The sequence below is a fragment of the Marinitoga arctica genome (assembly GCF_054657315.1).
Map to the genome: position 1 here is coordinate 57,672 of NZ_BAAHYY010000003.1, position 56,519 is coordinate 114,190.

44 protein-coding genes (1 of these 44 only partly in view) are annotated in these 56,519 nt (G+C 27.3%); 17 read left to right on the forward strand and 27 right to left on the reverse strand.

The genetic code is table 11. The features are described from left to right. The 17 genes from ACYQ44_RS01570 to ACYQ44_RS01650 form a co-directional block, all read right to left on the reverse strand. Positions 1–427: the 5' portion of a PHP domain-containing protein gene (locus ACYQ44_RS01570; protein ID WP_459994720.1), read on the reverse strand. Its footprint begins 413 nt before the window's first position; 427 of the gene's 840 nt are visible here — the first part of the coding sequence; it begins with the start codon at positions 425–427; its stop codon lies beyond the left edge, outside the window. A 13-nt stretch (positions 428–440) separates the two neighbouring features. Further along, the gene (locus ACYQ44_RS01575) at positions 441–4,421 is read right to left on the reverse strand and encodes a diguanylate cyclase (RefSeq protein WP_459994721.1); all 3,981 of its coding nucleotides are present in this window, start codon (positions 4,419–4,421) and stop codon (positions 441–443) included. A 16-nt stretch (positions 4,422–4,437) separates the two neighbouring features. Next, entirely contained in the window at positions 4,438–6,606 is a 2,169-nt protein-coding gene (locus ACYQ44_RS01580) for a sodium-translocating pyrophosphatase (RefSeq protein WP_459994722.1), read from the reverse strand. A 22-nt stretch (positions 6,607–6,628) separates the two neighbouring features. Further along, positions 6,629–7,735 (reverse strand): HD domain-containing protein, encoded by a 1,107-nt coding sequence (locus ACYQ44_RS01585; protein ID WP_459994723.1) that lies wholly within the window; start codon positions 7,733–7,735, stop codon positions 6,629–6,631. A 4-nt stretch (positions 7,736–7,739) separates the two neighbouring features. Further along, positions 7,740–8,702: a DNA polymerase III subunit delta gene (locus tag ACYQ44_RS01590; protein WP_459994724.1), complete on the reverse strand. Its 963-nt coding sequence runs from the start codon at positions 8,700–8,702 to the stop codon at positions 7,740–7,742. Further along, the gene (locus ACYQ44_RS01595; protein WP_459994725.1) at positions 8,677–10,377 is read right to left on the reverse strand and encodes a penicillin-binding transpeptidase domain-containing protein; all 1,701 of its coding nucleotides are present in this window, start codon (positions 10,375–10,377) and stop codon (positions 8,677–8,679) included. The genes ACYQ44_RS01590 and ACYQ44_RS01595 overlap by 26 nt, the downstream gene beginning before the upstream one ends. A 4-nt stretch (positions 10,378–10,381) precedes the next feature. Further along, the gene (locus ACYQ44_RS01600) at positions 10,382–10,657 is read right to left on the reverse strand and encodes a hypothetical protein (protein WP_459994726.1); all 276 of its coding nucleotides are present in this window, start codon (positions 10,655–10,657) and stop codon (positions 10,382–10,384) included. A gap of 13 nt (positions 10,658–10,670) precedes the next feature. Beyond that, positions 10,671–11,558 (reverse strand): 16S rRNA (cytosine(1402)-N(4))-methyltransferase RsmH, encoded by an 888-nt coding sequence (rsmH, locus tag ACYQ44_RS01605; protein ID WP_459994727.1) that lies wholly within the window; start codon positions 11,556–11,558, stop codon positions 10,671–10,673. Between the two features lie 306 nt (positions 11,559–11,864). Next, a complete protein-coding gene (locus ACYQ44_RS01610; RefSeq protein WP_459994728.1) occupies positions 11,865–13,712 on the reverse strand; it encodes an ABC transporter ATP-binding protein in 1,848 nt (615 codons plus the stop codon). Further along, positions 13,709–15,907, reverse strand: coding sequence for an ABC transporter ATP-binding protein (locus ACYQ44_RS01615; RefSeq protein ID WP_459994729.1), 2,199 nt, complete (start codon positions 15,905–15,907; stop codon positions 13,709–13,711). Before ACYQ44_RS01615 ends, ACYQ44_RS01610 begins: the two co-directional genes overlap by 4 nt. Before the next feature lie 3 nt (positions 15,908–15,910). Next, a complete protein-coding gene (locus ACYQ44_RS01620) occupies positions 15,911–16,336 on the reverse strand; it encodes a MarR family winged helix-turn-helix transcriptional regulator (protein ID WP_459994730.1) in 426 nt (141 codons plus the stop codon). Then, positions 16,320–16,571: an NAD(P)H-dependent oxidoreductase gene (locus ACYQ44_RS01625; protein WP_459994731.1), complete on the reverse strand. Its 252-nt coding sequence runs from the start codon at positions 16,569–16,571 to the stop codon at positions 16,320–16,322. The genes ACYQ44_RS01620 and ACYQ44_RS01625 overlap by 17 nt, the downstream gene beginning before the upstream one ends. A 127-nt stretch (positions 16,572–16,698) precedes the next feature. Continuing rightward, on the reverse strand, positions 16,699–17,199 hold the full coding sequence (locus ACYQ44_RS01630; RefSeq protein WP_459994732.1) for a hypothetical protein: 501 nt from the start codon (positions 17,197–17,199) through the stop codon (positions 16,699–16,701). Then, positions 17,196–17,687 carry a hypothetical protein gene (locus ACYQ44_RS01635; RefSeq protein ID WP_459994733.1) on the reverse strand — a complete coding sequence of 164 codons (492 nt, stop codon included), beginning with the start codon at positions 17,685–17,687 and terminating at the stop codon, positions 17,196–17,198. Before ACYQ44_RS01635 ends, ACYQ44_RS01630 begins: the two co-directional genes overlap by 4 nt. Beyond that, the gene (locus ACYQ44_RS01640) at positions 17,684–18,325 is read right to left on the reverse strand and encodes a lactate utilization protein (RefSeq protein ID WP_459994734.1); all 642 of its coding nucleotides are present in this window, start codon (positions 18,323–18,325) and stop codon (positions 17,684–17,686) included. The genes ACYQ44_RS01635 and ACYQ44_RS01640 overlap by 4 nt, the downstream gene beginning before the upstream one ends. Beyond that, entirely contained in the window at positions 18,315–19,220 is a 906-nt protein-coding gene (locus ACYQ44_RS01645) for a cation diffusion facilitator family transporter (protein WP_459994735.1), read from the reverse strand. The genes ACYQ44_RS01640 and ACYQ44_RS01645 overlap by 11 nt, the downstream gene beginning before the upstream one ends. Then, a complete protein-coding gene (locus ACYQ44_RS01650; protein WP_459994736.1) occupies positions 19,210–19,539 on the reverse strand; it encodes an ArsR/SmtB family transcription factor in 330 nt (109 codons plus the stop codon). Before ACYQ44_RS01650 ends, ACYQ44_RS01645 begins: the two co-directional genes overlap by 11 nt. Before the next feature lie 142 nt (positions 19,540–19,681). On the opposite strand from ACYQ44_RS01650, the gene alr reads away from it, so the two are divergent. The 4 genes from alr to ACYQ44_RS01670 are packed head-to-tail and all read left to right on the forward strand — an operon-like array spanning position 19,682 to position 24,959. Then, positions 19,682–20,788, forward strand: coding sequence for an alanine racemase (gene alr, locus ACYQ44_RS01655; protein ID WP_459994737.1), 1,107 nt, complete (start codon positions 19,682–19,684; stop codon positions 20,786–20,788). A gap of 1 nt (position 20,789) precedes the next feature. Beyond that, positions 20,790–21,830 carry a 3'-5' exoribonuclease YhaM family protein gene (locus ACYQ44_RS01660; RefSeq protein WP_459994738.1) on the forward strand — a complete coding sequence of 347 codons (1,041 nt, stop codon included), beginning with the start codon at positions 20,790–20,792 and terminating at the stop codon, positions 21,828–21,830. Positions 21,831–21,832: 2 nt separating this feature from the next. After that, on the forward strand, positions 21,833–24,076 hold the full coding sequence (gene topA, locus ACYQ44_RS01665) for a type I DNA topoisomerase (RefSeq protein ID WP_459994739.1): 2,244 nt from the start codon (positions 21,833–21,835) through the stop codon (positions 24,074–24,076). Beyond that, on the forward strand, positions 24,066–24,959 hold the full coding sequence (locus tag ACYQ44_RS01670) for a D-alanine--D-alanine ligase (protein WP_459994740.1): 894 nt from the start codon (positions 24,066–24,068) through the stop codon (positions 24,957–24,959). The genes topA and ACYQ44_RS01670 overlap by 11 nt, the downstream gene beginning before the upstream one ends. Positions 24,960–24,975: 16 nt before the next feature. On the opposite strand, the gene ACYQ44_RS01675 is transcribed toward ACYQ44_RS01670, so the two are convergent. Next, positions 24,976–26,412, reverse strand: a complete 1,437-nt coding sequence (locus tag ACYQ44_RS01675; RefSeq protein WP_459994741.1) for a GGDEF domain-containing protein — start codon at positions 26,410–26,412, stop codon at positions 24,976–24,978. A gap of 93 nt (positions 26,413–26,505) precedes the next feature. Between ACYQ44_RS01675 and ACYQ44_RS01680 the strand changes: the two genes are divergently transcribed. From ACYQ44_RS01680 to prfB, 3 genes are read left to right on the forward strand one after another with little or no spacing between them, the layout of a single operon-like run. Then, entirely contained in the window at positions 26,506–27,858 is a 1,353-nt protein-coding gene (locus tag ACYQ44_RS01680; protein ID WP_459994742.1) for a hypothetical protein, read from the forward strand. Positions 27,859–27,866: 8 nt separating this feature from the next. Next, a complete protein-coding gene (gene secA, locus ACYQ44_RS01685) occupies positions 27,867–30,320 on the forward strand; it encodes a preprotein translocase subunit SecA (RefSeq protein WP_459994743.1) in 2,454 nt (817 codons plus the stop codon). Between the two features lie 4 nt (positions 30,321–30,324). Beyond that, positions 30,325–31,431: a peptide chain release factor 2 gene (prfB, locus tag ACYQ44_RS01690; RefSeq protein WP_459994744.1), complete on the forward strand. Its 1,107-nt coding sequence runs from the start codon at positions 30,325–30,327 to the stop codon at positions 31,429–31,431. A 58-nt stretch (positions 31,432–31,489) separates the two neighbouring features. On the opposite strand, the gene ACYQ44_RS01695 is transcribed toward prfB, so the two are convergent. From ACYQ44_RS01695 to ACYQ44_RS01705, 3 genes are read right to left on the reverse strand one after another with little or no spacing between them, the layout of a single operon-like run. Next, positions 31,490–32,836 (reverse strand): hypothetical protein, encoded by a 1,347-nt coding sequence (locus ACYQ44_RS01695; RefSeq protein ID WP_459994745.1) that lies wholly within the window; start codon positions 32,834–32,836, stop codon positions 31,490–31,492. Continuing rightward, positions 32,826–33,857, reverse strand: a complete 1,032-nt coding sequence (locus ACYQ44_RS01700) for a tetrahydrofolate dehydrogenase/cyclohydrolase catalytic domain-containing protein (RefSeq protein ID WP_459994746.1) — start codon at positions 33,855–33,857, stop codon at positions 32,826–32,828. Before ACYQ44_RS01700 ends, ACYQ44_RS01695 begins: the two co-directional genes overlap by 11 nt. A 6-nt stretch (positions 33,858–33,863) precedes the next feature. Then, positions 33,864–34,205: a DUF1292 domain-containing protein gene (locus ACYQ44_RS01705; protein WP_459994748.1), complete on the reverse strand. Its 342-nt coding sequence runs from the start codon at positions 34,203–34,205 to the stop codon at positions 33,864–33,866. Positions 34,206–34,321: 116 nt separating this feature from the next. On the opposite strand from ACYQ44_RS01705, the gene smc reads away from it, so the two are divergent. From smc to ACYQ44_RS01755, 10 genes are all read left to right on the forward strand, one after another. Then, the gene (gene smc, locus ACYQ44_RS01710; RefSeq protein WP_459994749.1) at positions 34,322–37,867 is read left to right on the forward strand and encodes a chromosome segregation protein SMC; all 3,546 of its coding nucleotides are present in this window, start codon (positions 34,322–34,324) and stop codon (positions 37,865–37,867) included. Positions 37,868–38,144: 277 nt separating this feature from the next. Then, positions 38,145–39,011, forward strand: a complete 867-nt coding sequence (locus ACYQ44_RS01715; protein WP_459994751.1) for an FAD binding domain-containing protein — start codon at positions 38,145–38,147, stop codon at positions 39,009–39,011. Beyond that, positions 39,011–39,481 (forward strand): (2Fe-2S)-binding protein, encoded by a 471-nt coding sequence (locus ACYQ44_RS01720; RefSeq protein WP_459994753.1) that lies wholly within the window; start codon positions 39,011–39,013, stop codon positions 39,479–39,481. The genes ACYQ44_RS01715 and ACYQ44_RS01720 overlap by 1 nt, the downstream gene beginning before the upstream one ends. After that, positions 39,481–41,829, forward strand: a complete 2,349-nt coding sequence (locus tag ACYQ44_RS01725) for a xanthine dehydrogenase family protein molybdopterin-binding subunit (protein WP_459994754.1) — start codon at positions 39,481–39,483, stop codon at positions 41,827–41,829. The genes ACYQ44_RS01720 and ACYQ44_RS01725 overlap by 1 nt, the downstream gene beginning before the upstream one ends. 34 nt (positions 41,830–41,863) lie before the next feature. Then, positions 41,864–43,165 carry a uracil-xanthine permease family protein gene (locus tag ACYQ44_RS01730; RefSeq protein ID WP_459994755.1) on the forward strand — a complete coding sequence of 434 codons (1,302 nt, stop codon included), beginning with the start codon at positions 41,864–41,866 and terminating at the stop codon, positions 43,163–43,165. A gap of 16 nt (positions 43,166–43,181) precedes the next feature. Further along, positions 43,182–43,850, forward strand: a complete 669-nt coding sequence (locus ACYQ44_RS01735) for an oxamate carbamoyltransferase subunit AllH family protein (protein WP_459994756.1) — start codon at positions 43,182–43,184, stop codon at positions 43,848–43,850. A gap of 2 nt (positions 43,851–43,852) precedes the next feature. Next, on the forward strand, positions 43,853–45,397 hold the full coding sequence (gene fdrA / locus ACYQ44_RS01740; protein WP_459994757.1) for an acyl-CoA synthetase FdrA: 1,545 nt from the start codon (positions 43,853–43,855) through the stop codon (positions 45,395–45,397). Continuing rightward, positions 45,394–46,794, forward strand: coding sequence for a YlbE family protein (locus ACYQ44_RS01745; RefSeq protein WP_459994759.1), 1,401 nt, complete (start codon positions 45,394–45,396; stop codon positions 46,792–46,794). Before fdrA ends, ACYQ44_RS01745 begins: the two co-directional genes overlap by 4 nt. 13 nt (positions 46,795–46,807) lie before the next feature. Continuing rightward, positions 46,808–47,599 carry a cyclase family protein gene (locus tag ACYQ44_RS01750; RefSeq protein ID WP_459994760.1) on the forward strand — a complete coding sequence of 264 codons (792 nt, stop codon included), beginning with the start codon at positions 46,808–46,810 and terminating at the stop codon, positions 47,597–47,599. A 49-nt stretch (positions 47,600–47,648) separates the two neighbouring features. Beyond that, positions 47,649–48,371 (forward strand): N-acetyltransferase, encoded by a 723-nt coding sequence (locus tag ACYQ44_RS01755; protein WP_459994762.1) that lies wholly within the window; start codon positions 47,649–47,651, stop codon positions 48,369–48,371. 28 nt (positions 48,372–48,399) lie between these two features. Here the strand turns inward: ACYQ44_RS01755 and ACYQ44_RS01760 are convergent, their stop codons facing one another. The 6 genes from ACYQ44_RS01760 to ACYQ44_RS01785 form a co-directional block, all read right to left on the reverse strand. After that, positions 48,400–49,542: an MFS transporter gene (locus ACYQ44_RS01760; RefSeq protein ID WP_459994763.1), complete on the reverse strand. Its 1,143-nt coding sequence runs from the start codon at positions 49,540–49,542 to the stop codon at positions 48,400–48,402. Then, positions 49,543–51,213, reverse strand: coding sequence for a phosphoenolpyruvate carboxykinase (ATP) (locus tag ACYQ44_RS01765; protein WP_459994764.1), 1,671 nt, complete (start codon positions 51,211–51,213; stop codon positions 49,543–49,545). A gap of 47 nt (positions 51,214–51,260) precedes the next feature. Further along, positions 51,261–52,466 (reverse strand): hypothetical protein, encoded by a 1,206-nt coding sequence (locus ACYQ44_RS01770; RefSeq protein ID WP_459994765.1) that lies wholly within the window; start codon positions 52,464–52,466, stop codon positions 51,261–51,263. A gap of 14 nt (positions 52,467–52,480) precedes the next feature. Further along, complete coding sequence (locus ACYQ44_RS01775; RefSeq protein WP_459994766.1) at positions 52,481–53,386, reverse strand: glycosyltransferase family 4 protein; 906 nt, start codon at positions 53,384–53,386, stop codon at positions 52,481–52,483. Positions 53,387–53,394: 8 nt separating this feature from the next. Next, positions 53,395–55,236 carry a polysaccharide biosynthesis protein gene (locus tag ACYQ44_RS01780; protein ID WP_459994767.1) on the reverse strand — a complete coding sequence of 614 codons (1,842 nt, stop codon included), beginning with the start codon at positions 55,234–55,236 and terminating at the stop codon, positions 53,395–53,397. A 9-nt stretch (positions 55,237–55,245) separates the two neighbouring features. Continuing rightward, on the reverse strand, positions 55,246–56,519 hold a 1,274-nt coding region (locus tag ACYQ44_RS01785), incomplete at its 5' end, for a DegT/DnrJ/EryC1/StrS family aminotransferase (RefSeq protein WP_459994768.1).

The window sequence follows — 56,519 nt, forward strand, 5'->3', positions numbered from 1 at the left end:
CATAACCTTTTTTTAATAAAATTCTTGCTATATGCGGTCTTCCAATAGTATATAACGAAACACCCTCAAGATCTTCTATATCTATTTTAAATCCTTCTTTTTTTAATAATTCTATCATTTGCTTATTTCTTTCTATTCTTTTATGGTATATAGTTTCAAGAATTGAATTTAAATATTCATTTTCTACATCTATATTATATCCAAGAATATCCATCAACGTTGGAAATTCCACATTAATTTCCACTCCTGGTATATATTTTAAATTTATTTTATCAGCAAATTCAATTGCTTCTTTTTGGCTTTTAATTGTGTCGTGATCAGTGATAGAAAGCATTTTTATCCCTAAGTTTTTTGCTTTTTTTATTATTTGTCTTGGCGATAATGTTCCATCTGAAAACGTGCTATGACAATGTAAGTCCAACAACATATAATTACTCCCCTCATATTACTTCGACTCTATTTTTGCCATTAGTTTTTGCCTTATAAAGTGCCTTATCAGCTATTTTAATAAGATTTTCTATTTTGGGATCTTTTTTTATCATATTTATCGAAGATATTCCCATACTAACAGTAATATTTAATTTTGTTTTCTTAAAAAGGGTTATATTTACATTTTTTAATAATCTTTTGGCTATTTTTTCAGCACCTTTTAAATCCGTATTAGGCAAAATAGTTAAAAATTCTTCTCCTCCATACCTACAAACGATATCAAAATCCCTTAAATTACCTTTCAAAGAGTTTACTAATTCAACAAGAATTTCGTCTCCTTTTTGATGACCATATTTATCATTTACTTTTTTAAAATCATCAATATCAATCAAAATAACTGAAAAATCAAATTTATATCTCTCGTATAATCCATACAACTCTTTTAATTTATTTTCCATATACCTTCTTGTGTAAGCTGATGTTAATGGATCTAAAATACTATATTCATAGTGAGTAATTTTATCTAAAATTGAAAATAATACATCTTCAATAATTATTATATTATCTAGAATATTAGCTGCATCTTTTGAATCTAATTCTACATTTTTATTTCCCATATAAATATAATATTTATAATCATCATAATTTGAGGAATATGATAATTTTAAAGGTTTTATTAAAAATTGATCTTTTTCTAAATCCTCTTCATTATTAAAATTAAAATTATATTCAACTTCATAATCTTTGGTAATAACTCTTATTAAAATTTCATTAGCAGGATATGTGTTTTTTATGAAATCTCCTATTTTATCTACAACAAACTTTGGAGATGTTGACCTTAGAAGATCTATAATTAAAGAATTTATCTTTTCATAAGATTTTATTCTTTCAAATAAATCATTATAATTACTTTCAAAATTTATTTTATTAAACGAAAATTCTTTATATATAAATGAGGGTAATTTGAATTTATTTATTAAAAAGTCATTTATTTCTTTAAACTTATTTTTCATAAATAATTCTTCATAAATTTTTTGAGCTTTTCTCAAATATTTTAATGATTTAAATTTTTCTCTTTTTATATTATAAAAATAACCTAGTCCTTCAAACAAAATAGCTAAAGATAATTTTTTATCTTTAAACTCCTTAATTAAGCTTATTGACCATTTTTCAAATTCATCACTAAATTTATATTTTGCTATTTTTTCACTTACAATATATACCATTTCTTCTTTTAAATATACTAAAGGGTTATTTTTATAAAATAACCATGATATATAAATCTTATTTTCATCTGATTCAAAAAGTAATGTATATAAATTCTTAAAAAAATCGTTTTTTTCTATAATTTTTTTATATTTTTTATTTTGAAAAAAAAACTTATTTTTCTCAAAAAATGCTTTTAAAATATAAATATTATCTTTTAAGTCTTTTAGAGTATTTTTTAAAAAAACTTTATCTTTAACATAATCATCTATTTTCCTTATATTGCTTTCTAAATTAGAATAATCCCTACCATATAAAAAGTAATAGTTTTTTATATCATTTGCAAGAAGATAACTATTAAAATCATTATTTACTAAAGAATATTTCTCTGCTTTACTTATTAATTCAAAAAACTCAGATATTTCACCTTTATATAACTTTGTATTTGCTATATTAATCAAAATTCTATTATAAGTATGATAATCTCCTATTTCTTTAGATAATTCTAAAACCTTTTTATTATAAATTTCAGAAATACTTGAATTCAAACTTTCATAAATTATAGCTAAATTCGCATAAACTATTTGTGTTAATCTTTTATAATTAGTTTCAATCGAAATATTAAGAGCTTCATTATAATATTTTAAAGATAATTCGGGCATTGCTGTTTCCATTTTTATACCTAATATATTTAGGATCATCCCATGAATAGTTTTAAATTTAGATAAATTCTTGTGTTTTTCAAATATTTTTTCAAAAATAAGATAAAACTCAAATATTTTATCTTTCTCTAGTTTTGAATAATTCATACTTAAATAGAAATATATATATATACCCTTTTTATAATCTGTTGTTTTTTCATCATTTATCCATCCTAAGAGTAAATCATTTAATTTTTTCTCATCTGTATATTTTAAAAATAAGTCAGCTATATATCCATAAACACTGCTCGCTTTTATTTCTTTTATATATTTTTCCAAATCTTTTGAATATTCGTTTAAAAAATATTTTTTTGAAAGATATATAGCCATAGCAGAATATGGTATTTTGTCTATTAATTTTTCTATTTCGTGAAAACCATAATCGATAAAATTCAAATCTTTCCAATAAAATAATGATTTTTTCATTTCTTTTAAAATAATAGATATAACTGCTTTAATTTTACCAGCATTTTTCAAGTGAAAAATTTTTTCTTTTAATGTTTCATATTTTCTGCTCAAATATATATGTATATTTCTTTTTTCTGTTGGAGATAATAAATTATGAAATAAATCTTGGTAAAACAAATTAAAAAACCTATATTCATTATTTTCTTTTAATAAAATATTTTTTTCAATAGCATATAAAATGCTTGTATCAAAATTTCTCTTCAAATATCCTTCTAAAATATTTATATCTGAAATTTTAAATTTAAATCCTAAAGTTGACAAATATTTTAGATCTTCTTTTATCTCAGATGGAATTTTTAATATTTTTTCATAAACTAAATCTATAATCTTTTTATCCTTAATCTTTTCCGGATAAAATAAATAATGCTCATTTTCAAACTTAATAATACCCAAATCATAAAAATCCTTTATAATTTGGTATATATCTCCAGGATAACCTTTTGATAAATCATGTACAATTTCAATTATTTCTGGGTATTTAATTAAGAATTCGTTAGATAAAATAATTTTTAACAATATTTCAGTTTTTTCTTTTTGAAAAGGCTTTAATTCAATATATTCAATATTATCAACGTTTAATTTCTGATATAAATGGGATATTAATATTATTGAAAAAGGAAAATCAAAGTTTTTACTTAAAATTTCTTCAACGAAATTTTTAAATTTAATATCTATATCTTGATAATCATCCACAATGATTATCAATTTAAAATCTTTTTTATTTTCTCTTAATGTGTCTATGTAGCTCAAAAAATAAAATATATTTAAACTTCGAGGAATATCTATGGTTCCTGAAAAAATTTCTTTAATGCTACGAGATCTAATTACGGTATAATTCAATTCCTTAAACTTAAATTCCATAAAGTCAATTAACCGCGTTTTCCCAACTCTCTGGGGACCATATATGAATATATGTTTTTTTCCCAAAATTTTCAAAATTTTATCTCTTTCATTTTCTCTATCAATAAAATGTGGAATTCTTATTCTTTCATAGCTCTTTTTATAAAAATTAAACACATTTAATAAAATCATGTATAAATCATGAACACACTCTATATCTTTATTTATTAAATCAAGAAATTTTTTCATTCTATATGTTTTTCTAGAAGACACTCTATATAATTTTATAGCTAATTTTTTTAATATTTCAATAACACCATCTTCATCATTTTTTTCATTAATGATTATTTTTTCATTTTTTTGAGGTACAAAAAAAAATGGCATCATAGTAACCTTGTTATTTTCATCTATATATATATCATCTAAACAAATATAAGGAATAATAATATTCGCAGAATGTGTAATCCTATCAATAATATCATACACAGTATATAATATATAATAATATTTCTTTTCATCAATTTCACATTCTGTTATAGGTATTTCATTCCAATATTCTGTGTATATATAATAATTATCTTCTTTAATCTCTATTTTTTCAGGTATTAATAAACCAAATTCCTTAAAAAATTCTAGTTCTTTAGATATTTTTAAAAAGTAATTATAATAAAAACTTTCGCTTTTCGTTATTCTTACACGAAAAGTTTTATTATCAATTATATTTAAATATTCTTTACCAAATATACTTTCCCGTAAAAAAACATGAAAATCTTTCAATTTAATCCCCCTATTACTAAAATATATGATATACTTTAAAGATTGAAACTGTAATTAAAGATGTAACAGCCATTATTTTTATTAATATATCTAGAGAAGGACCAACTGTGTCTTTTAATGGATCGCCAACAGTATCTCCAACAACTGATGCTTTGTGTGCATCCGTACCTTTTCCTTCACCTTCAATATTTCCATTCTCTATATATTTTTTTGCATTATCCCAGGCTCCTCCTGAATTTGCCGTATAAATAGCTAACATTACACCACTAAAAGTAGTTCCCGCTAATAATCCTCCAACAAAATCAGTTCCAAAAACAAAGCCAGAAATTAAAGGAGTTAATACAGCAATTAATGCAGGTATCTTCATCTCTTTCAATGCGCCATCACTACTTATTTTTATACATCTATTATAATCAGGTTTAGCTTTTCCTTCCATTAAACCTGGTATTTCTCTAAATTGCCTTCTAATTTCTTCAACCATTTTTTCTGCAGCATTTACCACTGCATCTATCAAATATGCACTAAAAAAATATGGTAATGCTGCACCAAAAAGGGCTCCTGCTATTGTTTTAGGACTAATAAGATTGATATTTAAAAAACTTTTTAGATCAACTTGCATAGATGGATTAATTTGCGAATAAACAAATGATGCAAATAATGATAATGCTGCAAAAGCTGCTGACCCTATAGCAAAACCTTTACCTATAGCCGCTGTTGTATTACCTACAGAATCAAGAGTATCTGTTATTTTTCTAACTTCTGGATTTAATTCCGCCATTTCACTTATTCCACCAGCATTATCGGCTACAGGACCATAAGAATCAACAGACACTGTTGCTGCTACAAAAGAAAGCATCCCCATAGCCGCCATTGCTACTCCATATAATCCAGAAAAATAATTTGAAATCAATATTCCAAACATCAACATAAATACAGGATATAAAACACTTTTCATTCCTAATGCCATACCTTTTGAAATTACAATAGCTGGACCACCTTTTGCAAATTTAGCTAATTCTTTTGTAGGTTTATACTTATCGCTTGTATAATACTCAGCTAATAACCCAATTAATATACCTGAAATTATTCCTACAATAGCAGCTAACCATGGCGAATACAATCCAAATCTAAAGTTCATTAATTCTAATTCTTGTTTTGGTAAATCTTTTAAATAAAATATACTTAAAAAATAAGTAAAAATTATTGTTAATATTGCAGATGTAAATAATGATATATTAAGTTCCTTATGTGGATTATCAGAACTTTTTTTAAATATTACATATAATATTCCTATCATTGCCCCAACAAGTCCTAAAATAGTAAAAAATATAGGATATAACGACAATTTATACGTTGTAATATATGAAATATCTTGTATATCTTTTGAAATTAAAAAACTTGCATATAAAACCAACACTACTGATGAGATTATTGCACCTATATAACTTTCTAATAAATCTGCACCTAATCCTGCAATGTCTCCAACATTATCCCCAACATTGTCTGCTATAGTTGCTGGATTTCGAGGATCATCCTCTGGCAATGCCAATTCAGTTTTTCCTACCAAATCTGCACCCATATCTGCAGCTTTAGTGTATATTCCGCCACCAACTCTATCAAACATCGCTATAATAGAACAACCTAAAGCGTATCCAGATACTGTCATTGCAAAAGGTATATAACTTATCCCCAACCAATTTCTTACTACTATAATATTTTCTTTATCCAATTGACCTCTCCAAATACCGAATATTATATAAACTAGTATTAATCCAAAAAGAGCAAATCCAGCAACCGAAAGCCCCATTACACTTCCACCTTGAAATGCTACCTTAAGTGTTTTTCCTAAATCTTTTGTTGTTCTTGCGCTATTTGAAACCCTGACATTAGCATATGTTGCCATTTTCATCCCAACATATCCCGCACTACCACTCATCAAAGCTCCCATTACAAAAGCTAATCCTACATTTATATCAGTTACAATTCCTAAAACAATTGTTATAAATACCACATATAAGCTTATTGCTTTATATTCATGATTCACAAATGTTTTAGCACCCTCTCGAATTGCAAGAGCCACTTCTTTCATTTTTTCGGTTCCCTCATCAAGTTTTAATACTGAATAATAATTAAATGCTGCTAAAGCCAATGCTATTATTGGAACTATAATAGAATAATATAACACGTTTCTCCCCCCTTTTCACTAATTAATTAAAAAATGTAATTTTCTCTATTTCATCAATTAGATCATAAATAAAATCAAATTTAAATTTTTTTAATTCTTTTTTCATACTAAAAAAAGCCTCTCTAAATAGTTTTTGAGAATTTCCTGCTTTTATTTCTATTGCACACTCTAACATCGCATTAAACAAATCAGAAGCTCTTACATATTTCCCATATTCATTATCAAAAGGATTAATCATATACTTTTTTAATTTTTCAAAAACTCTCTCTGTATCTTCATCATTTTCTAACCATTCATTTAACATTTCTTCTTCTATGTCTGAAATAATGTCTTCCAGTCCTCTGACTTTCTTTTTGGTTGGAGTAATAACATCTCCTGTAAAAGCTTCTGGGAAATCATGCAAAATGCTTGCTATTATGATTTCATCAATAAGCTTTTTTTTAGTACTCATTTCTTTTTTAGAATTATTTAAAAAATAAAATATTATCGAAGAAGATACAACCATAAAAGTATGGGCAGAGACTGAACTTTTTACATTCCTATGATTTTTATTCCATCGATACATTGTTGCCATTCTAGTAGTGGTTTTTAACACATAATTTAAAATGCTTTCTAGTTCATTTATATATGGTAATTTTAATCTTAAATTTCTTAATTTCTTTTCAGTTTCGATTTTAGGCTTCTCATAGTATTCTGGAAAAACTCTACTGTTAATTTCCATTTCCTTTAAAGATACCATTAAATCTATAAAGTTAGCATATTTTTCAAATCCTTCATCATAATTAGTTTCAAAAAATTGAATAATCATATTATTTTTCAATTCCATATAACTTTTTTGAAGTACTTTACCCCAAATTTTTTCATCTTTTTTTAATATCCTTTTTTTTGTATCCAAAGAAACATCTGATAAAATTATTTTTGGCATTTCTTTAAATATTTTTGCTCTAATATTTTTTTGTATTGAAAAGTTTTCTCCTTTTTTGTTTAAAAATTCTATAGATATCAAATCAAGCAATAAACTATGAAATACATTATCAGCTTCAGTAAACCTCAACAAAGCTGGCCTATTATTCCAACGATAAATAGTAAAAAGATTTGTTAATTCATAAATACTTTTCCCTAAACCCATTTTATCACCTACAAACTTTTTGGATAAGATCTAGTAAAATTATTTCTTTCTTTTCACCACTTTTTAATAATCTATCGTATTCTTCTAATCTTATAATAATATCCATTACATCTTTTTTAGAATAAGAAAGGGAATGGTTTGCATAAAAAATCTTTTCATTTTTAAACTTTACACCTAAGAATTTTTTTACTCTCATTTTGGAAACATTTGTAATCTGAGAAATTTTTTGCACTTCTGGCCATGAAAATTTCTTTTTAGTTTCCACATTAATTATAACACGATATAAATCAAAAAAATATTTAAAAAGATAAGATAATAGAAAATTAATATTAAAATCCGGAGATTTCAAGAAAATTTCAGCTTTTTCAACAACTTCTTCTTTGCGTTTAGATGATAATAAATAAGCAAATTTTTCGAAATCTATATTTGAATAAGAAAAACCTATTTCTTTGACATCCTCTTTTTTAATAATTTCATCAGAATAAATAGATAATTTTTTTATTTCTTCAAACAAATAATTATCATCTGTACCATAAATGCTCAATATATATTGTATTGCCTCATCTTCAATTTTTTTATTAAAAAAAACAGCTATTTCTTTTATATAATCATTCCATTTATTTTCTTCCCAAGATTTGGGTAATGAACATTCGATAATTTCATCAAAGTTATATTTTATTTTTCCATTACTAATAAATATTATTTTTTCAATACTTTCTGAAGTAATGTCTTTTAAACTTGACAATATCTCTTCTTGATCCTTCTTACTAAATTTATCAAAATTGTATATTAAAACATTCTTTTTATTTCCAAAAAGCGCGTTAGAAAACAAATTATTTTTTATCTCTTTTATAGCATCCTTATCATTTGATGAAATTTTTATTATATCTAAAGTATAATCTATTAATTTTTTTATAACCATTTCCTTTTTTATATTTGAATCACCGTATATTAATATTTGTTTCATTTTTTTCATCTCCTAAATATAGAATTACATAATCAATATTATTTATCTTAGCTGAAACATCTGGATATTGCTTCATAACGTAATTTCCTTTACCAGATAAAATTATCTTTTCTTCATCAATACCTAATATTTTCAAAATAAATATTGCTTCTGATAAATCTGTATTTGTTAAATCTGGCAAATAATCTTTCAAAACTTTCACTTTATAAGAATTGGTATATTCCTCCAATCTATAAAATATATTAGTAGCTATAGGCGCAGCAACTTCACCACCATAATATTCTTTTTTTGGATCATCAATAATAGAAACAATAGTATACTTTGGTTTAGATGCTGGGTAAAAGCCCACAAATAATGAATAATATTTGTCTGAATATCCTTTTCCTGATATTGCTTTTTGTGCAGTACCCGTTTTTCCTGCTATTAATACTCCCGGTTTATAAGCTTTTCTTGCTGTTCCCTTAAGCATTGTATATCTTAACCAATCCTTCATAAGATCAGCTATCCCTGGTGAAAATACTTGATAACTTTGAGGTGTTTCATTTTCTAAGAATGTTGGTTTAACATATTTTCCTTCATTTGCAAAAACATTGAATATTGATACTAACTGTATTGGAGTTACTCCAATTCCTTGACCTATAGCAATTTGATAAGGAGTTATTTTATACCACTCATTCGGCTTATTCAAAGAACCAGAAATCTCTTTTTTAAATTCAATTCCTGTTTTTTTGCCAAATCCCATTTGCTCTAATTTATTATATAACCATTCATTAGAAAAATTATTCATTATTGCCTCCATAACTTTTACAGCAGCAACATTCGAGGAATATGCTATAGCATCTTTTGCATCAAGGTTAGTAAAATAATGCCCTTCTGCTTCCCCGATAGTAAAATTAACATCTGGAACAGGAGATATGGTTGGAGTTAATTCGAATTTCTGATATGGTGATATCAAACCTTCTTCAAGAGCAATAGAATAAATTATCGGTTTCATAGTAGAACCAGGTTCTATATACCCCATAAAAGCCATATTCCACGGATAATGAGACACAGCTGCTCTTATTTTACCTGTTTTTGTTTCCATTATTATCACAGTTCCGCCTTCTGCATTTTGGACATTAATCATATTAGATAATTCTTCATAGGCTATTTTTTGCATTTTTAAATCTATTGATAATTTTATTTCATTTTGATTTAATAACCCCTTTTCAAATAAAAATGGTTCAATACCATATTCCGTTTTATTTTTTTCACCTATGTTTTTTCTTAAATCATATGAAGTATTGTAATTTCTTTCATATGTTTTATATATATTTACATATTTTAATATATTCCTAGAAATATATGTTTTCAATTCTAAAATATCCTGGAATCTCCCCAACAAAACATAATTTTTCTGATAATCAGAATCTTTTAATAAATTATCTAATTGTATTTTTAAATCATTTAATTTATTTCTTCTTTTTATAGTTTTTAAGTCTAACCAAGCTTCATATACAACCTTGTCAACAGCAATAATGCGACCCTCTCTATCTGTTAAGGTCGCTAACTTTTTACCATTTTCATTTATTTTATTATTTGCATTTAATGTATACGGTTTTAAAAATAAAATATAGGATATTATTGTTAAATATAGAAAAATTATTATGAGAAGAGTTAAGCGGTTACGAAACACAAAGCTAATCTTCCTCCATTATAATAAGCGCCTGTTTAAAAAATTCTACTTCAGTGCTAACTGTTTGAATTTTTGTATTAATATCAGAAATTCTTGTATCAAGTGCTGACACATTATTCTTTAGAGTTTGAATTTTACTACCAATATTCAAAGTGGCTATTATAAAACCAATCAAAACTATTATTAAGAGTGAAAATATTACAAAAGTAACTGAAATCCCTTTAACACGACTCAATGTTTGTTGATTCATTATTGGTAAAATTTTAAGTCGTTTTTCCATAATTTAGCCCCCTTTAAATCCGTTCGGCCACCCTAATTCGAGCACTCCTTGCTCTTGGGTTTTCATTTATTTCTTCCTCTTTAGGTAATATCGGCTTTTTTGTCAAAAGCTTTAATTTTTCATGATTTCTAAAAAAATTCTTAACAATTTTATCTTCTAATGAATGAAACGAAATGACACAAATCCTACCGCCATTATTTAGAAATTCTGGGAATTTTTCTAGAGCCGTTCTAATATTATCGAATTCTCTATTAACTTCTATTCTAATAGCTTGAAAAGTCTTTGTTGCAAAATGTCTGCGTCTTCTATATCTTTCTTTTGGAGGTAATGCTTTTTTTATAGCTCCCACCAATTCAAATGTAGTATTTATAGGACGCGAATTCACGATACTTCGAGCTATTTTTCTTGCAAATTTAAATTCCTCACCATATTCAAAAATTATTTTTGATAATTGTTCTTCAGAATATTCATTAACCACATTCCATGCAGTAAAATCCGTATCAGGATCCATTCTCATATCTAATGGCTCATCTTTCATAAAAGAAAAACCTCTTTTTTCACCTTTCAATTGAAAGGTAGAAACACCCAAATCCATTAAAAAGCCATCTACTTTATTTATTCCTAAACCATGTAAAACAATATCTATATCTCTATATGATGCTTTAAAAAATTCTATTTCATCTGTAATTTCCTTTAATCTTTTTTCTGCTATTTCAAGAACTTCATAATCCAAATCAACACCTATAATTTTAGCTTTCCCATTAGTTTTTTCATAAATCGCTTTAATATGGCCACCTTCTCCTGTAGTACAATCTACATATATTCCGTCTTCTTTTGTTATTAAGAATTCTAAAACTTCATTAACCATCACGCTTTTATGGTAATCCTCATATTTGCGCATATAACACCTCTTAACTTTTTTTAATAATTAGGATATATTCTCTAAAAAGTCTAAAATGAAATAAAGATTCGAAGATTGCCCTTAAAATTATGAATGTAAGCCATTACATTCATAATTTTAAGTGAAACAATACACGATGTATTGTTTGAGCAACGGCTGAGAATGAATGATTTTAAGGATTAGCAATCAAGCTGTCTGAATGAATTTAACTTTTTAGGCAGTCTTTTAATAATTATAACATATAACTTTTAAAAAGTAAAATTTTTATTATAAAATTAATGCCCCTTTCGGGGCATTATAAATTCCTTATATTTCTTCTGCAAGTTCAAATTGAGAATTATATAAATCTGCATAAAATCCTTTTTTCTTTAGTAATTCTTCATGTGTTCCTTGCTCAACAACATCTCCTTCATTCATAACAATTATTAAATCAGCATTTTTTATAGTTGATAATCTATGAGCAATTACAAAACTAGTCCTTCCTTTCATTAATCTTTCCATAGCTTGTTGAACTTTAAATTCTGTCCTAGTATCAACTGAGCTTGTAGCTTCATCTAATATAAGTATTTTAGGGTTAGCCAAAAAAGCTCTTGCTATAGTTATTAATTGCTTTTCTCCTTGAGATAAATTATTCATTTCTTCATTAATTAACATATTATATCCATCTGGCAAAGCATGAACAAAACTATCTACATGTGCCATTTTTGCTGCTTCTATTATTTCTTCTTCAGATGCATCCAATCTTCCATATCTAATATTATCCATTATTGTTCCGCTAAATAACCATGTATCTTGTAATACCATACCAAAAATAGATCTCAACTCTTTTCTTGAATAATCTTTTATATTTACATCATCAATTAAAATAGCACCATCGTTTACATCGTAAAATCTCATTAATAATTTAACTAAAGTGGTTTTCCCTGCACCAGTTGGGCCAACGATAGCTACGGTTTGTCCTGGTTTGATATATTCTGAAAAGTTTTTGATTACGATTTTATCTGGATTATAACCAAATTTTACATTTTTAAACTCCACTTTTCCTTTTACATTATCTATATCAATTTTTACTTTTGGATCATCTACTTCTTCCTCATTATCTAAGAATTCAAATACTCTTTCTGCTGCTGCAGCTGTTTGCTGAAATACATTTGATATATTTGCCAATTGTGCGATAGGTTGCGTAAAAGATCTTACATATTGAATAAATGCTTGAATATCACCAACTTCTATAATTCTTTTAGCAGCGAACCACCCTCCCATTACAGCAACAACAACATAACCTAAATTTCCAACGAAATTCATTAATGGCATCATTATACTGGATAAAAATTGTGATTTCCATTCAGAATCATATAATTCTTTATTCATATTTTTAAATTTTTTAATACTTTTTTCTTCACCATTAAAAGATTTTACAATAACATGGCCTCCATACATTTCTTCTACATGTCCATTAACGTGTCCAAGGTACTCTTGCCTCTTTTTAAAATATTTTTGTGAATGTTTAATTATAAACATCATTAAAAATCCCGATATTGGTAATATAATCAAGCTAACAAGAGTCATTTGCCAGCTAATAGTTAACATCATTACCAGAACACCTAATACTGTTGTTAAAGAGGTGATCATTTGAGATAAACTTTGGTTTAATGTATTACTTATAGTATCAATATCGTTTGTAATTCGTGATAATATTTCACCATGATTAGTACCATCAAAATATTTTAATGGCATCTTATGTATTTTATCCATTATTTGTTTCCTTAAATTGTATGTTACCTTCGCAGAAATTCCTGTCATTAACCATCCCTGTATATATCCAAATATTGCACTAGCTATAAAAATACCTAAAAGTATAATCATTATATTTGAAATATATATAAAATCAATTCCTGTTGTACTTCCCATGATTTTTCCAATAATACCTTCAAATATTTTTGTAGTAACTTTACCCAATATTTTTGGTCCTACAATTGATAAAGCAGCGCTAGCCATAGCAAATATAATTGCAATAATTAAAACTATTTTATATGGAGATAAATATTGTATTAATCTTTTCATTGTACCTTTAAAATCTTTTGCTTTTTGTACAGGCATAGCTGCCATCATGGGACCTCTTGGGCCACCTCTGCGGCTTTTATTATCACTCATGCTAATTCCTCCTCTGATAGTTGTGAGTAAGCTATTTCTCTATACACAGGACATGATTTCAATAATTCATTGTGTGTACCAATACCAACAATTTCACCTTCATCTAAAACAATTATTTGTTCAGCATTCATAATAGTAGCAATTCTTTGAGCAACAATTATAAATGTACTATTTTTAGTATATTCTCTTAACTTTTTTCTAACATTTAAATCTGTTTTAAAGTCCAAAGCAGAAAAGCTATCATCAAAAACATATATTTTCGGTTTTTTTGCTAATGCTCTAGCAATAGATAATCTTTGTTTTTGTCCTCCAGATAAATTTGAACCACCTTGAGATACTTCATGTTTAAACCTTTCAGGAAATCTATTTATGAATTCTAAAGCTTCAGCTACATCTGCAACTCTTTCCATTTCATTATCTGATAAGTTTTTATTTCCATATTTAATATTAGTTTCTATTGTTCCACTAAACAAAGTAGCTTTTTGAGGTACATAACCAATATATTTTCTTAATTCATTTTGAGTTAATTCTCTCACATCGATACCATCAATTAATACTTGGCCTTCAGTAACATCATATAATCTAGGTATTAAATTTACCAATGAAGACTTTCCAGAACCCGTAGATCCTATAATTGCTGTTACTTGACCAGGCAATGCCTTAAAAGAAATATTTTTCAGAGCATAATCTTCTGCACCAGGATATTTAAAGTAAACATTTTTAAATTCTATTTCACCTTTGATATTTTCATCAAAAGATTTTGGATTTTCAGGGTCAATTATAGAAGGTTTAGTATCCAGTACTTCTGCAACACGATTCGCTGAAACAGAAGCTCTTGGTAAAAAGATAAATATCATTGTCATCATTAAGAAAGAGAATATAACTTGGATTGAATATTGCATAAATGCCATCATATCCCCAACTTGAATACTAAAACTATCAACCTGCTTTGCACCGAACCATATAATTAATAACATTACGGAATTCATTACAAACATCATTACAGGCATTAAAAACGACATTAATCTTCCTATAAATACTTGCGTTTTTGTTATTTCTGTATTTACACTATCAAATCTTTCTTTTTCTTTATTTTGGGTATTAAATGCTCTAATAACCATCATACCTGTTAAATTTTCCCTAGAAACTAAATTCAATTTATCTACTAATTTTTGAAAAAGTTTAAACTTTGGAAGAGCAAAATAAAAAATTGTTCCAATAATACTTATTAATACAGCAACAGCTAATGCAATTATCCAACTCAATGAAGGACTTTTATCTAATGCTTTAAATATGGCTCCAACACTTAAAATTGGTGCATAAAACATTATCCTTATTAATATAACCATAACATTTTGAATTTGTGTAATATCATTAGTAGTTCTTGTGATTAATGATGCAGTAGAAAATTTATCAAATTCTTCTCCAGCAAAGTTTTCAACCTTTGTAAACACCTTTTCTCTCAAATCTTTAGCTAGTCCTGCTGCTGTTTTAGATGCAAAAAATCCAACTACTATTGCCATTAAAGCACCTAATAATGTTATTAATAACATTATCGAACCAGATTTTAATATATAATTTCTTTGTTGTTTATATAAATCTACTCCAAGTTTTTCATATTCATTTTTAACAGACAATATTAATGATTGCCTTACCATTTCATCGCCAGTTATTTTAATCTTTTCATATAAATTATTAGCAAAATTAATTCTTTGATCTAATGGAATAAAATTTAATAATTTAAATATATTAATTTTGCTTTTCGTATTTATATTTAATCCTTCAGTTTCACCTTTTTCAATACCAGATACTGCTAAAAATGATTTTGCAAAAATTTCTTCTAACTTGTTATTTTCAGTACCTTCAAATACATATAATCCTTTCTCATTTTTTAAGTTAGGATATAGTTTCATATAATCTTTAAAATTTTCATCTGAAGATTTTATATATTTAAAATTCTCAAGTATCAAAGTTTTTTCATCGTTTGACATAAAAATAAATAAATTTTTCATTTGTGAATCTCTTATCGCTTTTGGTATAGTATCTTCTATTCCATTTTGTTGAATTCCTACATTAACAATATTTGACATATAATCTGGTAATGCTAAATCTACTCTAGCTTGAATATATAAAAATGCTATAGCTAATATTAAAAACAATGTATATGGTTTTAAATATTTCATCAACTTTAACATAACTCATTCCTCCTCGAAAATCTTTTTTAAAATTTTTAATCCATTTAATACAGACTCTAATTCTTTTTCAGATACAGTATTTAATTTTTCCTCTATTTTCTTTTCTATTAATTGATGTTTTCTTTTTATAATATCATTGAACTTATCTGTTATTTCTACATATATTTTTCTTCTATCTTTTTTATCCCTAATTCTTTTAACATATTCATGCTTTTCTAATCTATCTACTATACCAGAAACAGTGCTGTTAGATAATCCAACCTTCTTGCTCAACTCGCTCATTGTCATTTTTCCATTTTTTAATAATTCACCTAAAATAATCCATTGGGAAGATGTAATATCTTTTGTATCAAAAAAAGTTGTCATAGATTTTTTGAATGACTCTCTAATCTCTTTAAACAAAATTATTATTTCAAATGCTTTGTTCAACCTTATCACCACCTTGTAATTTTGCTTTTTTAACATTTTCTTTTAGTTTTTCGACATCATCATTAATTACACAATAATCTTTTTTTATACATACTTCACATCCTAAACAATAATTGATTTTGTAATCTTTTAAGTTAATAATTTCAACTTCGAAAGGTAGTTCTCTTATAATATTTGACAATAGATCATAAGTTCTTCCTTTTCTCATACTCGAGTTAATAGCAACAACTTTCATAATTTCACCCCAAAAAACAATTATTTCGCATACGAAATATTCGCATGCGAAATAATTATAATCTTAAAATATTTAATTTTCATTACTTATAAGTTAATAAATATTTATGTAAAAATCATTATAGCCTTTATTTCTTTTTATCTGTAAAAAACAATTCCATTATGTATCCACTCATAAATGCATAGATTATAATAAAAAGATTTAAGAGTAATACGAATTTTATATTTAATATAGAAAGCGCAAAAGGTAACCATTGTATTTTAATAGACCACGCGGCAATTGTTACTGCTATTACCCCAATATTTGCCCCATTATTTATTAATTCAGCAAAAAATGAATAAAAAGCATATGCTGGCCCCACCATTAAAGTACCAAATATCCCCCCTAAAAATTTCCCTTTTAGCCCACTTTCTTTTCCTACAATTTTAACAATAGTTTTTTTGGGAACAATTTCTGATATGTATCCTGTTAAATATGCAACACTCATTATTATAGGAAATAAATTAATAAATGTTTTAATTGCATATTTTAAACCTAAAAATGCTTTATTAGGATTAAATATCATTAAAATTATAGCTATAAAAAATATGATAATTTCTATTTTATAATTTTTTATAAAACTTTTCATAGTATCAACTCCATTAAATAGGCTATAATTATTATTGATACTACAGAAAACATATTTCTTATTATAGTAAATTTTTTTCCGAAATTTTGTAATTCATACGTTATAAATATTATTCCTAACATTACCCATGATAGCAAAAAAGAAGATACGAGTGAGACACTAGCATTATTTTGAAATAAATATTGAGCTATTGGATATCCAGATGCAGGAGGCCCCATCATTATAGCACCTGTAAATAAACCAGTTATAATACCTTTTAACCCGGAAAATTTTAATAGGAAATCACCTACTTTTTCTGGAGAAAGAAAATTTTGTAAAATGCCTATAATTAAAAATATAGAGAAAATTCTTATCGAATTTTGAATGAGATTTTTATTTCCTTTTTTTATCGCTTTTTTTAATTCTTTATTTCCTTTTTTTACTTTCAATTGTATATATAGGATGATTACAAATATAAGCATTATTATTCCGAAAATTAAATTACTCATAATCCCAAATCTTCTTTCACTAAAATTATTTTAAATCTCCCTGGATGTCTTACACCAGTTTCAACGATTACTCTATGAACACAAATTCTTTCAGAGGATAAGCAATCATCACATTTTCCTGTGTATGTACAAGGTGTATCAAACTTTAATCTTTTAGAATTCATTGGTGAGATATATTCAATTCTTTTATTTGCGCTATCTAAATCTGGAACAATTTTATTCATACCAGCTATAATTATTACATTTCTTGGTCCAAAAATCATAGGTGCTACTCGTGTCCCATTTCCATCAAGCTGAACAATTTTTCCATCTTCTGTTATTGCATTTGCGCTACATAAAAAATAATCTGATCTAAACATTTCAAAGTATATTCTTTCCAAATCTTCTTTGGATCTTGTATTATATCTATCTAAAAAATTAAATTTACCGCTTCTAAGAAATTCCAAAACCCCACATTCACTCAAGGTTAAACTTCCACCTACTGCAACTACTGACCCATCCTCCATTATTTCATTTAATAGTGGAACTACATCCTCTTTTTTATTTACTAAATAAGCGTCATGTTTTTTTCTTTTTAATGCTTCCACTACCTTTTCTCCTAATTTTTGATATTTCCAATCCCATAGTTCAGTTCTCATGTTTTCCCTCCTCACATAGTTTTTTTTCAAATTGGATAGTTGTGTGATTTATTTCAAATTTTTCACTCAAAATTTGATTTAATTCCTTTAAATATTTATCTAGATTATACTCTTCCTCATCTTTTAAGGAAATGTGACACTCAAGATATTTATCTTGTCCATCAGTAGTCCATATATGTATATGATGTACATTATTAACATAATTTAATTTTTCGAGTTCATTTTTTATTTTATCTAATTTCATTTTTTCTGGAGTACCTTGAATTAAAATATTCACACTTTCTTTTAATATATAATATCCTTCGAAAAGAATATAGGTACTTATTAACATAGTAAATATTGGATCTAAAATATACCAATTATAATTATATATAAATATTGCACCTATAATAATCATAATTGAAGATAATGTATCACTTGCTATATGAACAAATGTTGCTTTTATATTTAAATTTTCTTTTGAGTCCTTATATAATAATACCGCGGTTATTAGATTTCCAATGAGCCCAATAATTGAAATTATTAACATTAGTTTTCCATTGATTATTTCTGGGTTATAAAATTTTTTAATGCTTTCTACAATTAAAAAAATCGCAACTACAAATAGAAATAATGTATTTGTAAATGCTGCTAATATTTCTACTCGTTTATAACCATATGTCCTTTTTTCATCTCTAGGTTTTTTTGAAATTTTTCTAGCAATATAGCTTAATAATATGGCCATTGTATCATTTAAATTATGTAAAGAGTCTGATATTAATGCTAAACTATTGGAAAATATTCCACCTAGTATTTCTGATAATGTAATAATTAAGTTAAAAATTATAGAAAATAATAATTTTTTATCTGTTAAATTATTACCATGATTATGTGTATGGTGATGTTCATGTGCCATAATTATCTCCTTTCTCTTTTAAATGTTCGAAAACCATATTTATAATTTCTTCTATATGTTTATCTTTTAGCGAATAAAACACATTTTTCCCTTGTTTTCGATATTTTACAATATTCATTTGTTTTAAAAGACGTAATTGATGAGAGACTGCAGATTGTGAAATACCAGCTATATTTACTATTGTTGAAACACAAAGTTCTTTCTTTAGTAATGCTAATAAAATCTTCAATCTTGTTTCATCTGCAAAAACTTTATAAATTTCTACAGCTTCATTTATTAATTCTTGATTAGTTTCATCAATTTTTAGATAATCTTGCATAACTCACCTCCTATATATGAACAAATGCTCATATATATTGTATATTTTTTCTAATATTAAGTCAACCAAATTCTATATTGTAACTTTTTTTTAATATTTATACTTTATTATTATATAGCTTAATTTAAACTGGAGGTGCAATATGTTTGATAGAAAAACATTTGTAGAAATAAATATAAAAAACTATATACATAATATACAATTAATACAAGAAAGAGCAAAAACACAGGTTATTCCAGTTTTAAAAGCTGATGGATATGGTCATGGTGCAATACCGCTAGCAAAAGCTGTATATGATTACGGTTTAAATTTAATTGCTGTTGCATTTTTAGGAGAAGGTATTGAAATTAGAAAAAATGGAATTAATTTGGAAACTCTTGTTTTTAATTACGCTACTCCAAAAAGTATAGAAGAAAATATTGATGGTTATATATATACTATAGGATCTCTAAATCAATTGAAAGAATTAATTGATTATTTTGGTAAAAAAATAATCAAAATAAAATTCCATATTAATATAAATACTGGAATGAATAGAATGGGAATTAACTTTGAAGAACTTGATAAGGTTATTGATTTAATAAAAGAGTATAATATAAATATTCAAGGGGCATATTCGCATTTTTCTACAGCTGATAATCTTGATGATTTTGTTAAAGAACAATATAATAAGTTTATATCTGCTATTAATTATATGGAAAAATCAAATGTCGCTATTCCTGTAAAACATATATGCAATTCTGCTGCATCTTTATATTTCCCTGAATACGCACTTGATTATGTTAGACCCGGAATTGCAACATATGGGTTGCAACCTTCGGATGTTAAAATAGAAAAAGAGTTAAAGCCTGTATTATCCTGGAAAAGCATTGTTGCAAGAGTTGGTATATTAAAGAAAAGTGAAAGTGTGAGCTATGGACGAACTTATTTTGCAAGCAAAAATATTCCCATTGCTACAATTCCTGTTGGATATGCAGATGGATATTTCAGACAATTATCCAATAAAGGATATGTTTTAATAAATGGGGAAAAATGTAATATAGTAGGAAGAGTTTGTATGGATCAATTTGTAGTTGAAACAACAAAACTTTCAAATGTAAATTTGGGCGAAGAAGTTGTTTTAATTGGTTCTCAAAATGGTAGTTTTTTATATGCTGAGGAATTAGCAAATTTAGCAGGAACTATTAATTATGATATAACGTCAAAAATAACAAAAAGAGTACCTCGTGTTTATATTGAGGAGGAATAAAATGAAAGATAATAGTATGAATTTGGGAGAACTTTTAAAAGAAAAAGGACAATTGCCAAATGAATTAATATCAAATGATGAAACTTACATATCAGAATTAAAACCAAATGATTTTAAAGAAGTTGAAGGAAAGGTTTTGAGTAAGAGATTACAAGCTACAAAAGATGGTAAAGACTTTTTACTTTTTACAATAGGCGATAAGACAGGAACATTAAGAGCGATTGATTGGTTTAATGCGAAAGAAAATTCTGAAAAAATAAATATTGGCGATATTATACGCGTGAAAGGGAAAATAGTGGTTTTTGATAATCGGTTACAGTTAAATCTTGAAAAAAATTACAATATTCATATATTAAAAGATGAAGAAATTAATCCTGAAAAATTCATAAAAACATCATTAAAAAACGCTCAACAACTAAAAGAAGAGCTTTATTCTATCATAAATAATATTAAAAATATTCAAATAAAAAACTTATTAACTTATATTTTTATTAAAGATAAAAAATTTTTTAATGACTTTTCTTATTCTCCTGCAGCCATTAATGTTCACCATGCATATAAACATGGATTGTTGGAACATACAATTGACGTTGCAAGGTTATGTGATTCAATTTCGAATAATTATAAAAATTTAGTAAATAAAGACTTGCTTATTGCTGGAGCTTTGCTACATGATATTGGAAAAATTAGAGAATATGAAATTACACCTTCTGGTATTGAAAAAACTGATGAAGGAGAACTAATTGGACATATTGCTTTAGGTATTCATATGGTAATTGAATATTCAAAAAAAGTGCAAAATTTTCCAAAAGCTTTATTAGATGAAATATTACATTTGATAGCGTCACATCATGGTGAATTGGAATGGGGAAGTCCTATTTTACCTAAAACTATAGAAGCTTTTATTCTTCACTTTGCTGATAATTTAAGTTCAAAGGTTGAACAGGTAAAAAGCCATATTGAAGATTCTAATAATACTCATTGGACTGACTATAATAAAAATCTTGGAAGAAAATTAAAAATAAGAAAAACGGAGGATTAATAATGCCTAAAAAAATTAAAAATGTTGTGATAGTTGAATCACCAGCTAAAGCCAAAACAATTGAAAAATATTTGGGTTCTGATTACAAAGTAGTTGCTTCTAAAGGTCATATTAGAGATTTACCTCAAAAAAAATTTGGTGTTGATATAGAAAAAGATTTCGAACCAGAATTTGAATTAATGCCAGGAAAAGAAAAAGTAGTATCAGAATTAAAAAAAATCACTAAAGGTAAAAAAGTTTTTTTAGCTCCTGATATGGATAGAGAAGGAGAAGCTATAGCTTGGCATTTAAGTTATTTGCTTGGTCTAGATGAAAATGATGAAAATAGAATTGTATTTTCTGAAATTACCAAAAATACAATTTTGGATGCAATCAAATCCCCTAAAAAAATTGATAATAAAAAGGTAGGAGCTCAATTAGCAAGAAGAATTCTTGACAGAATTGTGGGTTATAAAATAAGCCCTATACTGTGGAGAATATTAAAAGATTATAATACTAGTGCTGGTAGAGTACAATCTGCTGCATTAAAACTATTAGTTGATAGAGAAAGATCAATTTTTATATTTAAACCAAAAGAATATTATAAAATTTCTCTAAAATATATGGAACAACAAATTCCTTTAGCAAAAATTAATGGAAAAAAATTTAAAAAAGAAAGTATAAACGAAAAAAAGAAAAATGAAATTCTTCAAACTTTAGAAAAGGCTACATTTTCTATAGAAAATATACAAGAAAAAGACGTAAAAAGAACTCCTCCTCAACCATTTATCACAAGTACTTTACAGCAAAGCGCAATATCAAAATTTGGATGGTCCTCTAAAAAAACCATGCAAATTGCACAAAAATTATACGAAGGCGTTGATACTTCAGAAGGTCCTATTGCTTTTATAACCTATATGCGAACAGACTCAACAAGAATATCAGATGAAGCACAAAAAAAAGCTCTTGAATACCTAAAGGAGAATTATGGCAAAGAATATATGGGTTCTTTTAAAGTTAAGAAAAGCAAGAAAAAAATCCAAGATGCCCACGAAGCAATAAGGCCAACAGATATTTCTATTGATCCTAAGAATGCAAAAAAACTTATTTCTGGAGATTTATTAAAATTATATACATTAATATGGAACAGATTTATCGCATCCCAATCTTCAGCATCTATATATTCAGAAAAAACTTATTCTATAGTTGATAATTCAAAAAAATATACATTTGAAGCTGTAGGTAGAAAAAGAAAATTTGATGGATTTGAAAAATTTTGGTCTTCTTCTACAAACGAAAAAGAATATGAATTACCTGAAAAAGGGAAATTAAAAGACGTAGAAATAATCGCAGAAAAAGATGAAACAAAACCTCCTGCAAGATATACTGAAGCATCTCTTGTTAAAGAAATGGAAGGAAAAGGAATAGGAAGGCCTTCCACATATGCATCAATAATTACTACTTTATTAAATAGAAAATATGTAATTAAACAAAAAAGCAATTTAATACCTACACTTGTAGGCTTTATAGTCTCCGATTTGTTAGAAAAGAATTTCCCTGAAATAGTTGATGTTAAATTCACCGCCAAAATGGAAGAAAGTCTTGATAAAGTTGAATCAGGTGAAATAGCTTGGAAAGATGTTTTAAAAGAGTTCTACACTGATTTTCAAAAATTCTTAACTGATACAGAACAAAAAATGAAAGAAAAAGCTCTTGATTTCTATTATAAGTCCAACATTAAATGTACTAAATGTAAAATAGAAATGGAATTACAATTTGGAAAGTATGGTTTATTTCTAAAATGTCCAAAATGCGGTGAAAACAAAAGTCTTCCAAAAGGAGTTTTAGGAGTTACACTTGGCAATAATGTTCATCTTAATGAAGAAAATATTATCATAGAAAAAGGCAAAGAAGAAAAAACAGGAGGAAAATGTCCAAAGTGTGGCGGAGATTTAATTATAAAAAGCGGTAGATTTGGAAAGTTTATAGCATGTTCAAATTATCCAGAGTGCAAATATACTGCCCCACTTCCGGCAAGAGGAAAATGTCCAAAATGCGGAAATACTGTTCACAAACTTAAAAGCAAAAAAGGTAAAATATATTTCAAATGTTCTGAATGTGAAGAAATGTTTTGGGATGAGCCTTCAGATTATAGATGCCCTTCATGTAACGGACCATTATTTTATAAAAAGAAAAATAAAGAAGAAATGCTTTATTGTCCTGAAGAAAAAGAATACTTTAAAGAGAGTGAGTTGAATGAATTATAATATAGCATTAATCTATGGTGGAAATTCAAATGAAAGAGATATTTCTATTTTAAGCGCCAATAATGTTGAAATGGCATTAATAAAATTAGGCTATACTGTTTTTAAATATGATTTAAAATATGATTTTGATAAATTTTTAGATGAGTATAAAAATATACATTTAGTTTTTAATGTTGTTCATGGTTTTGAGGGAGAAGATGGAACCTTACAAAAAATATTAGAAAAATTAAATGTTAAATATATAGGCTCAAATTCTTTAGTTTCTCAAAATACGTTTGACAAATTAGTTTTTATGCAAAATATTGAAAAAGATTTTTCTATTCCTAAATATATTGCTACTAAAAAATATATAAATCCTCCTTTTGATTTTCCACTTATAATTAAACCGAGAAAAAGTGGATCAAGTCTAGGAATACATATTTGTCACAATTTTGAAGAATACAACAAATATTTAAATGAAGAATTAAATATATATAATGAAATGATAATACAAGAATATATAAAAGGAAAAGAAATTTCTGTTAGTATAATAGAAAAAAATAAAGTACCAATTGTACTTCCTATTCTCGAAATAAAGCCTAAAAAAGAATTTTATGATTTTGAAGCAAAATATACTGAAGGAATGACAGATTTCGAAATCCCTGCAAGAATAAATAAAAAAATTGAAAAAAAAATAAAAAAAGATTTTAAACAGATATATTTAAATATTGGGTTAAAAGATTTTGCAAGGATAGACGCAATAATAAAAGGAAATGATTATTATATTCTTGAAGCAAATACTGTACCTGGATTAACTGAATTAAGTGACCTTCCCCAATCAGCTTATGCATATGGCTTTTCTTTTGAAGAATTAATTGATATTTTAATTAAAAATAATTTGTAAATTCCCGTTTGGGAGTTTACATTTTTATTTTTCCTTTAGACTCTTTTTTTGCTTTGTATAACAAATCATCGGCTCTTTTTATATATTTATTTATTTCTGATGCGTTATTACAAATTACTCCTCCTGCTGAAAACGAATAACCAGTATTTTCTTTATATAACATACTGATTCTTTTCATTAATTTAATTAAATCTTTTTCCGTTACTTTGTTTAATATTATTAAAAATTCATCTCCCCCTATTCTAAAAGCTTTATCATCCGCTCTAATATTTTTTAAAAGAATATTTGAAAATATTTTTAAAATTCTATCCCCTTCTTGATGCCCATAGTTATCATTAATTTTTTTAAAATTGTCCATATCTATATACACTATACCTATATTAGTAACTTCTGATAATTGCAAATACTCTATATACTTTTCCAAACTCATTCTATTAAATAATCCTGTTAAGAAATCCTTTTCGGCATTTATTTTTAGTGATTCAATATATAATTTATTCTCCCAAAATACCGAAACCAATTTTGAAAAGTATTCTAAAGCATATAATTGATCACTTGTAATTGGATTTAAAGTATATCTATTATCAGCTATTATAAAACCAAATATTTTTCCTTCATTTTTTAACGTACAAATTGCACATTCACCTTTTATATCTAAAAATTCTTTCAACTTTCTAGGAAAACGTGATTCCGATAGCAATGTTGTTTTTCCCTTATTTAAAATATCATTGATATTTTTTATTTCTTCTTCAGTTATTTCATATCCTTTTATCTCTTCCTCTAAAGAAGAAAAAAAATCTTTTTTTGTATAAATATCTATCATATATTCAAAATCATAATTTTCTTTCCCCATCATCGTCCAAACTGCATATGCTTCATTTGTATTTTTAAATCCAAAAGCTCTTAATATCTCATATTTCACACCATTTTTATGAAAAAATATAGCCCTATTAAAAGATCCTCCTGTTTCTATTGTAATAATTGTTAAAAAAATATATATTAGCTTATTTATATCGGTAGTATTTTTTGATGCTTCTTCTAAAAATCTTTTAGAATCTAAAAATATATAAGCCAAATTACTCCCTTTTAACATTAAATCTAATATTTCATTTGAAGTCTCAGTATTAATTTTTTTAATTATATATTTAATTAAACTTCTTTCAGTTCTTTTTAATAACGAATAATTTAGTATTAACATTTTATCTTTATGTCTTAATAACACTTTTTGTTCAAAAGATTTATTAACAAAATTTATTTTCCCTAATTTTAATAAATGAGTTTTTTTACTTAATTTCAATAATCTATATATGTTTTTTGGAACCTCTGATGGTTTTTCTGATATAGATATATCCATATATATTGATTCATTCTTATTGCTTATATTTTCAAAAATAAATAATAATCCTTTGCTAAAATCAGTATTAATAATATAATCTTCATATGGCAATAACATATAATTCCCCCAATATTAACTATTTTTATAAACATTAAATATATTAAAAATCTTTTTTTGATATAATTATATCAAATGAATTGAGGTGATTCAATGAAAAAATTCGCTTTTTTTATTTTATTATTAATAAATGTATCTATATTTTCATTTAATATTTTAGATAATTATGATTTTTATATACTTATAAACAATCCACAAAAACTATACATAAATTTGTATTCAAATATTCCTTTTTTCAGGTATTTATACTCTAAAGAAGGTGCCGGACAGGAGTCATTATATGAATATTTAGCAAAAAATTTAAATGATGATGAAATAAAAGAAGCTCAAAATTTTCTTTCTTCAAATTTTCTTTTTATTTCAAATAACTTATTTAATATTCAAGATTTTTTTTGGATAAATCCTGTTCAAGATGTAATACGTTTTTTAAAAAAATTTGATGGTTATATTATTACTGATTACAGAAATCAAGAAAAATTAATTAATCTGATAAAGAATCTTTTTAGTTATGATGTAGAATATAATAATAATAATAGAGAATACTATATTAAAAACTTAAACTTGAATTTTTATTCTATTGGTGGTCATATAATTTTTTATAGAGAAGATATATCACTTGAAAAAATGTTCAAACTTTTGGATGACTTTAATTCATTAAAGTCCACTATACATGATAATATTTTCATATCCTTTAAAAATCAAAAATTAAACTATTTACTTGAACCTATTCAAATAAATCAGATGTCAAAATATTCGGATAATACCTCTGGCATTATTAAGGGGAATTACTTAAATAAAGAATTTGTATTCAATATTCAAAGTTCTTTAAAATTAATATCTTTTTCTAAATTCGATAGTAATTATAAAATTTTTGGAGATTCTTTAATTTATTTAAATATAAATTCCTTCTCAGAATTATATAATGTCATTGAAAGAGTTTTTTCTCCTAAAGATGAATATTCACAAAAAGCTCTGGAACTCATATTAAAATCAATTGATTTTAATAACAACATATATTTTAGTGAATACTTTTCCAGAAAAGGTGATGGAATCTCTGTTATAATACCCGGATCTGTTAATCTCGACTTTTTAGAAAAAAAAGCTAAAACTTGGGGAACAGAAAAAAGAACTTTAGGGAATTATTTTTATTATTCAATTTTCTATAATAATATTGGAACTCCTCTTTATTTATATGTTAATAAAAATCAAATGGTTATTTCATCAATATCTCCAAACTTAATGAAATATCTAATAGTAAATTCAAAAAAATTCTCTAATTTAAAAATCTTTAATTCAAATGATTTACCTAAAAATATATTATATATTTGGTATTCTAATATAAACTCTTTCTTTGAAGAATATATAGGAGATTCTGTTCCAGGAGAATTATTAATTATAAATGCATCTGAAAATAATAAATTTATTGAGAAAATAATATTAAGGTAGGTGTTTCTATGAGTATTTTATCAAAAATTTTTGATAAAAATAAAAGAATATTGAACAGGTATAAAAAGATAGTTGATAAAATAAATGAATTAGAACCTGTTATAGAAAAATTAACTGATGAAGAATTAAAAAACAAAACATTAGAGTTTAAAAAAAGACTCGGAAATGGGGAATCATTAAATGATTTATTAATTGAAGCCTTTGCTGTTGTAAGAGAAACATCAAAAAGAGTTTTAAAAATGCGTCATTTTGATGTTCAACTAATGGGAGGAATCGCTCTACATGAAGGAAATATCGCTGAAATGAAAACTGGTGAAGGTAAGACTTTAGTCGCCACATTACCTGTTTATCTTAACGCTTTAAGTGGAAAAGGTGTTCATCTTGCAACACATAATGATTATCTAGCAAAAAGGGATGCTCAATGGATGGGGCCAGTATACGAATTTTTAGGATTGTCTGTTGGATTTATTCAATCTGGAATGGACAATGAAGAAAGGAAAAGAGCTTATCAATGTGATGTTACATACGGAACTGCTAATGAATTTGGATTCGATTATTTAAGAGACAATCTTGTATATGATCTAAGTGATAAGGTTCAAAGAGGTCACCATTTTGCTATAGTCGACGAAGCTGATAGTATCCTTATTGATGAAGCAAGAACTCCATTAATTATTTCTGGTCCATCAGATACACCTTCACATTTATACACGAAGTTTGCTTCAATAGCTAGAAAATTAAGAAAAGATGAAGATTTCACACTGGATGAAAAAAGTAAAGCTGTAATTCTCACAGACGATGGAATTTCAAGATTAGAAAAAATACTGGGTATAGAAAATTTATATGACCCCAAAAATATACACTACTTATTTCATACATTAAATGCATTAAAAGCATTATATTACTTTAAAAAAGATAAAGATTATATTATTCAAAATGGCGAAATTATAATAGTTGATGAATTTACTGGAAGGTTAATGCATGGAAGACGTTATTCTGAAGGTTTACATCAAGCTATTGAAGCTAAAGAAGGAGTTAAAGTAAAGGAAGAATCTTTAACCTATGCTACAATAACATTCCAAAATTATTTTAGAATGTATGAAAAATTAGCTGGAATGACAGGTACTGCTAAAACTGAAGAAGATGAATTCAAACAAATATATAATTGTGAAGTTGTTGTAATTCCAACAAATAAACCTGTTATTAGAAAAGATAAAAATGATTTGATTTTTAAAACACAAAATGAGAAATGGAATGCTGTTGTAAAAGAAATAAAAGAAAGATATAAAAAAGGACAACCTATGTTGGTTGGTACTACCTCTATTGAAACAAGTGAATTATTAAGTCATATGTTAAAAAAAGAAGGTATACCCCATAATGTATTAAATGCTAAATATCATGAAAAAGAAGCTGAAATAGTTTCTCAAGCAGGTCAAAAAGGTATGATAACAATAGCCACAAACATGGCTGGTAGAGGAACTGATATTAAGCTTGGAGAAGGAGTTATAGAACTAGGCGGTCTTTATGTTATAGGTACCGAAAGGCATGAAAGTAGAAGAATAGATAATCAGCTAGTAGGGCGTTCAGGAAGACAGGGAGACCCTGGAGAATCTAGATTCTTCCTTTCATTTGAAGATGATCTTTTAAGGCTTTTTGGTGGAGATAAATTAAAAAATATAATGAATACTTTAAAAATAGAAGATGGACAACCTATAGAACATGGATTGTTAAGTAAAATAATTAGAGATGCGCAAAAACGTGTTGAAGGAATTCACTTTTCTATAAGAAAAAGATTATTTGAACTTGATTCAATAATGGACTATCAAAGATCCTCTATTTATTCACACAGGGATTGGATTTTAAGTCAAAATAATTACGATGAGCATTTAAAAGAAATATTTGAAGATGTTGTGGATAGGATTATAGAATCTTCCTTAAATGAAGAAGAAGAAACCATAGATAAAAAAGAATTATCCAAAAAATTACTTGCTTTTGGAATTGTGGAAAAAATAGAATACGATAATATTGAAGAATGCAAAGATAAAGTATTTAAAATATTATGGGATAAATATAATACTAAAAAAGAAGAATTCGGAGATGAATTTGGTAAAATAGCTAAATTTTTAATGTTAAAAATCATAGATGAAAGATGGAGAAAACATCTCGAAGCTATTGAACATTTAAAAGAAGCTGTAAGTTTAAGAGCTTATGGTCAAAAAGATCCTGCTATGGAATTCAAAAAAGAATCCTATGTATTATTTGAAGAATTAATAAACAATATATATGATGATACAGTTTCTTACTTATTGAGAATAATAAAAATAGACACCTCAAAAGAAGAAGAAGAGACAAAGAAAAAGATTCATCAATTAAATTTTGTTCATAGTGACGGTAGTGTTATTAATCGTGCAGAAAAAAGAAAAGAAAAGAAAAAAACACATAAAAGAATCAAGATAAAGAGGTGAAAAAATGCTAGATTATGAGATAAAAGTAAAAATTGATGAATTACATGAAAAATTTAATAATTTAAAAAATCTTTTTGATATAGAAAAAACAACTAAAAGAATTAATGAATTAGAAGGCTTTATGACAAATCCAGATTTTTGGAATGATCAAAAGAGAGCCGAAAAGATTTCGCGTGAATTGCAGCATCTAAAAACAGAAAGAGAGGAATTTAACAATCTTCAACAACTTTTTGATGATCTTGAAGTAGCTATAGAATTTTCAGAAGAAGATCCCACCATGGATGAACAAGCACTTGAAATTTTAAAAGAAATAGAAAAAAAAGTTAAAGACTTTGAACTAGCTATGTTATTATCTGGCAAATATGATTCAAATAACGTATTTTTAACTATTCATCCTGGAGCTGGCGGAACAGAATCACACGACTGGGCTGATATGTTATTAAGAATGTATTCCAGATGGGCTGAAAAAAATAATTATAAAATAGAAATTATAGATTATTTACCTGGCGATGAGGCTGGTATAAAAAGTGTTACTATAAAAATAAATGGATCATTTGCTTATGGAAAATTAAAATATGAATCTGGAGTACATAGACTAGTAAGAGTTTCACCTTTTGATGCAGCTAATAGGAGACATACTTCTTTTGCTTCTGTTTCTGTAACTCCTGAAATTGATGAAGATATCGATATAGAAATAAGACCAGATGATTTAAAAATAGATACTTATAGAGCTGGTGGTGCAGGAGGACAACATGTTAACAAAACAGATTCTGCTGTTAGAATTACCCACCTACCTACTGGTATTGTAGTAGCTTGTCAAAACGAAAGATCACAACATCAAAACAAAGCAACTGCTATGCAAATTTTAAAAGCCAGATTATTTGAACTTGAAATGAAAAAGAAAATGGAAGAAAAATTAAAACTAATGGGAGATATGAAGGATATATCTTGGGGAAATCAAATAAGATCATATGTCTTATATCCATACAAAATGGTGAAAGATCATAGAACAAATCATGAAACTTCTAATGCTGATGCTGTCTTAGATGGAGAACTTGATCCATTTATTGAAGCGGAATTATTATATTTTGCAAAATTAAATAAAGAATAAAATATGGCCAATCACGGCCATATTTTATTTTATGTAATTTTTGAATCCATAATATAATTTAAAAAACATATTCCACACCAATATTTAAATTATAATAAAATTCATCTTTATTTGACGGTTTAAATAATTTCATATCATAATTATCACTTTCTTCAGTATCAACAAGTTTCAATTTATTTTTTGTATATCTTAAATTAATTCCATTATATATTTTTAAGCCAAAAACAGTATAGTCAATATTTACTTTAAAATCATATTTATTTTCTAAAATTTCATCATCTAAAAAATGTGTACCTTGACCTCCTTCTGTCCATGTTGCATATTCTCCCCATGGATTTGCAGGTGATTTGCTTCCAGAAATAGCATATTCTATTGAACTATTAATATTTATATTTTTTAAATTGTTTATATAAGTCAACATAAATGCAAGGTTATTTTCTCCGTTATAATACCCTATATAATTTTCTTCTGGTAGTATTGGTTTTTCTCCATCATATTGATAACTTACAGCAGGATAATATGTGTAACCATAATATCTATTAATGCCATCTCCAGATGGCTGAAATGTGTATTTTGTAGCTCCAGCACTGTATAATCCAACATTACCATATTTCGTTTTTATGTTTCCGCCAAAACTCCAGGCTATTTTGTCAGGATTTTGATACGCATCAGGAGCTAATATCCTATTTGTATTTAAATCATCAACTAATATTTGACCATAATAATATTGGTTTTTATCTTTGTAATCAAGCATAAAACCCATTATTGAATTGGCATTATATCCATGATACCATGGCTTTCCAGATGATATATTTACATATTGTACAAAAAAGTTTGGTATTAAATTTAGAAAATATTCTATATCAAATGCTGTATTTACATAAACTGCTGATTCTTCATATGCAAATCTAAAGTTTCCAAATTTTAAGCCATATGTTTTGAAATTAGCTCCTCTATCAGGATAATCCAATTGAGACTGTCTATTTAATTCAATATATCTTGTTTCATAAAAAAATACTTCATCTTCATAATTAAAATCCATTATAATTGAAGATAATCCTTTTGATGATATGTATAATGAATATGGAGAATCAACAATATCATAATGTTGTAATCTTCCAAATTTTAATTTATAATTATCAAAATCTATAGAAATTCCCCCATTTTTCATGTAAAAATAAAATCCATTATAATAGGTTTCGCCATGCGAAGGTTTATATTTCCCATCATTATATGCGTTTAGTTCTCCTAAAAAATTAAATCCTTCATAATTGTGATTAATTTTAAATGTAAAACCTTGATATGTTTTTACATTATTTATATTTTCATCAAATCGAATAGAAAAGTCTATTCCAAATATGTTTAAGGATATTATTAAAAATAATAATATTAATTTATTTTTCATTTTTATTCCATTCCTCTCTAAACAATATATTATCTTCGAATTCTTTTAATTCTATTAAATCTGTATTTGGTAAATTTCTATTTATTAAATAAAATAGATTGGATATTAATCTGTGCAACGTCATATCATTTATTCTATTACCTTTCTCTACTAAATTCCATTTTGGAGAAATTTTATATATTTTATCAAAAATTTCAGGATACTCAAAATTACCTTCAAATGCAATATCAAATACAATGGAATTTTTTGGAATATATTTAGTAGGAATTCTAAATTGTTTTGATGGAACTGCTGAAATAATAATATCTGAAATAGAAACGAATTTTAAAATATCATCAAAATCTGTATATTTTTGACATACCCTAACACTTGCATTTTCATTTAACATCATTAATGCTAAAGATCGTCCAACAGCAAGAGAATCATTTATTACTACAACTTTCTTACCTTCGAGTTTAAAAGGGTTATATTTCAAACCATCAGGATATTTCCCATTTTTATTATAATATCCTTCATATACCATATAATTTCTTTTTAAAACATATAATATTCCTTTTGCTGTTGGTGGAATGATTAATTTTCTCAAATTTTCCTTATCGCTATAAAATTCATGTTGCACTAAATATCCCATATATTGATAATTTAACCCCTCGACATCTTTTTCTGGGGATACAAGGTTCATAAAATAAGTATCTTTCCTTGCATAAAGAGTAGGATACATAATAATAATCCCATGGGTTTTTTCATCATTATTATAATAAATTATTTTCTTTTCTAATTCATTTTCATTGGAACTTTTATCAAGTATAAAATTTATTTCATATTTTCTACATATATTTTTTATTCCTTTAGCATAAGAAATACTTCCCGGATCATCTGAAGTTAATATACATACAAGCTGTGGTTTAACATTATTTTTTTTATATAATTCAATATTTTTCTCAAAGACGGGTATATCAAAATTTTCTATCAAAAACTTAATATCAAATAGTTTTTCATTATTTAATTTCAACACCTCCATTTACAATTAGTTATCATTATTATCTTCTATTATTTCATCATCAGAATCAATAATTATAAAATCTTCATTTTCATCAATTTCTACGTCTTCCATTATTTTTTTCCATTCTTCTTCTACCTTTTCCAACTCCTCATCATCTTCTACAGCGTCAAGAAATAACTCTCCATTTTCTTCATTCACCAAAAAAGCTACAGTATCACCTAAAACAATATCTTCACTATTTTCTTCCTTAAATGCTTCATAACATATCCAGTATCTTTTTCCTTCAATTTTTAATTCTTCAAGAAACATAAAATTGTATTCATTCCCATCTTCACCAGTAATTGTAAAAAATTCTAATTTTTCCATAATTATACCTCCCTATGTAATTTTACACACTTTTAATTTTAAATTATAAATATGAAATTATGGTGTCTAAAAAGTATAAATATGATATAATATAGTAAGATAAGGGGGTTATAGATTTGAATTTATTAGAAATGCGCATCAAAGGATTTAAAAGCTTTGCAAAAAATACCACATTGAATTTAAATTCCAAAATAGTTAGCATTGTGGGCCCTAACGGCTCAGGAAAATCTAATATAGTTGATGCTTTAAGGTGGCTATTAGGAGAACAATCATCAAAACAAATACGAATTTCAGAAAAAACAGATGTAATTTTTGGTGGTTCAGAAAAATTTCCCCCGGCTAAAAAAGCAGAAGTTTACATAAAAATAAAAGATGATAATGAAAAAATAAGAGTTATTGGAAAAATACTCACTGCTGATGGGAAAGTTAATTATAAAATAGATAACAGAAATGTTAGATTAAAAGACATTTTTGAGGTTATAGGTGGAGCTGGAGTAGGTAAATCATTTTATTCAATAATTTCCCAAGACCAAGTGAGGGAGTTAGTTTCCGCATCATCAGATCAATTAAGAACTATCATTGAAGATGCTGCGGGCATCAAAACATATCTTGATAAGAAAGAAATTGCACTAAAAATGCTCAATCAAACAAAAGAAAACTTAGAAAGATTAAATGATGTATTATATGAAGTAGAAAAAAGAGTAAGATCATTATCTAATAGAGCTTCTAGGGCAAAAAAATATGTTGAATATAATGAAGAATTAAAATCTATCGGAATTAAGTATTTTGGTGCAAAAAGCCTTTCAATAGATAAGAAGATAAAAGAAATTGAAACAAATATTCAAGAAAACAAAAATAAAATAAAATCTTATTTATCTGAAAGTTTTGAAACGGAAAGACTATATAAAGAATTAAAAAAAGAAATTGAAGAAAAAGAAGAACAACTTTCAGTATATGGAGAAAAAATCGAAAATTATAGACAAAGACTTAAATCATATGAAGAAATGAAATCACGTCTGGAAAAGGATATAAATGAGTTAAACTCAAAAATTGTAGAAAAAGACTGGGAAAAGAAAAAATTCGAAGAAGATTTGCAAAAAAATGAAAAAAGATTTGAAGAAGTGAAAGATCTTTTAAGCAAATACGAAAATGAAATAAATAAATATATAAAAGATATCGAAACAATAGAAAAAGAGAAAAAAGAAATAGAAAAATCTATTTCTGAAGAGATAAATAAATTAACAGGTTTAAAAGAAGAATTAAAAAAAGCCAATAACTACTTAAAAGAATTAGAAAATAAAAAAAATAAGCTTATTAATGAGCTAGCTGATAAAGAAGAAAGATTAAAATTTTTAAATACCGAGAAAGAGAACCTTGAAAAAAAGATAACCGAATTGGAAAGTGAATTAAAAAAACTAGAGTCGGAATTAGATACTATAAACAAAAAAGAAAAAAAATTAACAGATGAAATTTCAGAAAAAAAGAGTATTGTTGAAGATTTTCATTCTCAATTATCTAAAACTTATAATTATCTGCAAAAATTAAAACACGATAAAGATTTAATAGAAAGAAAAATTCAAAATATTTCATTACAGATCACTGAATATGAAGGATTTTCATTTGCTATAAAGAGATTATTTGAAGCATTTCACAAAGAAGATAATTTAATAGATGTTGTTTTAAATTTAATTGAAGTTCCTGAAGAATTAGAAACAGCAGTAACTATGGTTGCAGGTTATAGATTACAAAATGTTGTTGTGAAAAATTCGCATTTTGTATCTTCATATATAAATTATTTAAAAGCCGAAAGAGCGGGAAGGGTAACCTTTTTACCTCTTGATTTGATAAATCCAAAAATAAAAAAATATAAAGAATTAGAACTTGAACCTGGCTTTTATGGATATCTTATTGATTTAATTAAATATAAAAAAGAATATGAAAAAGCTATTCAATATGTTTTTGGAAATGCTATAGTAGTCGACTCACTAAGAACAGCTTTAAATATTAAAAATAACTACAAAAACATATCTCTTACTATTTCAACTACTGATGGCGAAATAATAAATACCTCTGGAGCCATTACAGGTGGTGTAACTAAAGGAAATAACTCAACATTATTACTTTCAAGAAAAAGAGAATTACAAACATTGCAATTTTCTCTAGAAGAAATAAATAATGAATTAAAGGAAAATGAAGAAAAAATAAAAAATTTAGAATATAATTATAAGAAGCATTCATTAGAATTGCGAAAATTAGAAGAAAAATTAAATGAAATTAGATATAATAGGTTAAATGGCACTAATTCTTATAAAGAATTTAAAAATAATTATGAATCTTCAAAAAAACGCTATAATGAAATAATTAGCAGAATCGATTCCTATGAAGAAAGAGAAGAAGAAATAAATAATGAATTAAAGAATATCGATAACTTTATTGAAGAGGAAAATGATAATATTCTAAAAATAGAAAAAAATATTTCTGATTTACAAAAAAATAATGAATCTACACATGAAGAATTACGAATTAAGATTGCAAAATTGGATGAGCTAAATCTATACAAAAATTCTATAAATGAAAAAATAAATACTTATAGGAATGAATATTCAAAAATTAAAAATGATATAAGAACAATAAATAATACCATCGAATCCATCAATAACCTTTTAAGCGAATTAAAATCAGAAATAATAAAAAAGAAAGATGATTTAGAAGAATATGAAAATGAAATAAAATCTATTAATACTGAAATCGAAGAATCCTTTAAAATGATGCGAATGAGTAGAGAAGGAAAATCAGAAAAGTTTGATGAATTGGAAAAATATGAAATGAAAAAAAATGAATTAAAAGATAAAATAGACGAACTAAAAAATAGGTCTCATGAACTGGATTTAGAAGTTCAAAATTTAAAACATGAAAAAGATTTCCTAATCGAAAAAGCGAAAAACATTGGAATAGACCAAAATGAATTTATTTATGAAGAATTATCCGACCCAGAAATTTTAGCTCTTGAAAGAAGAATCGAAGATATAAAAAAAGCTTTAAAATATATAGGAAACGTAGATTTGGGTGTTTTAGATGAATATGAAATGGTAAAAAAAGAATTAGATGATAGACATAAACAAAAGGAAGATATACTACAATCCATAAAAACACTTCAAGATGGTATTGAAAAAATAGATAATGAAGCAGAGGAAAAATATTTAAACACATTTAATTTAGTTAATAAAAAATTTGGTCTATTTATAAAAGAATTATTTGTTGGCGGCGACGGTATATTAAAAATGATTGGTAACGGCAAAGCGTTTGAAAAAGGTGTGGAAATTTCTGTAAAAAAACCTGGTAGAAATTTCCAAAAATTACAACTTTTCTCTGGTGGAGAAAAAGCTTTAATCACATCTGCTTTTTTATTTGCATTAATGAATGTGAATCCGAGTCCATTTTATTTACTTGATGAAATCGATGCACCATTAGATGATATAAATGCAGGAAAATTAGCCAAATTAATCAGAAATCATTCAGAAAAAACCCAATTTATAATAATTACACATAATAAGCTAATGATGGAGATAGGAGAAATTTTCCACGGTATAACAATGCGATATGGAGTCTCACAAGTTGTTCCAGTAGATTTTAAATTTATAGAAGAACTTGAAAATAACTAATATTAAATATATATTCTTGTTAGATTTTATTTAATATTCTGCTTTTAATCAAGCACCCATAAGGGTGTTTTTTTTTATCCATTTTTGTTGTTAACAAGAAATTACAAATAACTAAATACAATTATACTTGATTATTATTTATAGATTAAGAATTCCTTTATGCGATGTAACTTGTAATATCAAAACAAAAAGCATATAATATATATAACAAAAATAAATATATTTTTAAAAAAAAACTTTTATAGTTTTTTTGATTTTATTTTAAAGGAGGGGAATTATGATAACTTTTAGCTATTATTATGTTAAACCTAAAACGCTAAATGAAGCTTTAGAAATTTTACAAGAAGAAGATTCCTTCCCTATACTTGGAGGAACCGATTTAATTGTAAAAATGAGGGCAGGAAGAATTAAACCTAAAACTGTTGTTGACTTAAAAGGAATTGATGAATTATTTCATGTTGATTTCTCAAAAGAAAATGGTTTAACTTTTGGAGCCGGTTTAAAATTGAATGTACTAGCTGAAGAATTTAGTTATATTAAAGAATATTATCCTTCATTATTTCAAGGTATTAAAGTAGTTGGTGGATATCAAACAAGAAATAGAGGTACTGTAGTTGGGAATATTTGTAATGCCTCACCAGCTTCGGATACAGCTCCAGCTTTGCTTACTTATAATGCTGAATTAAATTTAGTTTCTACAAAAGGTGAGAGAACTGTAAAAATTACCGATTTCTTTAAAGGGCCTGGTAAAACTGTATTGGAAAAAGGGGAAATTGTAAAATCTATTCATATCCCTTACGAAGGTGAAAGTATTGGTATATATTATAAAGTTTCAAGAATTAAAGCTGTAGATCTATCCACAATAGGAATGGCATTGACCATTATCGATCCTGAAGGAGAACGGGATATTAGAGTAGCATTAGCTTCAGTTGCTCCAACTCCTGTTAGGATATTTGAAGCAGAAGACTTTATTAAAGGAAAAGAATTAACTCCTGAAAATGTTGAGGAATTTGCTCAAATTATTCACGATAGTGTTAATCCAATAACAGATGCAAGAGGTACTGCAGAATACAGAAAAAAAATGGCTAAAATATTGCCTATAAAATTGTTAAGAGAATTAAAAATGTTGAAGGAGGGATTATAATGAAAATTACTTTTACCGTTAATAATGAAAATGTAGAAGTTGAGGTTAAACCAAATGAAACCCTCCTAGATGTATTAAGAGAAAAATTATACTTAACTGGTGCAAAAGAAGGTTGTGGAAACGGAGAATGTGGTGCATGTACAGTTATATACAATGGCAGACCTGTAAATTCATGTTTAGTCCTTGCTCCTGAAGCTGATGGCGCTGTTGTAGAAACCGTTGAAGGGTTAACTAAAGGTAATAAGTTACATCCTATTCAAGAAGCTTTTGTTGAGGCAAATGCTTTCCAATGTGGGTATTGTACTCCTGGATTTATAATGTCTACAAAGGCTATGCTTGAAAAAATCCCTAATCCAACTAAAGAAGTTATAGTTGAAAGATTGGCAGGAAATTTATGTAGATGTACAGGTTATACCGTAATTCTTGATGCAGTAAAAATAGCTGCCCAGAAAATGGGAGGTGCAGAATAATGAAATATGAATATCAACCACCTATAAAATTTGAACATGTTGGAAAACCTATGAACAGAGTTGATGGAGTAGAAAAAGTTACAGGAAATGCTAAATATGTAACTGATATGTTTTTCCCAAATATGTTATATGCTGCTGTAAAAAGAAGTCCTATTCCACATGGAATTATTAAAAATATAGATACTTCAAAAGCTGAAGCTCTACCAGGCGTAAGGGCTATAGTAACAGGGAAAGATGTTCCATATAGACAAGGAATATATTTAGTTGATAGACCAATTATTACTCCTGATAGGGTAAGATATGTTGGAGAACCAGTTGCTGCAGTTGCTGCAGATTCTCTGGAAATTGCAAGAAGAGCCGTTGAATTAATAGAAGTTGAATATGAAGAATTACCTACAGTTCAGGATCCGAGAGAATCTATGAAAGGCGAAGTTTTAATTCATCCAGATTTAGCCAATTATGAAAGATTACCTATTTATAACATAGAACCAGAAAAAAATGTCTTTCATCATCACAAAACAAGAAAAGGTGATGTAGAAAAAGGGTTTAAAGAAGCTGATGTAATAGTTGAGGGAGATTATTCATTACCTCAAATGTATCATGCTCCGCTTGAACCACATGCAGCTATTTCATTCTGGGATTATAATGAAAAATTAACTGTGTGGTCTAGTGCTCAATCTCCTTTCACATTAAGAAATTTAATTGCACATGCATTTAAAATTCCTAGACATAAAGTTAGAGTTATTGCACCATATGTTGGTGGAGGATTTGGTGGTAAAGCTGGAATTAACATGGAAGGTATAGTAATTGCATTATCAGAAAAGCTTAAAGGAAGACATATAAAATTAGTATATACTAGGGAAGAAGATATATCTGCAGTTGTCAGACAAGCAATGTTTGCTCATGTAAAAACAGGGGTTACAAAAGACGGAAAGATTGTTGCTATGGAAGCAAAATTGATTTTTGATGGTGGAGCATATGCTGAATATGGAACTAACGTTGTTAGAGCTGCAGGTTATACATTGCCTGGCGGTTATTATGTTCCAAATTTAAAAACAGATTCTTATGGTGTATATACAAATCATTTCCTTGGTGGAGCATTTAGGGGATTTGGACATGGTGAATTACATTGGGCAACAGAAAGGAACTTAGATGAAGTTGCTCAAAAATTAGGAATGGATCCATTAGAATTAAGATTGAAAAACGTATTAAAACCTGGATTAACTAATTCAATGGGACAAACTATACATCATGATACCGGAGATATGGAAGCTTGTTTTAAAAAAGCTGCTGAATTAATCGAATACGATAAAAAACCTGATAAACCTAAAAATCCAAGAAAAGTTAGAGGTAAGGGAATTGCAGGATTAGTAAAAGCACCAGCCATGCCTACAAATGCAGGATCAGCTGTAATAATTAAATTCCATGAAGATGCTACTGTAACATTACAAGCAAGTATTCAAGAAATAGGTCAAGGTTTTAACACAGCTGTTACTCAAATGGCTGCTGATGCATTACATATTTCTCCAGATAAAATACATTTTGTAATGCCTGTTGATACAGATGTTAACCCATATGAATGGCAAACCGTAGCTTCAAGAGCTTTATGGACAGTTGGAAATGCTTTATATAGAGCGGCTGAAGATGCATTAAATCAAATTAAAGACACAGCATCTAAGGTATTAGGAGTTGCACCTCATAATCTAGAGGTAGAGGATGATAGAGTATATGTAAAATATAGACCAGAAAAATATATATTATTAAAAGACATTGTTATGGGTTATACTTATCCAGATGGTCATGCTATTGGTGGTCCAGTAATAGGAAGAGGTAGTTTTGTTCCTGAAATGCTTACAAATTTAGATTTAGAAACAGGTCAAGGTAATGCAGCTGCAGAATGGACATTTGGTGCACAAGCCGCTGAAGTTGAAATAGATTTAGATACAGGAGAACTTAAAATGCTTAAATTAGTTGGTGTTTTTGATGCTGGTACAATTATTAATCCAATAACTGCAGGAGGTCAAGTAGTTGGCGGAATGATTCAGGGTATGGGTCCAGCATTATTTGAAGGTGTTAAATATAATGATAAAGGTTATCCATTAACTGTTTCATTTACAGATTATAAAATACCAACAATAGCTGATATTCCTGAAGAAATAAAGTATGATTTTGTTCAAACATTTGAAGAGTCTTCACCATTTGGAGCAAAGGGAGTTGGAGAACATCCAATGATTTCTGTTCCACCTGCAATTGCTGCTGCAATTTATGATGCAATTGGAGTTAATATACATGAATTACCTTTAAGTTCAGATAAAATTCTTAATGCTATTGAAAAAATGAATAAATAATGTCTATTCAAATCTTTTTTAGGAGGGGAGAAACATGAGTGAAAGCGAATATTTGAATGTCGTTCCACAGGAGGATCGTAGTGCTGGTATGGGTGCAGGGGGATTGATTTTATTAGGATTACAACATACTTTCACTATGTTTGGGGCAACTGTATTAGTTCCTTATTTAACAGGAATTCCTGTTAATGTAGCTTTATTTACAGCTGGCCTTGGAACATTATTATTTCACTGGATCACAAAATGGAAGGTCCCTGTATTTTTAGGTTCTAGTTTTGCTTATATTGCTCCTATTATTGCTGTAACTATGCATTATATGAACGAAGCAGGGTTAAATTACGGAAATATTAATGATGCTGTAAATGCTGGAGTGGATTTAAGACCTTATTTAGCTTATGCTACAGGAGGTATATTCTTAGCTGGGCTAGTTAAATTTGGTTTTGGTGCATTAATAAAATTGATTGGTATCAGACGTTTTGAAAAATTATTCCCGCCAGTAATATCAGGAACGATGATTATTTTAATAGGTTTAATATTAAGTCCTGTTGCTATAAATATGGCAAGTGGAAATTGGTGGATAGCATTAGTATCATTATTTACTGCTATTATAGTTAGATTATATACAAGAGGTTTTAGTCGTTTAGTACCTGTTATTTGGGGAATTATTGTTGGTTATATTGTTGCAGCAATTACAGGAAATGTTAGCTTTGCAGAAGTTGGAAATGTTAGCTGGGTTGGTTTCCCAGAAATATATTTACCAAAATTCTCTTGGTATGCAGCAGCAGCAATTATTCCTGTAGCTATAGCTCCATCTGTTGAACATTTTGGTGATGTATTTGCTATTTCTGCAGTTGTTGGAAAAAAATTCTATGAAGATCCTGGAATGCATAGAACATTAATGGGTGATGGGCTTGCAACATCTTTAGGTGGATTCTTAGGTGGCCCTGCAAATACTACATACAGTGAAAATACTGGAGTATTAGCATTTACAAAAGCATTCAATCCTTGGATAATGAGAATTGCAGCATTCTTTGCTATTTTAATGGCTATGGTACCTAAAGTTGGGGCTATTGTTAGATCAATACCAGTACCTGTAATGGGTGGAATAGAAATATTATTATTCGGTATGATTGCAAGTATTGGTGCAAAAACATTAATCAATAATCAAGTTAAAGTGGAAGGAAAGAACTTAGTAACAATGTCATTAATGTTAGTAACTGGTTTAGGCGGAGCAGTATTTCAAGCTGGTAATTTTGCATTACAAGGGTTAGGACTTGCAGCTATAGTTGGTATTGTTGTTAATGGAGTACTTTCATTAACAGGTGCATCTGAAGAATAATTTAGCGAGGTTAAAAATGATTGAAATATCAAACGCAATTTTTGACAAAGAAGGGTCTGCAAAAAGTTTTTTTAAAACAAAACATACAAAGTATTTTATTTTTGATGATGAAGATATTTTTACTATAACTACTTATAAAAATAGGGTTGGGGCATTAGGAATGTCCGCCCCTCCCCATTTCTTAGATTTTTCAACATTAAAAATTGAAAATAATTATTTGATATTTGACAATAAATTTATTTTAAAGAATTTTACTATTTATAATCCAAAAATTGATAAAATCAGTTTTCATGACTCATATGATGAAATAAAATATTTATTAAAAAACAAGATTGACTATAGAATACACAATAAAATTATTAGCGCTTTAGAAAAATTAGATTTTTTAAGTCTTATAGGTTTTGGGCCGGGATTAACTCCATTATTTGATGATATTTTGTCAGGAATAATGTTATTAAATTCATTTAACCAAAAATTAGATTTTTCAATTATATTAAAATCAGCAAAAGTAAAAACTAATAATCTTTCTTATTTCCAGATGAAATATGCTTCTAAAGGATATGCTCCAAAACCTGTAAAGATGTATTTAGAAAATTTTGATAAGGCTGCTGTGTTAAACATGGGGGATACTTCAGGATTAGGCTGGATTTTAGGTATTTCATTTTTCTTTGATTTGGAGGGATAAACGTGGTTTATAAAATGATTAAACCCAATGCATATTATGATTCAGTAACATTAATGCTTATTACGGAAGATATAAAGAAAAAAGAGAGTATAGAAGAAGCTTTAGTTGGAATGGGAACAGAAACAAACAAAGAATTTTTAAGAGAATTAAATATGATTGATGAAGAATTAGAAAAAACTACTCCTAATGATTTATTAATAGTTATTAAAGGTGAAAATGTAAATATGGATGAAATCGAAAAGGAAATTGAAAGTATGTTAAAAGCAGAAACAGAAGAAGATGAAGGCGAAAGGTTTTATCCTTCACTTGAAAGTGCTGTAAAAAAGCTTGATGGTGCAAACATGGCTGTAATTTCTATTGCTGGTGAATATGCAGGATTAGAAACAAAAAAAGCACTGGATTATGGACTAAATGTAATGCTTTTCAGTGATAATGTACCTATTGAAACTGAAATTGAATTAAAAAAATATGCTCTTGAAAAAGGATTGCTAGTAATGGGACCTGATTGTGGAACAGCTATTATTAATGGAGTTCCAATGGCATTTTCAAATGTCGTAAAAAGAGGGAAAATAGGAATGGTAGCAGCATCAGGTACAGGTGCTCAAGAAGTATCTTCTATAATTTCCAATTTAGGTTGTGGAATTTCACAATTAATTGGAACAGGTGGAAGAGATGTAAAAAAAGATATTGGTGGATTAATGTTTTTAGAAGGTATTAAACGATTAATAGATGATGATGAAACAGAAATCATAGTATTAGTTTCTAAACCTCCTTATCCTGAAGTGGTTGAAAAAGCTGTTGAATTATTGAAAAAAACAAATAAAAAACATGTTGTTCATTTTGTAAATGGTAAAGTTGAAGACCCATCAATTGTTGTTGGAACAACTTTAGAAGATACCGCTATTAAAGCTGCATTATTATGTCAAGGAAAATCTATAGATAAAGATGAATATACTTATTTTGATTTCTTAGAATCTTTTGATTTTGATAAAAAAGTAAAAGAAGAAGTAGAAAAAATTTCAGAAGGTAAATATATAAGGGGATTATACTCAGGAGGAACACTTGCAGATGAAACAATGGTCTTATTATCAAGAGAATTAAATATACCAATTTATTCTCCAAAGCCATTAAAACCAGAATTTTTATTAGAAAATATAAATGAAAGTAAAGAAAATACTGTTGTTGATATGGGAGAAGATGAATTTACAGTTGGTAGACCTCATCCTATGATTGATTTTACAATGAGAAAATCTAGATTGATTAAGGAATACTTGGATAAAGACACTGCCATTATAATGGTTGATGTTGTTTTAGGCTGGGGATCACATATGGATCCAGCTGGTGAAATTGCAGAAGCTGTAAAGGCTGCAAGGGAAACATCTGATAAATACAAATGTATAATAGCTAATATTTGTGGAACATACGAAGATCCACAGAACTACTATGACCAAAAGAAAAAGCTGGAAGATGTTGGTGTCATTGTCTTCCCAAGCAATGCAAGTGCGGTAAAATTTGCAGTTAATGTTTGGAAGGAGTTGGGAAGATGAGTTTATTTAAAGAAGAATTAAAAATAGTAAATATAGGATTAAAATCATTTTATGAAGATTTGAAAAAACAAGGAGCTAATGTTGTACATGTTGATTGGAAACCTCCACTTGGTGGTTCAAAAGCAGTTAAAATATTAAATGATTTTTCTAAATTGAGTATAGATGTTGAAAAAGCTAATGCAGAAGCCGTTGAAAGAATTATGAATTCTCAGCCAACATTAGTTGGAATGGGAATTGCAAGAGATGTTGTTCCAGGTATGAAAGATAATATGATATTACACGCTGGACCACCTATTACATGGGATAGAATGTGTGGCCCATTAAAAGGAGCTATTATTGGCGGTTTGATTTATGAAGGTAAAGCTAAAGATGAAAAAGAAGCTATTGAGTTGATTGAATCAGGTGAAATTGAATTTGATCCATGGCATCACCATGATGGTGTAGGTCCGATGGCTGGCGTAGCAACTCCATCTATGCCTGTATTTATAATAGAAAATAAAACATATGGCATTAAATCATATTGTACAATGAATGAAGGATTAGGTAAAGTATTGAGATATGGTGCAAATGGCCCTGATGTTATAAAGAAGTTAAAATGGATGGAAGAAGTTTTGTACCCTGTTTTAAAAGAAGCTATTGAATTAAAGGGAGAAATTAATTTAAAGAATTTAATTGCCCAAGCAGTTCAAATGGGAGATGAATGTCACAATAGAAATAGAGCAGCAACATCATTATTTATAAGAGAAATAGCTCCCGCTATTTTAGATACAAGTTTTTCAAATGAAGAGAAGAAATCTATTATTGAATTTATTAATGCTAATGATCATTTCTTCTTAAATCTATCAATGCCAGCTGCAAAGTCTGCAACATTAGCAGCTGAAGGAATAAAAGGAAGCACTATTGTAACTGTTATGGCAAGAAATGGAACAGATTTTGGTATTAGAGTTGCAGGATTACCGGGAAAGTGGTTTGTAGGGCCAGCTCAAGAAGTTGAAGGATTGTATTTCCCTGGTTTCACAAAAGAAGATGCTAATCCAGACATCGGTGATAGCACAATTACAGAAACTGGTGGTTTTGGTGGATTTGCAATGGCTGGTGCTCCTGCAATAGTAAAATTTGTTGGTGGAAGTGTACAAGAAGCTATTGAAACTACATTGAAAATGTATGAAATAACTGATGCAGAAAATAACACATATAAAATTCCTTTCTTAAACTTTAGAGGAACACCAACGGGATTAAATGTAAAAAAAGTTGTTGAAAAAGGTATTTTACCAAGAATAAATACAGGTATAGCACATAAAGAACCAGGTATAGGTCAGGTTGGAGCAGGTTTAACCTATCCACCTATGAATATATTTATAGATGCATTAGAAGCATTTGTAAAAGAATATCTTTAAGGGGGGAACAAAGATGGCAGGTATTAAAGTGTATGATTTAACTCAGAAGATAGGTATTACAACACCACCATGGCCAGGATATGAGCCAATGAAATTATGGTATTTCAAAAGAATGATGCTTCAAAAAGTAAATGGACAAATAGTACAAACAAGTATGCATAACGGAACGCATTTAGATGGACAAAGACATTTTATGACTGGTGGAAGAGATATAGCTTCATTGCCTTTAGATGGTTATTTATTCCACGAAGGTGTAATTTTGGATATCTCTAAAGAAGTTGGAGATTTTGATATTTATACACCAGAAACATTATTAAAAGTTGCAAAAGAAAATAACCTTGAAATTAAAAAAGGCGATATTATAATTATTAATACAGGCTATCATAAATATGCTTGGGATCAACCAGAAGCAAACGAAAACAAATATTATTATTTCCATCCAGGTCCTGATCAAAGATTTGCAGACTGGTTAAAGGAAATGGAAATCAAATGGGTTGGTGTTGACTGTGGTTCCGCAGATCATCCAATGAATACTATATTAAGAGAATATAGACCAGAATTTGCTGCAATGGCAGACAAACATTTCAGAGAAAAATATGGAAAACCTCTTGATGAATATTTTGATGATAAAACTTATCAATTGATGCATATTGATTTATTCCCACACTTGATTCTTCATGCAGAAAATCTCGGTGGAGAAATAGATAAAGTATTAAATAGAAGAATGTATATTGGTATATTCCCATGGAAATTAGTTGATGGTGAATCTAGTATAGCTCGTGTAGCAGCATTTGAAATTGAATAATTTTATATTTGGTTAAAAAACAAAACAAAATTAATGGAGGGGAAAGATTATGTGGAAAGAAATACCGGAAAAAGTATCACAAGAAAAAATAACATTTGATGTAAGGGAATTAGAACCATTATTATCAGGACCATCATTAAAATTACCACCATATGAACCAGAAATGGCTAAATTAAAAGATGGTAGTTATTTATATATAAGACCTTTAGAAAAAGATGAAGTACCAAAATTATTGCCATTTGTAAAAAAATTATTAGATGTAGATCATGATTTTTATGATATTGTTGGTGTTAGGGTATATGGAGAATTATTAGGTTGGTATAGAAACAGATTAAAGGACCCTTATTTTATGATAGGTACAATTAATGGTAAATTAGCAGGTTTTGCTAATGCAAGAGTTATGAATAACGGCATTCATATTAGTCTTCATTCAATGGCATTTGTTAGAGGATTAAGAGTAGGAGCTATTATGTATTATGCTAAAGCAAAATACGCATTTGAAAAATTAGGAGCAAAAGAATGGTGGGCAACATATGAAAGTTATAATGGATTTAAGAGATGGGGATTAGGTATGGCTCAACCATCATATCCATGGCCAGATGTTCAACATGAATTAGGTGGTGCAAAGGTATATTATGTAACAAAAGAATATTGGGATTTATCAATAAAAGATTACTTAAAACAATTAGTAAAAACTGAACTTGAACCAGCATCTGCTGAAGTTGCTGAAGCAAATAAAGAATTAATTATTCCAGACAGTCCCGTTGTTTAAATAGAATGGGTAGGCCCTATGGCCTACCCTATTTTTGTCTTATAAGTATAAAAGTTAAAATTATTCCCAAGATTCCAAAGATCCATAAACTATTTAAAATGAATGAAACATTGTTTCCAAAAAAGAATGAATATACTGTTATTAAAACATTCCCCATTGCTCTAGTAAATCCCATTAATGCACCAGACGCAAAACTTTTATTATTTGGCAATAACTGTTGGGCATAATGAACATTTACTGACATTGTTAAAAACATAAAGGCATCTGCCAATATATAAGAAATTGCTAATATCCATATATTTGTAGATGACGCAAAAAGAAATACTAATACTGAAAATGCGGAAAAATACAATAAATTTACAAATTTCACACTAGTTTTTTCTTCAAGCTTTGCTCCCAACAGATTAGAAAATGTACCTGCTAAAAAACCTAATGTTACTAATAATCCACCAATTGTTAAATCATACCCTAACATTCTTGATTTTATTGGTACATATGATCTAAACATAATGCTTATAAATGCTCTATGTATTGTCAAAAACCAAATTGGAGCAATATATTTAAAACCTTTAAAGCTTTCAAAAAATCTCATTTTTTTATTTTTAGTTTTTAAATGCTTATGTGTTTTAAAATAATTATAGGCGAAGTAAAATAAAATCGAATAAATTATTATTCCTGCAATACCAATATATGTAGCATTCTTCAGGTTATAATGCGTTACAAAATAAGTTATAAATATAGGTCCTAACGCATATCCAAATGTACCACCAACCATAAAAATTGCTATTGCTATTCCTTTTCCTTTTCCAATAGTTCCACTAATCCCCGCACCCAATGGTTCTTGAGCCGAACTACCTAGATAGCCAATTAAAAATATAATAAATAAAAAGCTAATAGATTTTATATACCCTAAAAATAAAATCGGAGTCATTGTAATTAGAACAGAAATATACAAAAATACCAACTTTTTATTTGATTTATCCGCAAGATAGCCAAAGAATACCTGACTAAAAGAAGATATAAGCGTCAAAATTGACGCCATCATTACAAATATTCTTGGTTCATTTACATTAAAGTATTCCATAAAAAATGGAATAAGAGGTTTAAAATAAGACTTAAAAAAACTCGTAAAAAAATTAGTGAAAGTTATGTATATAGCTAATGGTTCCATTTATCCCTCCAAAATATCTTTTTTCTTTTTGAAACATATATCAATAACATTCTCTATTGAATCATAACATTCCGATGGGAGTTTATCTATACCACCTCTTTCAATTTCTCTTGATTTTATAAAATCTAATCTTCTTTTCATTGATTCTATAAAAAGAGAAACATATTCTTTATCTTTCATATCTGGTATGTATCCTTCGAATTCCATTATTTCAATATTCTCTGCCCATTCTTTAAAATCAGCTTTTTCTTCTACAATTGACTCAATTACTGATAGTGTTATTTCTTTCGTTATCTTTTTCTCTATAAAATGACCTGTATTTAATATATAGCAATTTACACCTTTCTCAAATAATTTTTTAAAACTATAATAATCATCGGATAATGGATATGTCCTAAATGGATTAGCATATGGTTCAAACACTAACGCATTTGGATCTACTCCTTCTGCTAATTTTTCCGCAGATGTTCTTTTAGTGGCTAACGTTGCTCCTAATGTTGATGCAAGTATTGGATCTGTAACTTTTAACACTGGAGGCAATACTGGATCTTTCATTAGCCAGAAAATCGCATTAATCGGCTCTTCAATTTTATATACTCGATTTGGCGACCACAACTTAGATTTCAAAGCTCTTCCATTACCATTTCTAATATCTTCCGTTACTGGAATAATTCTTCCCTCTTCGTCTAACGTTGCTCCACAATTTTGAATAGTTAATAAATATTTATTATCATCTGAATTTACTGGATAATCAGCTGTTTTATCAAAATAGGATGGTTCTAATGAAATAGTAGAACCATCGGCCATTGAAATTATAAATGCATCATCATGTAATACAGTTATTTCATATTTTCCATTATGTTTTGCATGAGTCAGTGTCGATTTACCAGATCCTGATAATCCAAAAAAAGCTGCAACATAATTTTTATTATCTTTCAAAGTATATTTTTTCAACCCTCCATGGCATGAAGCATATCCATTTCTATTCGCTGTTCCCCAACCAAGGGTTAATGTCCCTTTTTTAAACTCTCCAAAATATCTCATCCCAAGAATTGCAGCACAATTGTGTTGTGGATCAAAAAAAGATAACCCTAATGGAAAATCTGGATGTTTCCAATCAGGATCAGAGAATATATAAACATCGCCTTCATTTATTATTCTTGATTTTTCATATATTCTTACAAAATCTACAGTAAATGGTTGAAAATTCAACAACCAATTATATAAAATATTTTCATGCCCTTCTGGAATTAATAAGTGATTTTTTATTATAAAATCTTCATGTAATCCTGTAAATGAAATTGCATGATACATTTTTTTAAATCTCGTATTATATACTGCTTCTCTAATAATTTCCGCATATTTATTTTCATCAACTCCAGGTTCACCAATTATTCTTCTTCCAGCCGCATATCGTCCAGTTATAGCACCATCGTTAAATATTAAAATTTTTGTTCCTTCATCTAATGCTAATAATTCTGGCTTATAAACATTTATATCTGTAACTATTGTTCCAGGTGAATTTTTAGCCAATTTATAAGCTTCTTTAGGAGAATCTACCTTTATTACATTATTTCGGTAAAAAGCTGTTTCGATGGTTGTTCTAATTCTTGAAAATATAGGATTTGTATAAGATATTTCATCTTTTGTAAAAAAACCTTTAGTAGCCATCTTTTTACCCCCTATAAAATTTAAAATAAACCCAGAATTATTCTGGGTTAGATTATTTGGTTTAAACTTTTACCTAATTTTTTCATAATTTTTTTATACCATTTTTTATATTCCATAATTACTCCTTCATCTGAATTTCTCAAATATTCTTCTATGAGGTTATCTAATATTATATGTTTAAAGTCTTTTTTCAACTTCTCTTTTAATTCATATATAGCTTCTATACCATATATTAAAATTAAACTTTTGAATAGTTTTTCTTCTCTTCTTTCATCATCTTCTTCTAAAAACTTATTGTTAAACACTTCATAACTCTTCTGAATTTCATTATAAATATTTTCTATTTTTTCTTCTTTAGTCAAAACAAAATCATTTTCTGATTCTTCTCCATCAAGCATATTCTTTATTTCTTCTTCTATCTCATCTATTATTTCCCATAATGTCTCGTTGTCTTCTCCAGATTCATCTTCTTCCATAAAAATTTCTATATCAATATCTTCATTACTATCTTCTATATCTTTTTGTTTTTTCATTTCTGCAATAAAATTACTAAAAGCTTTAAACGCCTCATTTGAATTACTTAACTCAAAACTTTTATCTACGTTGTTTAGATTATATAGTTGGAATATATTGTCTTCGATATTTTTTAACTCATTAAAATTAACTATTTTTATTCTTTCAGATACCTGTTTTAAAAATGCTTCTTGATTTATTATTTCTGGTAATACATTCAACCTAAATTTATTAAATTCATTTATAAGACTTTTATAAAACCCCTTAATTTCTGTCATGGTTGTTTTAATATTAATATCAAAAATACTTTGATAATCATATCTTGAAAAAATGAAATGATGTTCATAATATCTTCCTGACTTATTTATATATATAGCAGAAAAATCAATACTTTCGTTTAAAGTGTATACCATCAATTCTTGACTTATTATGCTTTCAGTTAGCATTAAAGAATCTGTAGAAAGAAAAGAAAAAATATTTTTCATTCTATCTTTGAAATATTTATTTAGTCTGAATACAGTTAAAAGAGTTGGAATATATTCCAGCTCAACATCAATAGTTTCAGATAATTCAACACTAAATTCATTAGGTTTCCATATAAAGTCGCCTGTCTTAGCTTTTATTTCAAATATATATTTTTCTTCTATATCTTCATCTATAGAATCTGAAAACCAAAATTTTTTTATTACTCTTGGACTCAATTCAAAGTATGAACCGTCTATACCTTTTAATAAGGCCATTTGTTTTACCTCCATTAATCATAGGAATATAATTTTAAATATATTCCTAAGAATAAAAATTCTATTAAAGCTAATCCTAATCCGAAATAAGGATAATCCCAACTAATAATTCCTATTATACCAAATAAAAATGAAAAAATATATGTAATCAGTGCAGTTTTTTTTATTGAAATATTATATCTTTTTCTTATTTTATCATAAATATGATCTCGATCTCCTGAAAAAGGTGAACGATTATTTAAAATTCTTCTTAAGAAACTGAAAAATAAGTCTGTATAAAACAAACTAGAGACAATTACTGATATGGCAAAACCACCAAATCCATGATTATGTGTCATTATAACTGTTAAGTAAAATATTGTATATCCAAGAAAATAAGAACCTGCATCACCAAGAAATATTTTTGCTGGATGAAAGTTAAAAATTAAAAATCCAAAAATAGCTATCACTATATAAATATAATTGAAGTGTTTGGAAATCACGCTCAAAAATAATATTACAAATAATGTATTACCTCCACAAACCCCATCCATTCCATCAATCATATTTACAGCATTAATTAAAGTTACTCCTAATATTGTTAATAGAATTGAATAAATAATACCAAGAGAATCATAAAATGGAATTAAAGTTAATATTATTCCTACAAATTCACTAACTAATCTAAATTTAGGTGACACATTAAAGATATCGTCTAACAGTCCCAACATCAACATCAAGGTCCCGAAAATGATAAATCTAATATCTTTAATAAACCATATACTCGATAAATATATTGCCAATCCTCCAAGATATGGTGTAATATTTTGATGAATTTTTAAGTTTTCATCCGGTTTATCAACAATTCCCAGTTTTTTTGCAATTGGAATCATAAAATAGGTTATTATAATTGATAATAAAAAAATAACTATATAAATCATATTTCACCTCAATATGCTATATCTTTTTTTACTTGTGATTTTGCTTCTGGAATATATTGAATTATTAAACTATTCATTTTATCAAAATCATTATTTTGATAAATTATGATTATTTCATTTAACAACTCTTTCAATTCTTCTGTTTTTAAAATCTTATTCTCTTTAAGTATAAATATCCTATTATTTTCTGTTTTTATAAATTCTTCCGATTCTAAAAACAATTCTTCGTATAGTTTTTCTCCGGGTCTAATTCCCGTATATACAACTTTTATATCCTGATCCGGTATATAACCAGATAATTTTATCATTTCTCGAGCCAATTTATCAATTAATATTGGCTCTCCCATATTTAAAACAAAAACTTCCCCTTTATTAGCAAATGCTCCTGCCTGAAGAACTAATGCAACCGCTTCTGGAATTGTCATAAAATATCTTTTCATTCTAGGATCTGTGACTGTAACAGGACCACCGTTTTTTATTTGTTCTTTAAATATCGGGACAACACTTCCTCTACTCCCTAAAACATTTCCAAATCTTACAATACCAAATTTAGTATTTGAACTTTGAGCTAATGATCTAATTATTATTTCTCCAAATCGTTTTGTTGCTCCCATAATAGAGCTTGGATTAATAGCTTTATCTGTAGATATTAATATAAATCTTTTTACATTATTTTCTATAGAGTTTTTTGCAAGAATATATGTACCATATGCATTTACTCTAAAAGCTTCTGATGGATTTTTTTCCATTAAAGGAACATGTTTATGGGCTGCAGCATGGAACACTACATCTGGTGAAAATTTTCTAAATATTTGCCTCATTCTGTATTCATTTGTTACATCACCAATTACTTCATTAATCTCAATATCTGGAAATTTATTTTTTAATTCTTTAGATATATTAAAAATACTATTTTCTCCACGACCTAATATTATTAATTCCCGTGGTTCTAATGCAGCAACTTGCCTACATATTTCTGAACCGATGCTACCTCCTGCACCTGTAACCATTATTTTTTTGTTGGTAATATAATGTTTTATATCATCAAAGTTAACCTTTACCTCTTTTCTACCTAATAAATCTTCTATATTAACGTCTCTTAAAAAACCTAAAGAAACCTTATTATTTAAAATTTCAAATATTCCAGGTAATGTTTTTAATCTAACTCTCTTGGTATCTACATTATCTATAATTTTTTTTAATTGCTCTGATGTCGCAGATGGAATAGCTATAATTACTTCATTAACTTTATACTTTTCAACAAAATTCATTGTATCAGATATTTTTCCAAAGACTTCTACATCTCTTATCTTTCTTCCTATCTTGGATTCATCATCATCTAAAAAACCTATTACTTTACCAAAAGAAGGATGTTTTAAAAATTCGTCTAACAATTCAACTCCCGCATCACCTGCACCAATTATTAATATTCTTTTGTCATCTGAAACTTCATTAACTATAATCTTATTTTTAGAGAACCACCATACCCTACTAAATATAATTAGTATAGACCCCAAAAGAGCCGACATAAAACCAACAGAAATAGGCAGAGTAAAATTATGAATCCATACTCTTCTTATTCCTTCGATAACTAAAAAATTCAACATATATCCTATAAAAGAAGAATATATTATAGGCTTTATTTCTTTTAAAGTTGCAAATCTCCATATATGTTCATAATTTTTGTTATAATACATTACTAACACCATTATTGCAGGAAAGATGATAACAGGTAAAATATATTTTTGCATTTCAAAAAAATCTGTCTGAAATCTAAAAAACAAAGCCACAAAATAACTCAAAAAAAAGATTATATAATCTACTATAATTAACTCTACTTTTCTCTTCATAATGTCACCTTACTTTTCAAATTTATCCAAAATTATTTTAATTCTTTTTACCACATATTCTTGTTCCTTTATAGTTAGATCAGTATAAAACGGAATAGCAATAGTTAAAGAAGATATTAATTCAGTAACAGGATAATCTCCTTCCTCATATCCATATAAGTCTCTATAAAACTTTTGTAAATGTATTGGAGAAAAATAATTCTTTGATTGTATTCCACTTTTATTTAATTCCTCAATTACTTTATAGGTTATTTTTTTTATATCCTTTAATATTTTTTTCCATTGTTTTTTTTCTTTTATATATAAAGGAAGATCTAATTTTCTCATATACTCCGGAATATCCATAATTTTATTAATCCAATCTAAAGATAATCTGATTACAAATACAAACCAGCTCATTTTTGTAGTATATTCTTCTATTTTAGGTAAAATAACTCTATTTTCGTCTTTAAATAATTCGTAATAATTTTTAGCTACATTTTGCCTTTTTTCAAGAATTTCATCCAATCTTTTCATTTGAATATACCCAAGCCCTGCTGATAATTCATCCATTCTATAATTATATCCTAGTCTTACATGTTCTAACCATTCTTCTGAATCTCCACGCCCTTGATTTGCCATTGATCTACATAATTTCCCAATTTCTTGATTATTTGTAATTATCATTCCACCTTCACCAGTTGTTATCTGTTTATTGGGATAAAAGGCAAAAGTTCCAGCTTCACCAAAAGTACCTGCAAACTTGCCTTTATACTTTGACCCAATTGCTTCACAAGAATCTTCAACAATTTTCCATTTATTTTTCTTACAGATTTTTATTGCCTCATCCCAATCTAATGGCTGTCCAAAAATGTCAACACCCATAAAAAATTTTATATCTTTTAATTTTTTTATACGTTTTAAAAATGGATGACTTTTATCATTTAAAGTTTTATCAATTTTTGATATATCAATATTGTAATTATATGGATTTATATCGATAAAAATAGGATGGGCTTTTTCAAACAAAGCAACATTTGATGAGGCTATAAATGTAAACGGAGTTACTATCATGCCATCATTTTCTTTTATGTTTAATGACTTTAAAATCAGATGCAATGCGGATGTTCCACTATTTACTGCTATTGCATCTTTAACATCAAAATATTTTTTTATCGTTTCCTCAAATTTATTTATATAGGGGCCAAGAGCCAATCTTTCGCTATAAAAAATCTTATCAATAACTTTTTTTTCTTCATTAGTTAAACTTGCTGAAGATAAAGGTATTTTCAAAATAACATCCC

What these genes read in the sequence shown, in the direction of transcription:
- ACYQ44_RS01760 (WP_459994763.1), bottom strand. Translation starts at nt 49,542, where the DNA reads ATGGAACCATTAGCTATATACATAACTTTCACTAATTTTTTTACGAGT.
- ACYQ44_RS01720 (WP_459994753.1), top strand. Translation starts at nt 39,011, where the DNA reads ATGAAAATTACTTTTACCGTTAATAATGAAAATGTAGAAGTTGAGGTT.
- ACYQ44_RS01615 (WP_459994729.1), bottom strand. Translation starts at nt 15,907, where the DNA reads ATGTTAAAGTTGATGAAATATTTAAAACCATATACATTGTTTTTAATA.
- ACYQ44_RS01660 (WP_459994738.1), top strand. Translation starts at nt 20,790, where the DNA reads ATGAAAGATAATAGTATGAATTTGGGAGAACTTTTAAAAGAAAAAGGA.
- ACYQ44_RS01680 (WP_459994742.1), top strand. Translation starts at nt 26,506, where the DNA reads ATGAAAAAATTCGCTTTTTTTATTTTATTATTAATAAATGTATCTATA.
- ACYQ44_RS01675 (WP_459994741.1), bottom strand. Translation starts at nt 26,412, where the DNA reads ATGTTATTGCCATATGAAGATTATATTATTAATACTGATTTTAGCAAA.
- ACYQ44_RS01645 (WP_459994735.1), bottom strand. Translation starts at nt 19,220, where the DNA reads ATGGCACATGAACATCACCATACACATAATCATGGTAATAATTTAACA.
- ACYQ44_RS01730 (WP_459994755.1), top strand. Translation starts at nt 41,864, where the DNA reads ATGAGTGAAAGCGAATATTTGAATGTCGTTCCACAGGAGGATCGTAGT.
- ACYQ44_RS01640 (WP_459994734.1), bottom strand. Translation starts at nt 18,325, where the DNA reads ATGAGAACTGAACTATGGGATTGGAAATATCAAAAATTAGGAGAAAAG.
- ACYQ44_RS01625 (WP_459994731.1), bottom strand. Translation starts at nt 16,571, where the DNA reads ATGAAAGTTGTTGCTATTAACTCGAGTATGAGAAAAGGAAGAACTTAT.
- ACYQ44_RS01585 (WP_459994723.1), bottom strand. Translation starts at nt 7,735, where the DNA reads ATGGGTTTAGGGAAAAGTATTTATGAATTAACAAATCTTTTTACTATT.
- ACYQ44_RS01630 (WP_459994732.1), bottom strand. Translation starts at nt 17,199, where the DNA reads ATGAAAAGTTTTATAAAAAATTATAAAATAGAAATTATCATATTTTTT.
- ACYQ44_RS01600 (WP_459994726.1), bottom strand. Translation starts at nt 10,657, where the DNA reads ATGGAAAAACGACTTAAAATTTTACCAATAATGAATCAACAAACATTG.
- ACYQ44_RS01745 (WP_459994759.1), top strand. Translation starts at nt 45,394, where the DNA reads ATGAGTTTATTTAAAGAAGAATTAAAAATAGTAAATATAGGATTAAAA.
- ACYQ44_RS01670 (WP_459994740.1), top strand. Translation starts at nt 24,066, where the DNA reads ATGAATTATAATATAGCATTAATCTATGGTGGAAATTCAAATGAAAGA.
- ACYQ44_RS01700 (WP_459994746.1), bottom strand. Translation starts at nt 33,857, where the DNA reads ATGGAGGTGTTGAAATTAAATAATGAAAAACTATTTGATATTAAGTTT.
- ACYQ44_RS01775 (WP_459994766.1), bottom strand. Translation starts at nt 53,386, where the DNA reads ATGATTTATATAGTTATTTTTTTATTATCAATTATAATAACCTATTTT.
- ACYQ44_RS01780 (WP_459994767.1), bottom strand. Translation starts at nt 55,236, where the DNA reads ATGAAGAGAAAAGTAGAGTTAATTATAGTAGATTATATAATCTTTTTT.
- topA (WP_459994739.1), top strand. Translation starts at nt 21,833, where the DNA reads ATGCCTAAAAAAATTAAAAATGTTGTGATAGTTGAATCACCAGCTAAA.
- ACYQ44_RS01770 (WP_459994765.1), bottom strand. Translation starts at nt 52,466, where the DNA reads ATGGCCTTATTAAAAGGTATAGACGGTTCATACTTTGAATTGAGTCCA.
- rsmH (WP_459994727.1), bottom strand. Translation starts at nt 11,558, where the DNA reads ATGCGCAAATATGAGGATTACCATAAAAGCGTGATGGTTAATGAAGTT.
- ACYQ44_RS01650 (WP_459994736.1), bottom strand. Translation starts at nt 19,539, where the DNA reads ATGCAAGATTATCTAAAAATTGATGAAACTAATCAAGAATTAATAAAT.
- ACYQ44_RS01610 (WP_459994728.1), bottom strand. Translation starts at nt 13,712, where the DNA reads ATGAGTGATAATAAAAGCCGCAGAGGTGGCCCAAGAGGTCCCATGATG.
- prfB (WP_459994744.1), top strand. Translation starts at nt 30,325, where the DNA reads ATGCTAGATTATGAGATAAAAGTAAAAATTGATGAATTACATGAAAAA.
- ACYQ44_RS01750 (WP_459994760.1), top strand. Translation starts at nt 46,808, where the DNA reads ATGGCAGGTATTAAAGTGTATGATTTAACTCAGAAGATAGGTATTACA.
- ACYQ44_RS01755 (WP_459994762.1), top strand. Translation starts at nt 47,649, where the DNA reads ATGTGGAAAGAAATACCGGAAAAAGTATCACAAGAAAAAATAACATTT.
- secA (WP_459994743.1), top strand. Translation starts at nt 27,867, where the DNA reads ATGAGTATTTTATCAAAAATTTTTGATAAAAATAAAAGAATATTGAAC.
- ACYQ44_RS01725 (WP_459994754.1), top strand. Translation starts at nt 39,481, where the DNA reads ATGAAATATGAATATCAACCACCTATAAAATTTGAACATGTTGGAAAA.
- ACYQ44_RS01715 (WP_459994751.1), top strand. Translation starts at nt 38,145, where the DNA reads ATGATAACTTTTAGCTATTATTATGTTAAACCTAAAACGCTAAATGAA.
- ACYQ44_RS01635 (WP_459994733.1), bottom strand. Translation starts at nt 17,687, where the DNA reads ATGAGTAATTTAATTTTCGGAATAATAATGCTTATATTTGTAATCATC.
- ACYQ44_RS01705 (WP_459994748.1), bottom strand. Translation starts at nt 34,205, where the DNA reads ATGGAAAAATTAGAATTTTTTACAATTACTGGTGAAGATGGGAATGAA.
- ACYQ44_RS01735 (WP_459994756.1), top strand. Translation starts at nt 43,182, where the DNA reads ATGATTGAAATATCAAACGCAATTTTTGACAAAGAAGGGTCTGCAAAA.
- ACYQ44_RS01765 (WP_459994764.1), bottom strand. Translation starts at nt 51,213, where the DNA reads ATGGCTACTAAAGGTTTTTTTACAAAAGATGAAATATCTTATACAAAT.
- ACYQ44_RS01590 (WP_459994724.1), bottom strand. Translation starts at nt 8,702, where the DNA reads ATGAAACAAATATTAATATACGGTGATTCAAATATAAAAAAGGAAATG.
- alr (WP_459994737.1), top strand. Translation starts at nt 19,682, where the DNA reads ATGTTTGATAGAAAAACATTTGTAGAAATAAATATAAAAAACTATATA.
- ACYQ44_RS01695 (WP_459994745.1), bottom strand. Translation starts at nt 32,836, where the DNA reads ATGAAAAATAAATTAATATTATTATTTTTAATAATATCCTTAAACATA.